Source organism: Caballeronia jiangsuensis (assembly GCF_046030135.1).
Taxonomy (GTDB): Bacteria; Pseudomonadota; Gammaproteobacteria; order Burkholderiales; family Burkholderiaceae; genus Caballeronia; species Caballeronia jiangsuensis.
This window is the reverse complement of the sequence record NZ_JAQQDB010000051.1, coordinates 1-56899: the sequence shown is the minus strand read 5'-3', so window position 1 is coordinate 56899 and position 56899 is coordinate 1. Positions and strand designations below refer to the sequence as shown.

54 protein-coding genes and 1 pseudogene (1 of these 55 cut by a window edge) are annotated in these 56899 nt (G+C 62.1%); 12 read left to right on the top strand and 43 right to left on the bottom strand.

Translation table 11 applies throughout. The features are described from left to right. The 3 genes from ptsP to PQR08_RS34025 all read left to right on the top strand — a co-directional run. Positions 1–2297 carry the 3' portion of a phosphoenolpyruvate--protein phosphotransferase gene (gene ptsP, locus PQR08_RS34035; RefSeq protein WP_250485298.1) on the top strand. Its footprint begins 238 nt before the window's first position, so 2297 of the gene's 2535 nt are visible here — the last part of the coding sequence; its start codon lies off the left edge, out of view; the stop codon is at positions 2295–2297. A gap of 13 nt (positions 2298–2310) precedes the next feature. Next, the gene (gene ptsG, locus PQR08_RS34030) at positions 2311–4086 is read left to right on the top strand and encodes a PTS glucose transporter subunit IIBC (protein ID WP_250485299.1); all 1776 of its coding nucleotides are present in this window, start codon (positions 2311–2313) and stop codon (positions 4084–4086) included. A gap of 106 nt (positions 4087–4192) precedes the next feature. Continuing rightward, positions 4193–5095: a DMT family transporter gene (locus PQR08_RS34025; RefSeq protein WP_408163805.1), complete on the top strand. Its 903-nt coding sequence runs from the start codon at positions 4193–4195 to the stop codon at positions 5093–5095. A gap of 24 nt (positions 5096–5119) precedes the next feature. On the opposite strand, the gene PQR08_RS34020 is transcribed toward PQR08_RS34025, so the two are convergent. The 4 genes from PQR08_RS34020 to PQR08_RS34005 form a co-directional block, all read right to left on the bottom strand. Continuing rightward, the gene (locus PQR08_RS34020; protein ID WP_250485300.1) at positions 5120–5401 is read right to left on the bottom strand and encodes a DUF3325 domain-containing protein; all 282 of its coding nucleotides are present in this window, start codon (positions 5399–5401) and stop codon (positions 5120–5122) included. Then, a complete protein-coding gene (locus PQR08_RS34015) occupies positions 5398–6975 on the bottom strand; it encodes a PepSY-associated TM helix domain-containing protein (RefSeq protein WP_408163808.1) in 1578 nt (525 codons plus the stop codon). The genes PQR08_RS34020 and PQR08_RS34015 overlap by 4 nt, the downstream gene beginning before the upstream one ends. 47 nt (positions 6976–7022) lie before the next feature. Then, the gene (locus PQR08_RS34010; RefSeq protein ID WP_187604251.1) at positions 7023–7310 is read right to left on the bottom strand and encodes a DUF3649 domain-containing protein; all 288 of its coding nucleotides are present in this window, start codon (positions 7308–7310) and stop codon (positions 7023–7025) included. Positions 7311–7564: 254 nt separating this feature from the next. Next, positions 7565–7816: a hypothetical protein gene (locus PQR08_RS34005; RefSeq protein WP_250485302.1), complete on the bottom strand. Its 252-nt coding sequence runs from the start codon at positions 7814–7816 to the stop codon at positions 7565–7567. Between the two features lie 118 nt (positions 7817–7934). Between PQR08_RS34005 and PQR08_RS34000 the strand changes: the two genes are divergently transcribed. Both PQR08_RS34000 and PQR08_RS33995 read left to right on the top strand, forming a co-directional pair. Then, positions 7935–8615: a dihydrofolate reductase family protein gene (locus tag PQR08_RS34000; RefSeq protein WP_250485303.1), complete on the top strand. Its 681-nt coding sequence runs from the start codon at positions 7935–7937 to the stop codon at positions 8613–8615. Positions 8616–8759: 144 nt separating this feature from the next. Next, positions 8760–9482 (top strand): DeoR/GlpR family DNA-binding transcription regulator, encoded by a 723-nt coding sequence (locus PQR08_RS33995; RefSeq protein ID WP_238211419.1) that lies wholly within the window; start codon positions 8760–8762, stop codon positions 9480–9482. 73 nt (positions 9483–9555) lie between these two features. Here PQR08_RS33995 and PQR08_RS33990 read toward each other — a convergent pair whose 3' ends face one another. The 8 genes from PQR08_RS33990 to deoC all read right to left on the bottom strand — a co-directional run bounded on the left by PQR08_RS33990 (position 9556) and on the right by deoC (position 19176). Next, positions 9556–10617 carry an ABC transporter permease gene (locus PQR08_RS33990; protein WP_404978759.1) on the bottom strand — a complete coding sequence of 354 codons (1062 nt, stop codon included), beginning with the start codon at positions 10615–10617 and terminating at the stop codon, positions 9556–9558. Then, a complete protein-coding gene (locus PQR08_RS33985; protein ID WP_238211417.1) occupies positions 10614–12143 on the bottom strand; it encodes a sugar ABC transporter ATP-binding protein in 1530 nt (509 codons plus the stop codon). Before PQR08_RS33985 ends, PQR08_RS33990 begins: the two co-directional genes overlap by 4 nt. Positions 12144–12196: 53 nt before the next feature. Beyond that, a complete protein-coding gene (locus PQR08_RS33980; RefSeq protein WP_187604246.1) occupies positions 12197–13201 on the bottom strand; it encodes a substrate-binding domain-containing protein in 1005 nt (334 codons plus the stop codon). Between the two features lie 50 nt (positions 13202–13251). After that, positions 13252–14295 (bottom strand): ABC transporter permease, encoded by a 1044-nt coding sequence (locus PQR08_RS33975; RefSeq protein ID WP_250485304.1) that lies wholly within the window; start codon positions 14293–14295, stop codon positions 13252–13254. Next, positions 14292–15224 (bottom strand): ribokinase, encoded by a 933-nt coding sequence (gene rbsK, locus PQR08_RS33970; protein WP_187604244.1) that lies wholly within the window; start codon positions 15222–15224, stop codon positions 14292–14294. Before rbsK ends, PQR08_RS33975 begins: the two co-directional genes overlap by 4 nt. Next, positions 15221–15694: an RbsD/FucU family protein gene (locus PQR08_RS33965; protein WP_250485305.1), complete on the bottom strand. Its 474-nt coding sequence runs from the start codon at positions 15692–15694 to the stop codon at positions 15221–15223. The genes rbsK and PQR08_RS33965 overlap by 4 nt, the downstream gene beginning before the upstream one ends. A 61-nt stretch (positions 15695–15755) precedes the next feature. Continuing rightward, entirely contained in the window at positions 15756–18146 is a 2391-nt protein-coding gene (locus tag PQR08_RS33960; RefSeq protein WP_250485306.1) for an aldehyde dehydrogenase family protein, read from the bottom strand. 22 nt (positions 18147–18168) lie between these two features. Further along, complete coding sequence (gene deoC / locus PQR08_RS33955; RefSeq protein WP_187604241.1) at positions 18169–19176, bottom strand: deoxyribose-phosphate aldolase; 1008 nt, start codon at positions 19174–19176, stop codon at positions 18169–18171. 186 nt (positions 19177–19362) lie between these two features. On the opposite strand from deoC, the gene PQR08_RS33950 reads away from it, so the two are divergent. Both PQR08_RS33950 and PQR08_RS33945 read left to right on the top strand, forming a co-directional pair. Further along, on the top strand, positions 19363–19905 hold the full coding sequence (locus PQR08_RS33950; RefSeq protein ID WP_238288985.1) for a hemerythrin domain-containing protein: 543 nt from the start codon (positions 19363–19365) through the stop codon (positions 19903–19905). Positions 19906–19934: 29 nt separating this feature from the next. Next, positions 19935–20111 carry a hypothetical protein gene (locus tag PQR08_RS33945; protein ID WP_187604239.1) on the top strand — a complete coding sequence of 59 codons (177 nt, stop codon included), beginning with the start codon at positions 19935–19937 and terminating at the stop codon, positions 20109–20111. A gap of 18 nt (positions 20112–20129) precedes the next feature. Here PQR08_RS33945 and PQR08_RS33940 read toward each other — a convergent pair whose 3' ends face one another. From PQR08_RS33940 to PQR08_RS33920, 5 genes are all read right to left on the bottom strand, one after another. Beyond that, positions 20130–20438: a hypothetical protein gene (locus tag PQR08_RS33940; protein WP_250485307.1), complete on the bottom strand. Its 309-nt coding sequence runs from the start codon at positions 20436–20438 to the stop codon at positions 20130–20132. Next, positions 20435–20809 carry a phage holin family protein gene (locus tag PQR08_RS33935; RefSeq protein WP_250485308.1) on the bottom strand — a complete coding sequence of 125 codons (375 nt, stop codon included), beginning with the start codon at positions 20807–20809 and terminating at the stop codon, positions 20435–20437. Before PQR08_RS33935 ends, PQR08_RS33940 begins: the two co-directional genes overlap by 4 nt. 196 nt (positions 20810–21005) lie before the next feature. Further along, positions 21006–21404 (bottom strand): DUF3597 domain-containing protein, encoded by a 399-nt coding sequence (locus tag PQR08_RS33930; RefSeq protein WP_250485309.1) that lies wholly within the window; start codon positions 21402–21404, stop codon positions 21006–21008. 276 nt (positions 21405–21680) lie between these two features. Beyond that, complete coding sequence (locus PQR08_RS33925; protein ID WP_250485310.1) at positions 21681–22997, bottom strand: MFS transporter; 1317 nt, start codon at positions 22995–22997, stop codon at positions 21681–21683. A 39-nt stretch (positions 22998–23036) separates the two neighbouring features. Further along, entirely contained in the window at positions 23037–24311 is a 1275-nt protein-coding gene (locus PQR08_RS33920; RefSeq protein ID WP_250485311.1) for a glucarate dehydratase family protein, read from the bottom strand. A gap of 164 nt (positions 24312–24475) precedes the next feature. Between PQR08_RS33920 and PQR08_RS33915 the strand changes: the two genes are divergently transcribed. Further along, the gene (locus PQR08_RS33915; protein ID WP_187604234.1) at positions 24476–25177 is read left to right on the top strand and encodes a GntR family transcriptional regulator; all 702 of its coding nucleotides are present in this window, start codon (positions 24476–24478) and stop codon (positions 25175–25177) included. A gap of 687 nt (positions 25178–25864) precedes the next feature. Here PQR08_RS33915 and PQR08_RS33910 read toward each other — a convergent pair. From PQR08_RS33910 to PQR08_RS33855, 12 genes and pseudogenes are all read right to left on the bottom strand, one after another. Beyond that, positions 25865–27121: an aromatic ring-hydroxylating oxygenase subunit alpha gene (locus tag PQR08_RS33910; protein ID WP_250485312.1), complete on the bottom strand. Its 1257-nt coding sequence runs from the start codon at positions 27119–27121 to the stop codon at positions 25865–25867. A 116-nt stretch (positions 27122–27237) separates the two neighbouring features. Continuing rightward, on the bottom strand, positions 27238–28164 hold the full coding sequence (locus tag PQR08_RS33905) for a LysR substrate-binding domain-containing protein (protein ID WP_250485313.1): 927 nt from the start codon (positions 28162–28164) through the stop codon (positions 27238–27240). Positions 28165–28171: 7 nt separating this feature from the next. Beyond that, positions 28172–29173 carry a LysR family transcriptional regulator gene (locus tag PQR08_RS33900; protein ID WP_035499801.1) on the bottom strand — a complete coding sequence of 334 codons (1002 nt, stop codon included), beginning with the start codon at positions 29171–29173 and terminating at the stop codon, positions 28172–28174. Positions 29174–29215: 42 nt separating this feature from the next. Next, positions 29216–29986: a pyrroline-5-carboxylate reductase gene (locus PQR08_RS33895; RefSeq protein WP_250485314.1), complete on the bottom strand. Its 771-nt coding sequence runs from the start codon at positions 29984–29986 to the stop codon at positions 29216–29218. Positions 29987–30003: 17 nt separating this feature from the next. Further along, positions 30004–31497, bottom strand: a complete 1494-nt coding sequence (locus PQR08_RS33890) for an aldehyde dehydrogenase (RefSeq protein WP_250485315.1) — start codon at positions 31495–31497, stop codon at positions 30004–30006. A gap of 17 nt (positions 31498–31514) precedes the next feature. Further along, positions 31515–32846, bottom strand: coding sequence for an NAD(P)/FAD-dependent oxidoreductase (locus PQR08_RS33885; RefSeq protein ID WP_250485316.1), 1332 nt, complete (start codon positions 32844–32846; stop codon positions 31515–31517). Between the two features lie 5 nt (positions 32847–32851). Next, positions 32852–33739: a dihydrodipicolinate synthase family protein gene (locus PQR08_RS33880; protein WP_250485317.1), complete on the bottom strand. Its 888-nt coding sequence runs from the start codon at positions 33737–33739 to the stop codon at positions 32852–32854. A 50-nt stretch (positions 33740–33789) separates the two neighbouring features. Next, positions 33790–34089: pseudogene (glyA, locus tag PQR08_RS33875) on the bottom strand (serine hydroxymethyltransferase); the annotation flags it as partial. Positions 34090–34094: 5 nt separating this feature from the next. After that, on the bottom strand, positions 34095–34976 hold the full coding sequence (locus PQR08_RS33870; RefSeq protein WP_250485318.1) for a glycine betaine ABC transporter substrate-binding protein: 882 nt from the start codon (positions 34974–34976) through the stop codon (positions 34095–34097). Between the two features lie 55 nt (positions 34977–35031). Next, positions 35032–35919 (bottom strand): ABC transporter permease, encoded by an 888-nt coding sequence (locus tag PQR08_RS33865; protein WP_250485319.1) that lies wholly within the window; start codon positions 35917–35919, stop codon positions 35032–35034. Beyond that, positions 35916–37202 carry a quaternary amine ABC transporter ATP-binding protein gene (locus PQR08_RS33860; protein ID WP_284509076.1) on the bottom strand — a complete coding sequence of 429 codons (1287 nt, stop codon included), beginning with the start codon at positions 37200–37202 and terminating at the stop codon, positions 35916–35918. Before PQR08_RS33860 ends, PQR08_RS33865 begins: the two co-directional genes overlap by 4 nt. A 385-nt stretch (positions 37203–37587) precedes the next feature. After that, a complete protein-coding gene (locus PQR08_RS33855; RefSeq protein WP_250485321.1) occupies positions 37588–39342 on the bottom strand; it encodes a cytochrome c biogenesis protein DipZ in 1755 nt (584 codons plus the stop codon). A 242-nt stretch (positions 39343–39584) separates the two neighbouring features. Between PQR08_RS33855 and PQR08_RS33850 the strand changes: the two genes are divergently transcribed. Next, positions 39585–40148 (top strand): thioredoxin family protein, encoded by a 564-nt coding sequence (locus PQR08_RS33850; protein WP_250485322.1) that lies wholly within the window; start codon positions 39585–39587, stop codon positions 40146–40148. Positions 40149–40201: 53 nt separating this feature from the next. Here PQR08_RS33850 and panS read toward each other — a convergent pair whose 3' ends face one another. Continuing rightward, a complete protein-coding gene (gene panS, locus PQR08_RS33845) occupies positions 40202–41161 on the bottom strand; it encodes a ketopantoate/pantoate/pantothenate transporter PanS (protein WP_250485323.1) in 960 nt (319 codons plus the stop codon). A gap of 312 nt (positions 41162–41473) precedes the next feature. On the opposite strand from panS, the gene PQR08_RS33840 reads away from it, so the two are divergent. Both PQR08_RS33840 and PQR08_RS33835 read left to right on the top strand, forming a co-directional pair. Further along, positions 41474–41983 (top strand): DUF6622 family protein, encoded by a 510-nt coding sequence (locus tag PQR08_RS33840; RefSeq protein ID WP_250485324.1) that lies wholly within the window; start codon positions 41474–41476, stop codon positions 41981–41983. 123 nt (positions 41984–42106) lie between these two features. Next, positions 42107–42901, top strand: a complete 795-nt coding sequence (locus PQR08_RS33835) for a DUF899 domain-containing protein (RefSeq protein WP_250485325.1) — start codon at positions 42107–42109, stop codon at positions 42899–42901. Positions 42902–42908: 7 nt separating this feature from the next. Here the strand turns inward: PQR08_RS33835 and PQR08_RS33830 are convergent, their stop codons facing one another. From PQR08_RS33830 to PQR08_RS33800, 7 genes are all read right to left on the bottom strand, one after another. Further along, positions 42909–43763: an alpha/beta fold hydrolase gene (locus PQR08_RS33830; RefSeq protein WP_250485326.1), complete on the bottom strand. Its 855-nt coding sequence runs from the start codon at positions 43761–43763 to the stop codon at positions 42909–42911. Positions 43764–43776: 13 nt separating this feature from the next. After that, positions 43777–45498 (bottom strand): ubiquinone-dependent pyruvate dehydrogenase, encoded by a 1722-nt coding sequence (gene poxB / locus PQR08_RS33825; RefSeq protein ID WP_187604218.1) that lies wholly within the window; start codon positions 45496–45498, stop codon positions 43777–43779. 423 nt (positions 45499–45921) lie between these two features. Then, positions 45922–46719 (bottom strand): transporter substrate-binding domain-containing protein, encoded by a 798-nt coding sequence (locus tag PQR08_RS33820; protein ID WP_250485327.1) that lies wholly within the window; start codon positions 46717–46719, stop codon positions 45922–45924. Between the two features lie 58 nt (positions 46720–46777). Next, positions 46778–47506, bottom strand: coding sequence for an amino acid ABC transporter ATP-binding protein (locus PQR08_RS33815; protein ID WP_061117075.1), 729 nt, complete (start codon positions 47504–47506; stop codon positions 46778–46780). Further along, positions 47490–48143, bottom strand: a complete 654-nt coding sequence (locus PQR08_RS33810) for an amino acid ABC transporter permease (protein WP_187604215.1) — start codon at positions 48141–48143, stop codon at positions 47490–47492. Before PQR08_RS33810 ends, PQR08_RS33815 begins: the two co-directional genes overlap by 17 nt. After that, entirely contained in the window at positions 48140–48886 is a 747-nt protein-coding gene (locus PQR08_RS33805; protein WP_250485328.1) for an amino acid ABC transporter permease, read from the bottom strand. Before PQR08_RS33805 ends, PQR08_RS33810 begins: the two co-directional genes overlap by 4 nt. 103 nt (positions 48887–48989) lie before the next feature. Further along, positions 48990–49835, bottom strand: a complete 846-nt coding sequence (locus tag PQR08_RS33800) for an NAD-dependent epimerase/dehydratase family protein (RefSeq protein WP_250485330.1) — start codon at positions 49833–49835, stop codon at positions 48990–48992. Positions 49836–49979: 144 nt separating this feature from the next. On the opposite strand from PQR08_RS33800, the gene PQR08_RS33795 reads away from it, so the two are divergent. Further along, entirely contained in the window at positions 49980–50753 is a 774-nt protein-coding gene (locus PQR08_RS33795; RefSeq protein ID WP_408163791.1) for a FadR/GntR family transcriptional regulator, read from the top strand. Positions 50754–50808: 55 nt separating this feature from the next. Here PQR08_RS33795 and PQR08_RS33790 read toward each other — a convergent pair whose 3' ends face one another. The 6 genes from PQR08_RS33790 to PQR08_RS33765 form a co-directional block, all read right to left on the bottom strand. Next, positions 50809–52005: an MFS transporter gene (locus PQR08_RS33790; protein ID WP_250485332.1), complete on the bottom strand. Its 1197-nt coding sequence runs from the start codon at positions 52003–52005 to the stop codon at positions 50809–50811. Between the two features lie 179 nt (positions 52006–52184). Then, positions 52185–52667 (bottom strand): ester cyclase, encoded by a 483-nt coding sequence (locus PQR08_RS33785; protein ID WP_250485333.1) that lies wholly within the window; start codon positions 52665–52667, stop codon positions 52185–52187. A 99-nt stretch (positions 52668–52766) separates the two neighbouring features. Then, entirely contained in the window at positions 52767–54608 is a 1842-nt protein-coding gene (asnB, locus tag PQR08_RS33780) for an asparagine synthase (glutamine-hydrolyzing) (protein WP_284509073.1), read from the bottom strand. A 76-nt stretch (positions 54609–54684) separates the two neighbouring features. Beyond that, complete coding sequence (locus PQR08_RS33775) at positions 54685–54948, bottom strand: acyl carrier protein (protein ID WP_250485334.1); 264 nt, start codon at positions 54946–54948, stop codon at positions 54685–54687. Between the two features lie 57 nt (positions 54949–55005). Continuing rightward, positions 55006–56001, bottom strand: coding sequence for an AfsA-related hotdog domain-containing protein (locus tag PQR08_RS33770; RefSeq protein WP_250485335.1), 996 nt, complete (start codon positions 55999–56001; stop codon positions 55006–55008). Positions 56002–56094: 93 nt separating this feature from the next. Further along, complete coding sequence (locus PQR08_RS33765; RefSeq protein WP_250485336.1) at positions 56095–56817, bottom strand: HAD family hydrolase; 723 nt, start codon at positions 56815–56817, stop codon at positions 56095–56097. Between the last annotated feature and the right edge of the window lie 82 nt (positions 56818–56899).

The window sequence follows — 56899 nt, the reverse complement described above, 5'->3', positions numbered from 1 at the left end:
ATATCGGCCTCGATACGGTGATGCTGCGCGGCGAAGGCTTCACGCCGCTCGTCAAGGAAGGCGATTCCGTCATGACCGGCCAGCCGCTGATCCGTTTCGATCCGCTCATCGTCGGCGCGCGAGCCGTGAGTCTGCTCACGCAGATGGTCATCGCGAATGGCGAAGACCTCGTCACGCGTTATATGCCCGCGACGGGCCTCGTCACCGCGGGCAAGGACGTTGCGCTGGCGGTCGAGTTCGTCGGCGGCGCGCATGACGATGCGGGCAGTAGCGCGGCCGACGCAATCCGGTCCGACGAAGTCACACTGCCCAATCCCCAGGGGCTGCACGCGCGGCCCGCGGCGGTTTTCGCGGCCGAAGCGAAGAAGTACAAATCCGATATCCGCCTTCTGCGCGGCAGCGATAGCGCAAACGCGAAGTCCGTCGTTGCACTGATGACGCTCGCGACGAAGTTCGGCGACACGGTGCGTGTCGAGGCCGCCGGCCCCGATGCGGGCGAAGCCGCGGCGGCGCTCGCGCGTCTGCTCGCGTCGGGCTCGGGCGAGAAACCCGGCGATGCGCCCGCGCCTGCCGCGCCCGCAACCGAAGCGGTCGCGCCGAAACCCGCCGCGCCCGCCGATGCGAACGAATTCACTGGCGTATCGGCGTCGCCGGGGCTCGCGGTCGGCAAGATCGTGCAGTTCCGCCAGGAAGTCATCGACGTGGCCGAAGCCGGCGAATCGCCGCAACGCGAGCGCGCACGGCTCGACGCGGCGCATCATGAAGCGCGCCAGCAAATCGAGGCGCTGAAGGCGAAGCTGACCGATCCGTCGAAGGCGCAGATTCTCGATGCGCATCTGGAACTGCTCGACGATCCCGGTCTCAACGACACGGCCATCGGCGGCATCAGCGAAGGCAAAAGCGCGGGCTTCGCATGGCGCGCCGCGTTCGAGGCGCAGGCGAACAATCTGGAGAAGGTCGACAACGCGTTGTTGCGCGAGCGCGCGGGCGATATCCGCGATGTAGGCCGCCGCGTGCTGGCGCTGCTCGCGGGCGTGAAGCAGGCGCATATCGATGTGCCCGGCGAATCGATCCTGATCGCGGAGGAGCTGTCCCCTTCCGATACCGCATCGCTCGATCGCAGCAAGGTGCTCGGGTTCTGCACGACGACGGGCGGCGCGACGAGTCATGTGGCGATCCTCGCGCGCTCGCTCGGCATTCCGGCGATCTGCGGCATCGACGAGGATGCGCTGCAATTGCCCGACGGCACGCTCGTCGTGCTCGATGGCTCGCACGGCAGCCTGCGCCGCAATCCGAGCGCCGACGAACTCGCGAAGGCGCGCGAGCGCATCGAGCGTCAGACGAAGAAGCGCGAAGAAGAAAAAGTCGCAGCGAGCAAGCGCGCCGTCACGGCCGATGGTCATCGCGTCGAAGTGGTCGCGAACATCCGCAATGCGCAGGAAGCGCGCGACGCGGTCGCGGCGGGCGCGGAAGGCGTCGGGCTGCTGCGCTCCGAGTTCCTGTTCGATAACCGCGACACCGCGCCGTCGGAAGACGAACAGGCCGCCGAATATTGCGCGGTCGCCGAAGCGCTCGGCCGCGAGCGTCCGCTCGTCGTGCGCACGCTCGATGTCGGCGGCGACAAGCCGCTCTCCTACATGCCGCTGCCGAAGGAAGACAATCCGTTCCTCGGGCTGCGCGGCGTGCGCGTGAGTCTCGATCGTCCCGACATGTTCCGCACGCAATTGCGCGCCATTCTGCGGGCCGCATCGATCGGCAATCTGCACATCATGTTTCCGATGGTCGCCGCGATCGAGGAAGTGCGTGCGGCGAGGCGGATTCTTCAGGAAGAAGCCGGCGATCGCATCGGCGACGTGAAGGTCGGCGTGATGATCGAAGTGCCGTCCGCCGCGCTGATCGCCGAGCCGCTCGCGCGCGAAGTCGATTTCTTTTCTATCGGCACCAACGATCTGACGCAATATACGCTCGCGATGGATCGCGGGCATCCGAAGCTCGCGAAGCAGGCCGATGCGCTGCATCCGGCGGTGCTGCGCCTGATCGGCATGACGGTCGAGGGCGCGCACAAGCACGGCAAATGGGTCGGCGTGTGCGGCGGCATCGCATCGGATGCGATGGCCGTGCCGGTGCTCGTCGGGCTCGGCATCGACGAGCTATCGGTCAGCGTGCCCGCCGTCGGCTCGATCAAGGCGCAACTCGCGCGCCTCACGATGGACGAAGCGCGCACGCTCGCGGCGAAAGTCATCACGCTCGGCACGGCCGAGGAAGTGCGCGCCCTCCTCGCGCCCTACGCAGAATAAGCGGAGACCTTTCATGTTCAAGAATGCATTCGGCGTGGTGCAGAAAGTCGGCAAGTCGTTGATGCTGCCGGTCGCGGTGCTGCCGGTCGCGGGTTTGCTGCTCGGCCTCGGCGCGACCGATTTCCACGGCTACGTGCCCGCGATCATCCTCGAGCTGATGAAGAACGCGGGCGATGTGATCTTCGGCAACCTGCCGCTCATCTTCGCGATCGGCGTCGCGCTCGGCTTCACGGAGAACGACGGCGTATCGGGCATCGCCGCGACCATCGGCTATCTCGTGATGACGGCGACGCTCGGCGTGATCGCGAAGGTCGAAGGCGTCGAGACCAGTCTTATCATGGGCATTCCATCGATCCAGACCGGCGTGTTCGGCGGCATTCTCGCGGGCGGTCTCGCCGCGTGGATGTTCAACCGCTATTACCGCATTTCGCTGCCCGCCTATCTCGGCTTCTTCGCGGGCAAGCGCTTCGTGCCGATCGTGACGGCCATCGGTTCGATCGTGCTCGGCGCGGTGTTGTCGGTCGTGTGGCCACCGATCGGCGGCGTGATCAAGGCGTTTTCGCAATGGGCGGCGGTCTCCGATCCGCGCACGGCGGCGACGGTCTACGGCTTTGTCGAACGTCTGCTGATTCCGTTCGGCTTGCACCATATCTGGAACGTTCCGTTTTTTTTCGAAGCGGGCAGCTTCCTCGATCCGACGACCGGCAAGGTCGTTCATGGCGACATCAACCGCTTCTTCGCCGGCGATCCCACCGCGGGCATTCTGTCCGGCGCGTTCCTGTTCAAGATGTTCGGCCTGCCTGCCGCGGCCATCGCGATCTGGCATTGCGCGAAGCCGGAGAAGAAAGTCGCGGTCGGCGGCATGATGGTGTCGGCGGCGCTGACGTCGTTTCTCACCGGCATCACCGAGCCGATCGAGTTCGCGTTCCTGTTCGTCGCGCCCGTGCTGTATTTCATTCACGCGTGTCTCGCGGCGTCGGCGCAGTTCGTCGCCAATACGCTGAACATGCACATGGGCTTCACCTTCTCGCAAGGCGCGATCGACTTTCTGATGTTCAACCTGATCGGCAACAAGGCGACGCACGCGTGGTACGTGTTCATTCTCGGGCCGATCTACGCGGCGATCTACTACTGCGTGTTCCGTTTCGTGATCACGCGTTTCAACATGAAGACGCCGGGACGCGAGGACGATACGGTGGCGACCGCGGCGCTGAGCACGGGCCCGGGCGGGCGCTCGCGCGATCTCGTGCTGGCGTTCGGCGGCCGCTCGAACATCAAGAGTCTCGATGCGTGCATCACGCGCTTGCGGATCTCGGTGAACGATCCATCGCTCGTCGACGATGCGCGGTTGAAAGCGCTCGGCGCGGCGGGCGTCGTGCGCGTCGGCAATGGCGTGCAGGCGATCTTCGGGCCGCTGTCGGAAAACATGAAGACCGATATGCAGGAATACCTGAAGTCGGCGGGCAGCGATGCCGATCTGCCGGTGGCCGGCGTGACCGCCGCCGCGCCGGAAGCTGTGCCCGCGCCGGCTGCCGTTGCCGCGCAGGACACGGCGCAGCAGAAAGCGCGCGCGGAAAAGATTCGCGCGGCGCTGGGCGGCGCGGCCAATATCCTGAAGCTCGAACCGCTCGCGGCCACGCGATTGCGCGTCGCGCTGGGCGATGCATCGCGGCTCGACGGCGCCGCGTTGAAGGCAGCCGGCGTGCCCGCGACGCAAGCGCTTGCCAATGGCGAAGTCGATCTGATCGTCGGGCTGGAAGCGGAAAATCTCGCGGGCGCGATGCGGTGAATCAGGCACGTTCGATCGACGGTCCCGTTTCGATGCGTGGCCGTCGATTCGGCATGCACGCGCGGCTATGCGATGATTCGAGGCTCCGCCACGATATTCTCGCGTCATGCCTTCCACCGCCGTCACGCGCACGAGTCACCTGCCGCTAGCCAGCATCGGCTTCATCCTTGCTTCGATGCTGTGCTTCGCGATCGTCGACACGCTGGCCAAAGCGGTCGCGCTGCACTATCCGGCCAACGAGCTCACGTTCTTTCGCATGCTGTTCGGCCTCGTTCCGGCGATAGCCGCGTGCTGTGTCGGCGAACGATCGCTGATCGATCGCGTGAAGCGTCTCGACATCAAAGGACAGACGTGGCGCGCGCTCACGCTGCTCGGCGCGTCCGGCTTCTTCTTCGCGGGTCTGCCTTATATGCCGCTCGGCGAGGCGGTGGCGATCGCGTATTCGGAGACGCTGCTCGTCGTCGTCCTTGCACCGTTCATCCTGAAGGAACGGCTCACGGCGCGCTCGGCGGTGGCCGCGCTCATCGGCTTTATTGGCGTGCTGCTCGTCGTGCGTCCGGGTGGCGGCGAGTCGAACTGGCTCGGGCCGGTGTTGCTGCTGCTCAGCGCGTTGTGCGGCGCGCTCTCGATCATCCAGATAAAACGCATTCGCCCTACCGACGACTCGCGCACCACGGTGCTGTTCTTCACGGCAGTGGGAACTGTCGTCAGCGCGAGCACGCTGCCCTTCAGCTGGAAGACGCCGATGCCCGACGCGCTCTTGCTCATGGCGCTACTCGGCGCATTGGCGACCGTCGGCCAGATTCTGATGACGGTCGCCTTCCGGCGCGCCGACGCCGGCACGCTCGCGCCGTTCAATTACACGAGCATCGTGTGGGCGGCATTGTTCGCCTACATCGCGTGGGGCGAGATCATTGCGCCGCTGTCGCTCGCGGGCATCGCGTTGATCGTCGGCAGCGCGATCGCCGTTGCGTGGCAGCGCAAGCTTCCCGAAGGACCGATTGCGTGAACGCGCCCGGCGTTCCACGGCATGTCAAGCCGTGGAGAACCGCTCATAAGCGATGAGGCCGCCATATACGAGCCCGGCCGCGAGACTCGTGCAGCCGCTATAGGCGACGAGGCCGAGCGCCCATCCTTCATTGCCGACGATGAAGCGCAACGCGAGCGCGAGACCGCACCACCCCGCGATGCGAAACCCGCGCGATTGTCCGGCGCGAAGCGCGCGCCCGAACACGGTCATCTGATGGCGGTCCATCGAGACAGCCAGAAAGGCGAACGCCATCACGCAGAAAACGATGCTCAGGAGATGCGTCATGCGCTTTCCTTCTCGCGCTCGGGCATCGTGGCGCGTGCGCCTGCGCGCTTGCCCGCGGGCTTCACGCACGGACGATGCCGGGCCACGCGCAATGCCAGGGCCGCATGCAGCGCGGCGAATGCCCACATCATCAGATCGAAGCCCGCGAAGACCCAATCGCCCTGCTCGATGCTGCGCCACAAAGGCCGGTCGGTGGTCAGCGCGTTGAGCACGGGCAGGAACGCGAGCAGCGCCGTCGCGAGCCACAACGATTCGATCCACGCGCGCTTCGCCGGACGCACGAACGCATGGAGCAAGGTCGCGCCCCACACGGCGAAGAACACGTTGATCTCGGCGTTATCGCGCGCGGCGACACCGAGCGGCAGCAGACGATTGGCCCACAGAAAGCTCGTCATCGCGACGGAAAGCCCCGCGATGCTCGCGATATTCAAACGCTCGACGAGCCAGAAACCGAGATGAGGCCGCGCGGGATCGGGTAGTTTCTGACGGCGCTTGACGGTCCACATCACGAGTCCGGTGCCGACCATCGCCGTGCCCGCGAGACTGACGATGAAGTACAGCCAGCGCAACTGCAGATCGCTGAAGCGTCCGAGATGCAGCGCATACAGCACGCCGCGTGTTTCCGCCGCGCCGCCGACACTGTCCTTCACGTCGATGAGCTTGCCCGTCACGCCATCGAAGAGCATGTATTGCGGGCTCATCGATACGCGTGACGCCTCGCCGCGCGAGACGGCCACGCGCGCGGTGGTATCGCCGGGATTCGTGATCGTCACGCGGCCGACCTTGTCGCGGCCCCAGCGCGCCTGCGCTTCGCGCACCATCGCATCGACGGGCGCAAGGCCGGCCTTCTGTCCGGAAGGCTTGCCGGGCTGAATGAACGCGCTCAGTTGCGATGTCATCGCCTCGCGTTCGGCGGGCGTCCTGAACGCGGTCTGCGCGCCCCACGGCATGTACATCGTCATCAGCGTGACGAGACCGGTGTAGGTGATCATCGCGTGAAACGGCAAGCCGAACACCGATAGCGCGTTATGCGCATCCAGCCACGAGCGCTGACCCTTCCCCCATCGGAACGTGAAGAAATCGGCGAAGATTTTCTTGTGCGTGATGACGCCGCTCACGATCGCGACGAGCATGAACATCGCGCACAGTCCCGCGAGCCAGCGGCCCCACAGCACCGGCATGTAAAAAAACTGAAAATGGAAGCGATAAAAAAATTCGCCGCCGAGCGTCTCGCGCGCGCTCGTGCGCTGGCCCGTTACCGGATCGAAGCTCGCCGATTCGAATGTGCGCTTGCCTGCCGCCGCGCCCGGCGTGCGCCAGAACGAACCGATGACGCTCGTGCGCTCGTCCGGCAAGTCGAAGCTCCATTGCGAACTGCCCGCGGCGATCGTGCCGAGCGTCGCGGTGACGCGTTGCGCGACGCGCGCGGCATCCGGCATGTCGCGCTGATGCGGCTGCTCCGGCCGCATCCACTGCGAGGTTTCGTCCTTGAAGTAGCTGACGGTGCCGGTCAGGAACATCGCGTAGAGAATCCAGCCGGCGAGCAGGCCCGCCCACGTGTGCAGGTCGGACATGCTCTGGCGAATGCCGCGGGCTTTCGGTTCGGGATCGCGCGCGCGTTTCACGAGATGCGCCCTCCCGCCCATACGCTCGACGCGGCCAGCAACAGCGGCACGGCGACGATCACGAGACCCGTCCAAGCGCGCCGCGCGCTACGAACCGCGAACACCCAGATCACCGCGCACGCGTAGACGATAAAGCTCGCGAGCATGCCGGTCAGCACGGCTTGCGGCTTGCTCATCGGCAGCGCAAGTGCTGCCACGCTTGCGAGTGCGGCGAGCGCATAGCCGCCGAAGATCGCCGCGACGATTCGAGAGGCGAGCGGGCCGTGCCTGACGATCGTGCTCATTGATCGGATGCGCGTCGCCGCGTCTTGTGTTTCCACTGATTGGTCTGCGAATGGTTTGGCCGGAAGAACGTGCGCATCGATGGATGCGGGAGCCGGCGCGCCTGAAGAATGCCCGATGTAAATGATAATAATTATCAATAACTCAGGGCAAACTTGTCAAGCGACGCTTAAAACCAAGTGATAACGCGCGAAGAAGACGCGATGCGCCTTTCGGCGCATCGGAATATGGAAGATGAGCGTGTGGCGGGACCGGCTTACTCTTCGCCGGTCACCCACTTTTTAGTGGCGTGATAGCCGCGCTTCGAAGTGTCCGCGATAGCGTGACCCGCCGATTTCGCGCCGTCGCCGATTGCGTGCGCGGCATCGCGAGCCGCGTGGCCGGTCTGACGTCCCGCCGATTTGACATCTTCCTTGAACTGATGCGCGCCCGATTCGACGCTCGCATGCGCGAGCGGGCTGAGCGCCATCAGCAAGGCCGGAACGATGAGCAAGGTGTTCTTTTTCATATCGACGATTTTCGCACATCGCAGTCATCGCGCGTCGGCAGCGCTCGCCTTCGCTCTCTCCGGCGGCACGGCGCTTGCGCCGCCGATGCATCGAAGCTCTTCACGCCTGGAGTAGACCATGCATATCGTCTGTCACATGATGTCGTCGATCGACGGCCGCAGCCTCACCGATAACTGGAATCTCGATTTCGCATCGCCCATCTACGAAGACACCGCCGCGCGCTTCAAGGCCGACGCGTGGGCATGCGGCCGCGTCACGATGCAGGAAATCTCGCACGGTAAGGATCGCGACTATACACGCGGATTGGCGAAAGGCCCGATTGCGCGCACCGATCATTTCGCCAAACGCGATGCGAGCCAGTACGCAATTTCCATCGATCCGAAGGGGCGTGTCGCGTGGAAGAGCAACACGGCGCTCGACTCGCACATCGTCGAAGTGCTCGCCGAAAGTGTTGAGGACGACTACCTCGCCTACCTGCAATCGATAGACGTGTCGTATGTGTTCGGCGGCAAGGACGATATCGAACTGAAGCGCGTCGTCGATACGCTCGCGCGCGAACTGAAGATCGGCAAGCTGATCGTCGAAGGCGGCGGCCATGTCTCGGGTGCGTTCGTGAATGCACAGCTCGCCGATGAGGTCAGCGTCCTCCTGATTCCGCTAGTCGATGGACGCGAAGCGCATACGTCGTCATTCGAAGTCGCGATGGACCAGTGGCAAAAGCCCACTTATCTCAAGCTCGATTCGATCGAAAAACTGGAACACGACGTTGTCTGGCTGCGCTACACACGCAAGTCCTGACGTCTCGGGATTTACCCGCGCCGCGCCCGGCAAGCAGCTAAAAATGCGGCTTGCATTGTTATAATCCTTTCATCGAACGACCAAAACCTAACACAGCTCGCGCGACACGCCGCCACCAAGAGCGCGCCTCGTCGCGCCATCCCGATGGCCAAGAACGAACGCCTGCGCGCCCTTTCCGGTGCGCTCGAAAAACAGAGCGTCATGCGTCTGCGCGATGCGGCCGCATTGCTCGGCGTATCGGAGATGACGGTGCGCCGTGATATCGCCGCGCATCCCGGCCAGTTCACTTATCTCGGTGGCTATATCGTCAGCGCAGCCGATGTGCCCAACGCGGGCTACACCATCGAGGAAGAAAAGGATCATTTCGCGCAGGCGAAGGCGATCGCATCGAATCACGCGGCGCGTCTGCTCGTCGATAACGAAACCATCTTCATCGATTGCGGTACGACCCTGACGACGCTCGCGCGGCAGATTCCCACGGAGATGCATCTGACGGTCGTGTGCTATTCGCTCAATGTCGCGGAGATTTTGCGGCGCAAGCCGAATGTGCGCATGATCCTGCTCGGCGGCGTGTACGTGCCGTCGTCGGAATCATTCGCCAGCGACGAGAGCGTCGAAACGTTGCGGCGTATGGGCATCAACAAGGCGTTCATGTCGGCGGGCGGTGTCGATGAAGCACGCGGCGTCACGTGCTGGAACTTTCATGAAGTCGCGATCAAGCAGGCCGCGATGGCGAGCGCGGTGGAACGGCATCTCGTCGTCGATGCCAGCAAGTTCGGCAAGGTGAAGGCGGTGCGGTTCTCGCAGATTTCGGAGTTCGATTCGGTCATCACGGAGCAAGGCCAGACGCTTAAAAAACGCGCCTGATTCGTTCCGCTTAAAAACAGAAAGGCTCGTTCAGGATTTGAACGAGCCTTTTTTGTTCCGCTTTTTTAGAACGTTACTGCCTGCGTCCCAGCGCGAACAACGTCCCCGCGACCAGAATGAACGCGCCGATGATCACCTTCTGCCAGGTGCTCGGTACGCCGACGAGAATCAGCACGCTATTGATGAGCGTCACCAGCACGACGCCCAAAAGCGTGCCCACTACCGTTCCCGTGCCGCCCGTGATGCGCGCGCCTCCGAGAATCACGGCGGCGATCACGTCGAGTTCGGTGCCGACGAGATCGAACGGATTCGCGAGCCGATTGGTCGATACATGCAGAATGCCCGCGACGCCCGCCAGCAAGCCGGTATAGCCGAACACGAACAAATGAATCGCGCGGAGGTTGTAGCCGAGCCGTTCGGCGATGGCGAGCGAGCCGCCCATCGCATAGACGCCACGCCCCATCATCGTGCGATTGAGCAGCCACCATGTCACGACCGCCGCGATCACGAGCGCGAGCACGGAGACGGGCAACACGGCACGCAAGCCATCCGGCGTGTGATAGAAGAACAGCGGCAGGCGCCCGAACGTATCCATGCTATGCGGAATGTTCATGAAGAACTGCGTGCCGACGAAAGTCAGCAACAAGCCGCGATACAGATATTGCGTGCCGATTGTGACGATCAGCGAAGGCGCCTTCAGCCGGTGCACGAGCATCCCGTTGATCACGCCGAGCACCACGCCGCCGATCGCGCCCGCGAGCAGGATCAGCACGAACGGGCACTCGGGCCACCACGCGAACACGGCTTTGGTGATCGAGTACATCGTCAGCGCGGCAATCGCCGTGAACGACACATCAATGCCGCCCGACGCCAGCACGACGAGCGTGCCGAGCGCGAAGAGCGAGACCGTCGTCGCGGAATGCAACAGGTCGAACAGCGTGGCGAACTGGAAAAAGCGCGGGTTGATGCTGCCCACGACCAGACACGTCACCAGGATCAGCCCGAGCGTGAACCACTCGGGATTGCGCATCAGTCGCGCGTACAGGTTGCCCTTGCGCACACGCGGCGCGATTTCGGCCGCGTGCTGCGGCATCGTCTCGCTTCCCGTGCGGCGGATGGATTCGCTCATGCTCATGCTGCCTCTGAAAGTAGCGCGTGATAAAGATCGGCCTCGTTCAACCGGTCCGCGCGATATTCGTTCGCGACGCGGCCTTTCTTCATCATCAGAATGCGGTCGCAGTTCTGCAGCAACTCGGGCAAGTCGTCGCTGATCAGGATGATCCCGATGCCTTCCTTCGATAGCCGCTGCATGATCCGATAAATGATGTCCTTCGATCCCACGTCGACGCCGACCGTCGGGCCATGCAGAATCAAGACGCGCGGATCGATCGCGAGCCAGCGGCCGATCAGCACGCGCTGCTGGTTGCCGCCCGAAAGCGATTGCACGGGCTTGTCGACATCGGGTGTCGCGATCTGCAAGTCCTTCACGGTGCGCTCCGCAAGCTCCTGCGCGCGTTTGCGGTCGATCTGGCCGAAGCGGTCGCGCAAGCTCGCGATCATCGCGGTCACGACATTGTCGCGAATCGGCTTGTCGAGAAAAAGCCCTTCATTCAGGCGATCTTCCGGTACATAGCCGATGCGCTGCGCCTTAGCATCCGCGGGGGAATGCAGGCGCACACGCATGCCGTCGAGCGTCACCGTGCCCATGTCGGCAGGCGCGACACCCGCAAGCGCACGCGCGAGTTCATTGCGGCCCGAATCGAGCAGGCCGGTCACGCCGAGAATTTCGCCCTTGTGCAGCTTGAACGACACATCGGCGAACTGGCCCTTGCGGCCGAGGCCCTGCACATCGAGCACGACTTGCGATGCGCCTTCTTCCCCTTGCGCGCGATAGCGTTCCGTCGACAGATGCTTGCCCGTCATGAGCTCGCTGATCTGCGCCTTCGTATAGTTTTCGATCGGTCCCTGCGCCATCTTCTGGCCGTCGCGCAGCACGATCACTTCGCCGCCGATCGCATAGCATTCGTCGAGCTTGTGGCTCACGAACAGCACGGCCACGCCGTCCGCGCGCAAACGTGCGAGCACGGCGATGAGGTTGTCGACTTCCTTCTGCGTAAGCGATGTCGTCGGCTCGTCCATGATGACGAACTTCGCCTCGCTCGCAATGGCCCGCGCGATCGCGACGAGCTGACGCGTCGCGAGCGGCAACTGCTCGATGAGCGTCTTCTGAAAGTCCGCGTCGCCCGGCAGGCCGACTGCTTCGAGCGCGCGCGCGGCGGTTTCGCCAAGCGCACGGCGATCGAAGGTGCGGGCGAGCTTGCCCGCATGTTCCGCGAGTTCGGACGTCAGCGCGACATTCTCCGCGACGCTCATGTTCGGCAGCAACGACAGGTCCTGATAGACCGTTTCGATGCCCGCCGAGAGCGATTCGAGCGGCGAGAGCTTCTTGTGACGCACGCCTTCGATCACGAGCTCGCCTTCATCGGGCGGTTGCGCGCCCGAAATGATCTTGATGAGCGTGCTCTTGCCGCAGCCGTTCTCGCCGAGCAAGTGATAAATCTGGCCGCGCTCGAACGCGAGGCTCACGCCGCGCAGCGCATAGACGCCGGTGAAGCGCTTGTGAATATCGACGACTTCGAGGAGCGGTGTCGTTGTGGTCATGTCTGTCCAGGGCAAGCGGCGCGCTCTTTTAAAAGCGCGCCGCGCGCGTCACATCAGAAGTTGTATTGCTTGTAGTTCGTCTTGTCGACATCGACCCAGCCGGTGCCGCGCACGATCACGCCCTTGCCCGGGCCTTTCGTCACGCTGACCTTGTTGTAGCCGGTAATGCCGAGGTCCGCGCCGTTCTGCACTTCCTTGCCGTCCACGAGCATCTGCGCGACCTTGTTCATCGCGAGACCGGCGAGCTTCGGATCCCAGAACGCGATGCCGTTGATCGCGCCGCTCTCCAGGAACTTGCCCGCTTCCGTCGGCAGGCCCGTGCCGTACACGCAGATCTTGCCGACCTTGCCCGCTTCCTCGACCGCGCGGCCGATGCCGATCACGTCCAGCGACGACGAACCTTGAAAGCCCGTCAGATCCGGGTGCTTGCGCAGCACTTCCTTCGCGACCTGATACGCGCGTTCGCCATCGTTGTTGGTTTCGAGTTTAGGCTCGACGAGATCCATCTTCGGATACTTGGCCTTCGCATTGCCGATGCCGCCGTCGGCCCATTGAACCTGCGAGCGCGAACCGAGCGAGCCGACCAGCACCGCCCACTTGCCCTGCTGACCCATGCACTTCGAGAGGCGCTCGTTCAGGCCTGCGCCGTATGCGGTGTTGTCGAAGGCTTCGATATCGACCATCGTGTTCTTGGCGTTGTCCGCTTCATGCGTGACGACCTTGATGCCGCGATCCATCGCTTTCTTGAGCGCGGGTTCGAGCGTCGGCGGATCGTACGGAACCACGGCGATCGCCGTGACCTTCTTCGCGATCAGGTCTTCGATGATCTTCAGTTGCTGCGCGGCGTCGGCGCGGCCCGGACCCGTCTGATATGCATTGATGTTCGGGTTCTCCTTGCCGAACTCCTTCACGCCCTCATCCATGCGATTGAACCAGTTGATGCCGGTCACCTTCACGACCGTCACGATGGTCTCGTTCGTCGCGGCTTGCGCTGCCGCGATCGCGCCCGCTGCGAGTGCGATCGCCGTGAGCGCGGTGCCGAATCTGTTGAGCTTCATTGCTTGTCTCCTTTATTTCGATTGGTCTCTTTGATGAATCACACGCAACACTAACGTCCCGTCGATGCGGGCGGCGGCGGAACATTGCTTTTGGGCGCGGCCCCGCCTATACCGAAGATCGCGCGCACGCGATCGCCGCCCGCGAATGCGAGCGATGCGAGCAGCAGAAAGCCCCACGCGCAATCGCCGAAGAACTGCGATACGCCGAGCAGGTTGAACAGGCTCGACAGAAACTGCAGCACGGTCGCGGCGAGAAACACGCAGACGATGCGTCCATACCCGCCCGCCGGATTCACGCCGCCCATCACCGCGATCAGAATCGCGATCAGCAGATACGAATTGCCGTAGTCCCACTTCGCGCTCGACGTATGCGTCGCGCTGATGAGACCCGCGAGCGACGCGAGCACGCCGCACATCCCGTACGTGAGAATCAGCATCCGCGCGCGTGGAATCCCCGCATAGAAGGCGGCTTTCGGGTTCGTGCCCATCAGATAGAGACGCAGGCCGAACGGCGTGCGCTTGAGCACCCAGCCGAGCAGCAGCACGGCGGCAATGAAGATCCACAGTGAAATCGGCACTTGCAGGAAGGTGCCGTTGCCGATGTTCGACAGCGGATCGACATATTCCACGCGCACCGATGCGCCGTTGCTCAGCACGACCGCGATGCCGGTGAAGAGCAGTTGCGTGCCGAGCGTGCAGAGGATCGGCGTGAGCTTGAGCTTCGCGATCACGACGCCGTTCAGCAGCCCGCCGATCGCGCCCATCGCCACGACGATGCAGATGAACACCGCCGTATAGAGCGCGGGCGAATCGTCGGCGGAAACCATGTGCGGCAAGAGCATCGCCGCGACCATGCCGGAGAGATTCGCAAGCCCCACGCCCGACAGATCGATGCCGCCGTTGCCCGACACCATCGACAGCATGATGCCGAGCGCGAGCAGGCCCAGCTCGGGCAACTGGCCGCCCATCGACTGGAGATTGTCGATATCGAGGAACTGGCCGTGCGACATCCACGTCGCGACGATCACGACGAGCACGTTCACGCCGATGAGGAAGTTGAACTGGCGATCAGCGAGCCACTTCGACGCTTTCATTGCGTGACGCTCCCTTGTTCGAGCAGCGCGTTGATCTCGTCGAGACGCGGCATCGATGGCGCGGTGCCCGGACGCGTCACAGAGATGCTCGCGAGCGCGCAGCCGAAGCGCACCGCATCGGCCGGGCTTTCGCCTCGTGCGAGCGCGGCCGCGAAGCCGCCGGTGAAGCCATCGCCCGCGCCGGCCGTTTCGACGACGCGGCCGCAATCGAATGCAGGCACGAGCGTCGATTCGTTCGGCGTATGCAGCAACGCGCCTGCTTCACCGAGCGTAACGATCACCGCGCGTGCGCCCTTCTTCAGCAACACGTCGGCGGCGCGGCGCGCGTCATCGACATTGGCGATAGGCACGCCCGTCAGCGCCGTCGCTTCCGTTTCGTTCGGCGTGATGTAGTCGCACAGCGGATAGATATCGTCGGTGAGCGGTATGGCGGGTGCCGGATTGAACACGGTCGTCACGCCATGCTTGCGCGCGAGTTCCAGACCGCGCCGCGCCGCCGGAATCGGCTGTTCGAGTTGCGTGACGAAGACGCCCGCGCGCGCGATATCGTCCTCGATTGCATCGACGTCTTCGGGAGCGAGCGCGCCTGCCGCACCCGCCGCGACGATGATCGCATTGCCGCCCGTGTTTTCATCGACATAGATATGCGCGGCGCCGGTTGCAACGTCGTTCATCACGGTTGCGCGCGATGTGATGCCTTCGGCAGCCCAGGTCGCCTGCGCGATCTCGCCAAACGCATCGGCGCCGATGCGCGTGCAGAAGATCACGTTCGCGCCCGCGCGTGCGGCGGCCACCGCCTGATTCGAGCCCTTGCCGCCCGGCCCCATCTTGAACGCGGAGCCCGCGACCGTTTCGCCGAGCAGCGGCATGCGCGCTGCGCGGAACGCGAGGTCCGTCACATAGATGCCGAGAATGACGACGCTTTTCATCGCGTACCTCCTTCCGGTGCATCAGGTGCGAGCTGCACGCCTTTCTTGAAGATGAAGCAGCCGTAGCCGCGCGCTTCGCCCGTCGCGATCACGCAATAGGCACGCTTCGCGCGCTCGTAGAATGCGAAACGTTCGATCGGCGCAAACGGCGTCTCGCGGCCTTCCGCATCGTCCACTTCGCGTTGCGCTTCACGCTGCACGGCCGGCAAGGTCGATGCATCGCCGACTATTTCCATGCGGCCCGCAGGATCGTCGACGAACGTATCGAGCGGCAGCACCGACAGCACCGCGCGCACCGCACGCGGCGCGTTCGCGCCGTCCACGCGCAGCAGCTTGCCCAGCACCGTTTGCCGCGCGACGGAATCGGCGGGGAAATGGGCGTCGCAGATCACCACTTCGTCGCCGTGACCCATCGCGGCGAGCGCGTACAGGATATCGGCGTTCAAGAGCGGATCGATGTTCTTCAGCACAGCGTCTCCTCCATGCGTGGGCGTGCCTCGTGTCGAGATCTGCGCCCGTTCAATGCTTCAATCAGTCTCCGTACGGCACCCAGATGTTCTTCACCTGCACGGCCTGGCGAAGGAACGGCAGACCTTCACTCGCGGCATCGTGCCAGTCGAACACGCGGCCCTGATCGACGAACGTGCGCTTCAGGTTGCCGGTCGATTCACGCTCGGCCATCGCCGAAAGCGACGCGCCGTGGAAGCACCAGAGCGCATCGACGTCATCGTGTTGCGCGAGCGTTTGTGCAAGAGAGCGCGCATCGCCCGTGACGATATTCAGCGCGCCGCCCGGCACATCCGATGTCTCGACGACCTGATAGAAGTCCGTCGCCATCAACGGGCACGTCTCGCTCGGCACCACGACCACGCGATTGCCCAGCGCAAGCGCGGGCGCGACGAGCGATACGAAGCCGAGCAGCGGCGCTTCGTCCGGGCACACGATGCCGATCACGCCGAGCGGCTCGTGCATCGCGAGCGCGACGCCATGCAGCGGCGGCGCATGCACCGCGCCATCGTACTTGTCGGCCCACGCGGCGTAGGTGAAGAAGCGCGCGATGGACGCATCCACTTCGCGCTTCGCATCGCGCTCGTTCGAACCCGCGCGCGTAACGAGTTGCTTCGCGAACTCATCGGCGCGCGCGCTCAGATTTTCCGCGAGGTAGTACAGCACTTGCGCGCGGTTGTGCGCGCTCGCCGACGACCACTTGCTCATGCCGCGCGCGGCGGTCACCGCATTGCGAATGTCCTTGCGGCTGCCCTCGCCCACTTCACCGACGATCTCGCCAGCGGGCGAATGCACGAGCCGCGAATAGCCGCTGTCGGGCCGCGCCTGCTTGCCGCCGATGAAGAGCTTCGCGGTGCGATCGAGCGCGCTGACCTTGCCTGCATCGACGAGCGAATCGGGTTGTGCCTGCAACGGCTTCGATTCGCCGCGAACCGGGAGTCTGGTCCACGCGCGCGGCTTCAGATATTCGTAAATGCCCTCGCGTCCGCCTTCGCGCCCGAAGCCGGATTCGCGATAGCCGCCGAAGCCGACGGCCGCATCGAAGAGATTGGTCGCGTTGATCCACACGACGCCGCATTGCAGGCGCGGCGCGACATCGAGCGCGCGGCTGATGTTCTCGCTCCACACGCTCGCGGCAAGTCCGTAGCGCGTGTTGTTCGCGAGCGCGACGGCCTCTTCCGGCGTGCGGAAGCTCATCGTCACGAGCACCGGCCCGAAGATTTCTTCCTGCGCGAGCGTCGATGCCGGCGCGACATTGGTGACGAGGGTCGGCGGAAAGAACGCGCCGTGCTCGGGCAACGTGGCACGCGGCGACTGATAAATTTCGCAGCCTTCGCTTTCGCCCTTGTCGACGAGCGCGCGAATGCGTTCGAGCTGCACGTCATCGACGACCGCGCTCATGTCGATGCCCTTGTCGAGCGAGGTCCCGACGCGCAGCGTGTCCATGCGGCGCTTGAGCTTCTCGACGAAGCGCGTTTCGATGCCTTCCTGCACGAGAAGACGCGAGCCCGCGCAGCACACTTGTCCCTGATTGAACCAGATCGCATCGACGACGCCTTCGACGGCGCTGTCGAGATCGGCATCGTCGAACACGATGAAGGGCGACTTGCCGCCGAGTTCGAGCGTCAGCGATTTGCCGGAGCCGGCTGTCGTCGCGCGGATCTGGCGGCCCACTTCGGTCGAGCCCGTGAACGCGATCTTCGCGACCCGCTTATGCTCGACGAGCGCCGCGCCCGTGCTTCCGTCGCCGGTGACGACGTTGAGCACGCCCTTGGGCAAGCCCGCGCGATGCGCGAGTTCGGCGAACAGCAGCGCGGTCAGCGGCGTGAATTCGGCGGGCTTCAGGACGACCGTATTACCGAGCGCGAGCGCGGGCGCGATCTTCCACGCAAGCATCAGCAGCGGAAAATTCCACGGCACGATCTGCCCGATCACGCCGAGCGGCGCCCAGTCGGCGAACTCCTTGTCCTGCAACTGTGCCCATCCCGCGTGATGCAGAAAGTGCCTTGCCACAAGAGGTATATCGATATCGCGGGACTCGCGGATCGGCTTGCCGTTGTCGAGCGATTCGAGCACGGCGAAGAGCCGGCTATGCCGCTGCACCATGCGCGAAAGCGCATAGAGATGCCGCGCGCGCCCCGCTCCGCCGATCGCCTGCCAGCCTTCGAGGGCGGCATGCGCGGCTTCCACGGCGGCATCGACATCGGCTTGCGTGCCTTGCGCGATCGATGCGAGCACGCGGCCCGTGGCCGGTTCGCGCGAATCGAAGCGGTCGGCGTCGTCGCTGTCGCGCCATGCGCCGTTGATGAAGTGACCGAAGCGCCCGTCGTGCTGATCGAGCCATGCGCGCGCGGCGCGATCGTCTTCCGGTGCGGGTCCGTATTCCATCGAGGAGAAGTATTCGGCAACGCTCATGAGGCTGTGTTTTGAAGGTGAATCAGGCGACGGGATGACGGTTGAACGCCGAGTAGCGTCCGCTCACATGATGTTCGAGCTGGCGTTCGATATCCGCGAGCAGGCTCGATGCGCCGACACGAAACAGATCCGCTTCGAGCCATTCGCGGCCGAGCTCTTCCTTCATGAGGATCTGATATTCGAGTACCGATTTCGCGGTGGACACGCCGCCAGCAGGCTTGAAGCCGATTGCGACGCCGGTGCGCGCGAGATATTCGCGAATCATGCGCACCATCACGAGCGATACATCGAGCGTCGCGTTGACGCTCTCCTTGCCCGTCGATGTCTTGATGAAGTCGGCGCCGGCCATCATGCAGATCATCGACGCCTTCGCGACATTCGACAGCGTGCGGATATCGCCGGTCGCGAGAATCGCCTTCACGTGCGCATCGCCGCATGCAGCGCGGAAATCGCGCATCTCGTCGTAGAGCGCCTGCCAGTTGCCCGTGAGCACGTGCTCGCGCGTGACGACGATATCGATCTCCGACGCGCCGTCTCGCACCGACGCCTCGATCTCGCGCAGCTTGAGATCGTGCGGATTGAGTCCGGCGGGAAAGCCCGTCGATACGGCCGCGACCGGAATGCCGCTGCCTTCGAGCGCGTTCACGGCGGTTTTCACGTAACGGTGATAAACGCACACCGCGCCTGTCTTTATCGACGCGGGGGCCATGCCGAGCGCGTCGAGCAGATCGTCGCGCAACGGACGGCGCGCCTTCGCGCACAGGCGTTCGACGCGCCCGTGCGTGTCGTCGCCGCTGAGCGTCGTGAGGTCGATGCAGGTGATCGCCTTGAGCAGCCACGCGGCCTGCGCATCTTTCTTGACGGCGCGGCGCGTGCCGAGCGTCGATGCGCGGCGCGTCACCGCCGATTGATTGACGCGCAGCCCGTCGAGCCACGACAGGTCGAACGGCACGCCGGGATTGCGGGCGCTGGCGTGAACTTGCGCCTTTGCGGGCCAGGCGACGATGGACTTCGATGCAGTTTCCAGCATGAGATCGGTATGCCGGCGTCTTGTGCGACGCACAACAGTTTTTGATAGATTGATCTCAGTTTATAACATCGATGTGAGGATCGTAACATAGGGAAAGTTCGTAGGCGGTCGATGGCCGCTACGTGGCAGCCGGGTCCGCGCATTGCTCTATATCGTGACCACCCACTTTTTGAAACAGAGGACACGATGCCCCGCCCGACCCCCACACAGGCTGAAACCGCTGCCGCTTCCCGCGCCACGCCGAGCCAGGACGCCATTGAAGTGCTGATGGACGATCATCGTGCCGTTAAAAAGCTGTTCGATGCGTTCGAGAAAACAAAGGACGACGATCTCGACGCCAAGACCACGCTCGTGCGACGCGCGTGTGAAGAACTCACGGTCCACGCGATGATCGAGGAAGAGTTGCTGTATCCGGCGGCGCAGGAAGCGCTGGACGAAGACGACCGGCCCGATGTCGAAGAAGCTTATGTCGAACACTTTCTCGTTAAGGTGCTGATCGAAAAGTTCACTACGCTGAGAGCGGGCCAACCCGGCTTCGACGCGACCTTTAAGGTCATGAGCGAGATGGTGCAGCATCACATCGAAGAGGAAGAATCGGATCTGTTCCCCAAGCTGCGCAAGTCGAGCGCGGATCTGAATGCGCTCGGCAAGAAGCTGATGCAACGCAAGGAACAACTGGAGGCGAAGATCCCGAAAGATGCCGGCGACAATACCATGCGCCTGCATTGATCCACATCGACGTCGACCGGAGCCGAAGCATGAAAAACCCTTGGGTGAAGAAGAACCCGTTCCTCAGCATGTGGCTGTCCGGCGCGAATGCGGTCATCGGTTCGACGCGAGGCCGCGCCACCGCCCAAGCGAAACGGCAAGCGTCGGCTTTCTGGACGGCAGCGCTTACGCCGCCCAAGCCGAAGAAGCGGCGCACACGGCGTTAGGCGCTCGGCAACCGGCAGTCATCCACGCAGCGCGTCGAGCACATCGGAGAACGCCCGATGTGTCGACGCGCTCAATCCCGCGCCGACCGCTGTCTGCACCGTGCGGCGTACGCCGAGAATCGCGATGCCGACGAGCGCGAGCGCAATCAACTCGGCATTGGGCGTGCGTAGGAACCACGGCGCGGGTCGCGTTGCCGGCAACGTGCGCGGCACGCGCGGCGCACGCGTAACCCGCAAAGGTTCATCGGCAATATGCGCGGCGATCAATTCCGCGCGCGACTCCGCCATGCGCGCGAGCACGGCTCCGTGAGCTTCGGCATGCTTCATTGCGTTGCCTCCCTGATGGCATCCATGTCGCGTCGCAACTCTTCGCGCAGCAACTGAAAAGGTTGCGCGGGCTTGCGCGACATCATGACGATGACCGCGATCACCGCGACGGCGAGCCACGCTCCCGCCACGCACCACGCCGTCAGCACGAGGTACGGCGTGCCGACTGAGGTCACGATCACCGCGATCGACACGAAAGATAGCGTGAACAGTGCGCCGATCGTGAGCGCGACGAGCGCGACCACTTCATGCAGCACGCGCTTCTTGGTCTCAGCGAGTTCGATGGGAATCAGCTCGCCATAATCGACGAGGCGTCTCGTGCAGAAATGGCCGATCCTGCGCCAGTTGGCGATCTTTCTCTGGATTGTCATCGTTGCTTCCCCAGCGAGGTTTCAGTCAAGACGGAGTGCCTTGACAGAATGGAGAGCAGTGCGCATGCCAGCGATGCGTGCAGTCGATGAGAATCGGTGGTTATTTCATACGGGCAGTCGCGGAAGATGATCCGGACCGTAGTAAGACGCGGCGAAGGCAAACCGTCTCCGGATCGCCTTCCGCGATTTTTACTTCTTACTTGAGATCGTCGGGCACCTTGCCGCCGTTTTCCGCGAGTTTCTGCATGACCTGCTTGTGCAGCCAGATGTTCATCGAGGCCGAGTCTTCCGTATTGCCGGAGTAGTGCAATTCCGACGCCAGTTCCTTGCGCGCGGACAGGCTGCTGTCGAGGCCGAGCAGCTTCATCAGATCGACGATCGACGTGCGCCAGTTGAGTTGCGCGCCTTGACTCGCCTGCATTTGCGTCAGCACTGCTTCGACATCCACTTCCTGCATCGGTGCTGCGGCAGGCTGGTCAGGCGTGGCAGCCGTCGTGGTGGCCGGTGCGGCGGCAGGCGCTGCGCCCGGGCTTGCGCTGGCAGGCGCACTGTCGTGGTGAAAGATTTTGTTCAGGATATTTGAAAAGATACTCATGACATCTCCTTTGAAAGTGAACCCACGGACGTGCAAGTGTCGTGCCGCTACGCTTCCGATGCAACTGTCATTTGATTCAATTTGACGGTTGTGGAATAACACGTGAACGATGAGTGTCGTGTCATAAAAGCACGGTAGCGCGAAATCCCGACGATCTCAGCAAACACCGTAACACGGCGAGGAGGCATCATGGGTATATCGTTCTGCTTCACTTAAAAATGCGCCGTCGTGGAGTTCACCTTTTCATGCTTTAACGTGCAATGGAGAGATGCGCGATTACTTCTGCACGCCCGGTTGCAGCACCGGCACATCGCGCCCGGCCCGAGGCGCCATGCGCGCGAAAAACACGACACCGGCGGCCACGACCGACATCACCGCGAGACCCGTCAACCCGCCCTGAATCGAACCCGTCTTCTGTTCGAGGAAACCGAACGTCGCAGGCGCGACAAAGCCGCCTAGATTGCCGATCGAATTGATCAGTGCGAGCACGGGCGCGGCGATGCGCGCATCGAGATAACCTTGCGGAATCGGCCAGAACAATGACGATGCGGCCTTGAAACCGATTGCCGCAAAGCAGATCGCGACAAACGAGAAGACCGGGCTGCCGAGACCCGCGGCATACATGCCGGCCGCCGCGATCAGCAACACGCACGCAACCCACGCCTGCTGAAACTTGAAGCGCGCCGCGAGTGCCGCGAACAGATACATCGCGACGATGGAAATGAGCCACGGAATCGAGTTGAAAAGACCGACCTGGAAATCGTTGAGATGCCCCATCTTGCGGATGATGCTTGGCAGCCAGAACGTCGCGCCGTAGATCGTCAGCGAGACCGAGAAATAGATCAGGCAGAAGATCAGAATCTGCGGATCGCGCAAGAGACTCCACGACGTCGGCTTCTTCGCGTGCACGGCATCGCGGCGGCGCTGCTCGTCCTCGATTTCGGCGACGACCGCATCCTGTTCGGCGCGCGTGAGCCACTTCGCGTCGCGCGGCTTCGAATCGAGCCAGAACCACACGAAGCCCGCGAGTACGACCGACGCCATGCCCTCGATGATGAACATCCACTGCCAGCCGTGCAGGCCCACGCCTTCGATCAGCATCAAGCCGCCTGAGATCGGTCCGGAGAACACTGAAGCCAGCGCCGAGCCGCTCAGGAAGATGGCCATCGCCTTGCCGCGTTCATCGCGCGGCAGCCATTGCGTGAAATAGAACACGACGCCCGGGAAGAAGCCCGCTTCGGCCGCGCCGAGCACGAGCCGCATCGCGTAGAACGAGGTCTCGCCCTTCACGAAGGCCATGCCCACGGCCGCCAGCCCCCACGTGATCATGATGCGCGTGAGCCACGCCTTCGCGCCGAACCGCTGCATCAGCATGTTCGACGGCACTTCGAACACAGCGTAGCTCACGAAGAACAGGCCCGCGCCGAGCCCGTAAGCCGCCGCGCCGATGCCGAGATCCGCGCTCAAATGCTGGCGCACGAAACCGATGTTCACGCGGTCGATGTAATTGACGATGAACATCACGACGAAAAGCGGCAGCACATGCCACTTGATCTTGCGAACGGCGCTCGACAGCGCGCTGGGACTGCTCATGAGGTTGTCTCCTGGAATGCGCTGTACTTGTTCTATGACTCAGAAGCGCGGGTTCTTGCCGGTGAACTCGGGCTGATACTTGCGCATTTGCGTTAGGTCGTCGCGATTGCGCACGCCGCACGTCAGGTATTGCTCATGCAATGCGGCGAGTTGCTCGCGATCGAGTTCGACACCGAGACCCGGCGTCGTCGGCACGCGCACCGCGCCGTTATCGAATTTGACGCGGCCTCCCTTGATCACTTCTTCTTCCTGCCACGGGTAGTGTGTATCGCACGCATACGTGAGATTCGGCACGCTTGCCGCGACATGCGTCATCGCCATCAGGCTGATGCCGAGGTGCGAGTTCGAATGCATCGACATGCCGAAGCCCCACAGCCGCGCCATGCGCGCGAGCGTCTGCGTGGCGCGCAGGCCGCCCCAGTAGTGATGATCGGAGAGCAGCACCTTGATCGAGCCCATGTTGCAGCCGCGACGGAAGTCGTCCATCGTCGTGATGACCATGTTGGTCGCGAGCGGCAGCTTCGTGTGCTTCTGCAGTTCGGCCATGCCTTCGAGGCCGGGGCACGGGTCTTCGTAGTATTCGAGGATTTCATCGAGCTCGGGCGCGGCCTCGATGCTCGTCTTGAGCGTCCAGTTCGCGTTCGGATCGAGGCGCAGCGGCATGCCGGGGAAAGCCTTCGCGAGCGCCTTCATGCAGGCGATTTCATGCGCGGGCTCGAACACGCCGCCCTTCAGCTTGATGCTCTGGAAACCGTACAGGTCGATCATGCGCTGCGCCTGCGCGACGATCTGTTCAGGGCTGATGCCCTCGCCCCACGCATCGGGCGCATAGGGCTTGTCGATATGTTCCGCGTACTTGAAGAACAGATACGCGCTGTACGGCACGGCGTCGCGGACCTTGCCGCCCAGAAGATCGACTACCGGCGCGCCGACGATTTGCCCTTGCAGATCGAGCATCGCCACTTCGAACGTGCTGATGACCTTCGGCGCATTTTTCGCGGCATGCGAGCCGGGCGCGAGTTCGAATTCGACGGCGCCGGGCGTCGCCTTGATCGTCGCGCGCACGCGCTCTTCCATCTGATTCAGGTCGAACGGCGACAGGCCGATCACGAGTTCTTTCGCCTGATCGAGCACGCGCAGCATCGGCTCGTCGCCATAGGTTTCGGAGATGCCGACACGCCCGTCGCTCGTCTCCAGTTCGACGATGGCGCGCAACGCCCACGGTTCGTGGATGCCCGCGGCGTTGAGCAACGGGCCGTCGCGGAAGGCGATCGGCGTGATTCGAACCTGGGTGATGGCGATATCGCGGGTCATGTCGGACGTCCGGAAGTAGCGAGAGTAGCCGAATGGTAAAGCACTAATGTATTAGTGTGTCAGTCGGGTATACGCGGATCGTTGTTTTCGCTCTTTCCGTGCCGCACGTGGCTGAGCGCGGCTATAGTACTAATGTTTCAGTCGCCTATCGCTTTCCGTCTGACATGAAAAACGCCGCTTCCGCTTCGGTCCATCGCCTGGACCGCTCCCGCCACGCCGCGCCGCAGGTTTTCGAACGGCTGCGCGAAATGATCCTGTCGCTCGAACTCGAGCCCGGCACGGTGCTGTCGCGGATCGAACTGGCGACGCGCTACGGTCTTAGCCAGACACCCGTGCGCGATGCGCTGATGAAGCTCGGTGAGGAAGGACTCGTCGACATCTTTCCGCAGCACGCGACGGTCGTGAGCCAGATCAGCGTGGCGTCGGCGATGCAGGCGCATTTTCTGCGCCGTTCGATTGAACTCGAAGTCGTGCGCACGCTGGCGCGGGAGCACAAGGCGTCGCTGGTCGCACGGCTTCGCGCGACGATCGCGGAACAGACGGAGTGGCTCGATCCGAAGGACGTCGAGCAGTTTTCATTGCTCGATCAGACTTTCCATCGGCAGATGTATGAGGCTGCGGGCGTTCCGCAACTCTGGGATCTGGTGCGCAGATTGAGCGGCCATATCGACCGGCTGCGCCGTTTGCATTTGCCGGTCGAGGGCAAGACGATGGCGGTGGTGCGGGATCACACCGAGATCGTCGATGCTATCGAAAAGGGTGATCCCGATGCGGCCGATGCCGCGTTGCGCAAGCATCTGTCGGGCACGCTTAGTCAGGTGGACGAGATTCGTACGCGGCATCCGACTTTTGTGACTGATCATTGAAAGCGGGGTTGTTTTGCTTGGCGTTGGGTGTGGTTCAGGTTTTCGCCGGATCCCGTATTCGTGTCGGTTTATTAGCACTGCCCCTCCCCGGGGCGGGGGTCACTTTCTTTGCTGCTGCAAAGAAAGTAACCAAAGAAACAGCTATCCCCAGCCTAAGCACTTCACACCGGCCGCGGCACAGACGATTGGCCTAATGGCCCGGCAGTAGCGAGTGCCCCCACAAGCAGACAAGGGCTTGGACCGCGCACGGTCTGACTCATCGCACCACACAACAAATTGGTTCAGCACCAAATAGCTCCGGCCCGCTACGCGGCCGATGGGTCAATCGGGTGCGCGCGGGCTTCTTCGATGGTTTCCCTCGCATACCCAACGGCAGCGCGTAGCGCTGTGCCGAAGCTATTTCGTGCTGAACCAGCGCGCTATAACTTATAGCGCGTCAGACCGTGCGCGAGCCAAGCCCGATTGGGCCTTCGAGGGCGACACTTAGGCGAGGGCCATCGACGGCTGGCAAGCATGGCCAACGTGCGTGTGACCGCGGGCCTAAACGAGCTGCTTTCTTTGGTTACTTTCTTTGCAGCAGCAAAGAAAGTGACCCCCGCCCCGGGGAGGGGCAGTGCTAATAAACCAAAAAGAAATCGGGATCCGGCGACAATCAAGCAACGCATCGAAAGCTCGCGCCAAGAACCCCTAAACACCATGCGCCCCCAACCGAGCGACATACCAACGCGAAAACTGCTCCACATAACTCTCCGTAAACGGCGAGAACACAGCGGGCCGAAAAGCCGGATCCTGCGTACCCTCATGCGTAATCTCGACAAGATGCTTGTCCTGCGCATTGGTCGCGACCCACACTTCCGTCAGATCCTGAATCTGATAATCGACGCCCTCCACCGCATCCGCGTGCACGAGCCACTTCGATCGCACGAGCGTTTTATCCGGCGCAAGCGGAACAATGTACGAAACGACCGCATGGTCGCTCATCACATGCGTCCATGAGTTGTGCGTCCAGAGATGCGTGTCGCCCAGATCGCGCCGCTGCAGATCGCCGAGCAGCTTTTCGCTTGCGACCTTCGTGCTGATGGTCTGCGACTCGCCATGCCCCGCGATGACGAGTTGCTGAGTTCTGAACTGCGTGACGGCATCCTCGTCCAGCCATTCGACGGTCGCGCTCGTGAAGCCATCGCGCTCCCAGCTCGCCTGACACGCGGCGTTGCGTTCCTTGTAGGCCTCGATTTCGCGCAGCGCTTCCTCGGGAAGATTCTCGGGACAGAAGCCGAAATCCTCAGGCAGAAACGAAGCGGTCAGTTCCGGATGCGTCGCGGCGCAGTGATAGCACTCGCGATTGTTCTCGATCACGAGCTTCCAGTTGCCGTTCTCGATGATTTCCGATTCGAACGCGATCTTCGTGTTCCGCATATCGTAAGGCGCGAATCGCGGCGCCATCGTGTCTTCGAGCTTCGAGATATCCGCCGGCGGTTCGTCGGCGAGGCACACGAAGATATGCGTGCCGACAATGCGCGTATGCACCGGCAGCAAACTGCGGCACTTCGGATCGAAATCACGGCCCATGTGCGCGGCGTGGCGCAGGCTGCCGTCGAGATCGTAGGTCCACTGGTGATACGGGCACACCAGCATGCCGACGGTCGATTTCCCCGGCTCCTTCAGCCGCGCGCCACGATGGCGGCAGACGTTCCGATAGGTGCGGATATTCTCGTCGTCGTCGCGAACGATGATGATCGAAGCCCGGCCGATATCCACCGTCGAGACATCGCCCGGCTCGGGCACGTCCGCCGTCACGCCGACCAGAATCCAGTGCTTATGGAAAAAGACCTCGACGTCCGTCTCGAACACGTCCTGCCGCCCGAACAGCTCGCCAAGCAATCCGTGGCCGGGCTCGCGGCTGCGGATCAGTTCGCCGTGAGTCTTGAATTGCACTTCGGACATCGTCGCTCTCCATCGTTCAGGGATCGGGACTTCGAGTGGTCCCGCGATAACCCGAGTATTGGATCGCTGAAAAATAGCGTCAATGCGCTTTATTTTCGATCTCGGATTACTTTGGATTATGCGTGCGCATCGTCGCGCAGCCACTCGATCAGAGCGGCGATGGCGGGCGTGATGGCGCGGCCGTGCGGCACCACGGCAAAGTACGAATCGCCCGGCCTGAACGATGCCACGTGCAGTCTCACCAACTCGCCGCTTTCGAGAAAATCGTGAACGAGCCGGCCCCAGCCGAGCGCGACGCCCTGGCCGTAACGCGCGGCCTGGATCGCATCGGTGTAGAGGCTGCAACGCAGCGAGAAATTCAGACGCATCGGCCGGAATCCGACCGCATGGAACCACTCTTCCCAGCCCATCCAGCCTTCGGATGTCGAATCCGATTCGACCAGCACGCAGCCCGCGAGCTCTTCCAGCGACGCCGGCTCAGCCTGCGCCTGGAGCCATGAAGGGGAACAGACCGGAAACACTTCCTCGTCGAAGAGCAGCGTCGCCGTGCCGTCCGGCCATACGCCGCTGCCGAAGCGCACCGCGACATCGATCTCCTTGTGCCGCAAATCCGCCGTGAACATCTGGGTGGACAGCCGCAGTTGCAAATCGGGCTGCACGGCCTTGAGCGATGCGAGCCGCGGCAACAAACGGAAGTGCGAGAACGCGGAAGTCGCGGCCAGCACGAGCTCCTGCTGCACGGGGCCGCGCGCGATGCGGTCGAACACGCTCGCGATCTTCTGCATCGATTCCGCGACGACGCGGTACAGCGCCTCGCCTTCTCCGGTCAGTTCGATCGCGCGATGCAGGCGGCGAAAAAGCCGCGTGCCGAGCGTTTCTTCGAGGAAGCGGACCTGCCGGCTCACGGCGGCCTGCGTGACGCCCAGTTCATGCGCCGCGAGCGTGAAGCTGCCGAGACGCGCGACGGCTTCGAACTCGACCAGCGCGGTCACCGACGGAATGAGCCGCCGATACCCCTTCGGTTTTTCGGTCGCCGGTTTCATGCGGCGCTCAGAGAACGGCCTTCGATTCGGCCGCGGGCCATCCCTGCATCATCGTGGCGATCTCCTCGTCGAGCCATTGGCGAAACTGAACGTATTCCGGGCGGGATTTTGCATTGCGATGCGTGATCACGTAGTGGTGACGATCGTGGAACACGAGCGCATCGTCGACGGGACGAACCAGTTTTTTCTGCTCGACCTGACGATGCACGAGATGATGCCAGCCGAGCAGCGTCCCCTCGCCCGCTTCGGCCTGCGCGACGAGCAACCGATAGTCGTTGCTTTCGAGATCGTCATGCTGATCGAGGCGCTCGGAACCATCGCCTTGCTGATACCAGTTTTTCCACACGCGCCAGTCGACGTGCTCGCACACTTGCGCGCGCCCGAGCAGCGACAGGCTCAGCGTGGGATGCGCGAGCAGATCGAGCGGCTTCAAGGTGCGCCCGTGAAAATAGCGCTCATAAAACGGGACGCTGCATACCGGATAAACGATGTCGTGAAAAAGCGGCTCGACTTCATACTCCGCCTCGCGCGGCGGATTCTTCGTGATGATGACATCGGGCTCCATGAGGTCGTCGAGTTCCATGAAGTGCTCGGTCACCATCACATGCAAGCGGATATTCGGAAAGCGCTGGCGAAACGCGGGCAGCCTGAACGAAAGCCAGAGCGCCGAAAACGTATGAGAGATGCAGAGCGTCAGCGCGTGACGATCGACGCGCCGCACCGCTTGCGCCGCCTCCGCGATATTCATGATCGACAGATATGACGCGTTGTAGAGAATGCGGCCCGCGTCGGTCAGCGCGATGTGTCTGCCGGTGCGCTCGAACAGCGCGACTTCGAGCGTATCTTCGAGTTCCTTGATCTGCCGGCTCACCGCCGCCTGCGTGACGCACAGCACTTCCGCGGCCTGCGTGAAGCTTTCGTAACGCGCCGCGGTGACGAAACACCGGAGCGCGCGCAGCGACGGCATCTGGGCGAGAAGCCGGTCCGCGAACTGCTGTTTCTTCTGCATGTGAATCACCTTCCGAGGGGCGCGATTGTCGTTTGTTCGTCGTTATCCACGCCCTTGCACGCGGCGCATGATGTTGTCGAGCGCCTCCGCGTAATGCGTGTACGTGCCCCGCTCCGTAAGCTCGCGGTTGAGCTGCTCGTTGAGACCGCCGGGCGTGCTCGCGTGCCCGATCATCATGGAGAAAGGCTCCGTGCCTGACGTCGCTTCATGAGCGAGCCCCACATGATAGCCCGACAAAAACGACCGGGCCGACGCATACGGCACGCCTTGCGCGACGAGCCATGACGCCTGTTCCTCAAGCAGCGCGAAGAAGGCGGCCATCGTCGCGGTCGCGGCGGAAAGCGCGTCGAACTGATGCTCGTCGTCGACTTCGACGGCTTCGCCGAGCGGCGCGAACAGCGCCCGCGCGATGTCGTCGCGCGGGCAGATCGCCGTGCTGCCCTTGCCTGCCGCGACGGCGGGCAGCGGCACCGCGCGCACGACCTTGGCCGAACAGCGCACGAACGCCCCGATCTGATCGAGCGACTTCCCCGCGATGAAGCTGATGACGTGATGCCGCGCATCGAAGGTCAGTTCGCTCAGGACGTCCGCCGCGATCTGCGGCACGACCGCAAGACACACGACGTCCGACGAATCGAGCACGTCCTGATTGCTCTCGCAGACTTCGATACGCCCGTCGAGCGCGGCCAGCCGCGCCGCGATCTTGGCGTTGCGCGGCGACAGCGCCACGCGCTCGAAAGACACGCCGAAGCGGATCATGCCGGTCACGACCGCCTCCGTGATCGTGCCGGTACCGATGAAGCCAATGCGCATGTTGCCTCGTCCGATGATCAGTCGAGCTTCAGCCAGGTCGTCTTCAGCTCGCAATATTGGTCGTGTGCGTAGACCGACTTGTCGCGTCCGCCGAAACCGGACTGCTTGAAGCCGCCGAAGGGTGTCGAGAGATCGCCCTCGCCGAAGCAGTTCACGGTCACGGTGCCCGCGCGGATGCGCGCCGCGACTTTATGCGCCTGATTCACGTTGTCGGTCCACAGCGATGCCGCGAGTCCGTAGCACGTATCGTTCGCGATGCGCACGGCCTCGTCGACGTCAGCATATTCGATAAAGCACACGACCGGGCCGAAGACCTCGTCGCGCGCGATGCTCATCTCGGGCGTGACGTTATCGAAGATGGTCGGCTCGACGAACCAGCCGCCCGTTTCCGCAAGCGTCGCGTTGCCGCCGCTCGCGACACGCGCGCCTTCCGCCTTCGCCTTCTCGATATGGCCGAGCACCTTGCGGTAATGCGCTTCCTCGATGAGCGAGCCGAGCTTGACATCGGGATCGAGCGGATCGCCGACCTTCCAGCCTTCGAGCACGGCCTGGACCTTTTGCAGCAGTTCGGCCTTCTGGCTCTTGTGCACCAGAATGCGCGAGCCCGCGCTGCAGTTCTCGCCCATATTCCAGAACGCGGCGGCGACGGCCTGCTCCGCAACGGCGTCGAGATTGGCGACATCGGGCAAGACGACTTGCGGATTCTTCCCGCCGCATTCGAGCACGACGCGCTTCAGGTTCGTATCGGCGGAATAGCGCAGGAAGCGCTTGCCAGTTTCGGTCGAGCCCGTGAACGCGATGAGATCGACGTCCGCGTGCATGCCGAGCGCCTGTCCCGCGCTTTCGCCGAAGCCCGTCACGACGCTGAACACGCCGGGCGGCAGACCCGCTTCAAGTGCGAGGTCCGCGATGCGCAGCGTCGAGAGCGAGGTCTGCTCCGCTGGCTTCACGATGACGCTATTGCCCACCGACAGCGCCGGCCCGATCTTCCACGCCAGCATCAGCGCCGGAAAATTCCACGGCAGCACCGCGCCAACGACACCGATCGGCTCGCGCGTGATCATGCTCACGACGCTCGGACCGGACGGCGACAGCGCGTCGTAACGCTTGTCCGTCACCTCGGCATGCCAGCGGATGCACGCCGCCGACTCGGGAATGTCGAGCCCCATGCATTCGCTGATCGGCTTGCCCGCTTCGAGCGCTTCGAGCAGCGCGAGCTCTTCGGCGTTGTCGTCGATCAATTGTGCGAGACGCTGCAGGACCGCCTTTCTCTGCGCTGGCGCGGCCTTCGACCACACGCCCGATTCGAACGCCTCGCGCGCCGCGACGACCGCGCGGTCGATGTCCTTCGCGTCGCACTTCGCGACTTCAGCAAGCACCTTGCCGGTCGAAGGATTCAGCGTGCCGAATGTCTCGTTCGATGCGGCGTTGCAGCGTGCTCCCGCGATAAATGCGCGGCCGTCGAGCGACAGATGCTCGGCCTGACGTTTCCAATCCTGATGCGTCGTCATGTCGTGTCCTCACAGATTCAAAGTTCGGCGCCCGCCGAGAATTCCTTCACCCAGATAGCCGCCGATACCGCGACGTCCGCGATCGGCCGCATCGGCAGCGAACGCGGATGCGGCTGTTTCAGCAACTGATTGATCAGATCGTTCGATTGCCCGAGCGCGTGTTCGGCGATGAGCTTGCCCGCCGCCGATCCGCGACTCAGGCCGAGGCCATTGCAGCCGACAGCTTCGAATACGCCGTCCTCGCGTTGCCCGAAGAGCGCGCCATTGTTCGCCGAGAGGCACAACGCGCCGCCCCATGTGTATTGCAGCTCGACATCCTTGAGCATCGGAAAGCGACGGTCGAACGAACGCTGATGCAGATGCTTCGCTTTCGCGAGATCGCCTTCGGATACCGAGAGATTCGGCCGGAACGCGAAATGATTGCGCACGCAGATACGGTTCGTCGCGAGACGGCGCACGGTGGTGCCCATCGGATCGGCGGGAATGAGCGCCCACGAGTTCGTCCCGCCGAGTCTTGCGATCTCCTCGCCGGTCATGACGCGCGACATCGACGCGAACGTATAGACCGGCAACAAGCCGTTAGGATGGCCGCCGAAGGTCGCCGCATACGCGTTGGTGCACAGCACGACGCGCTTCGCCTCGATGCTGCCGTTCGCGAAGCCGAGCAGCTTCGTCTGCCCGCGCGTTTCCATGCCCTTCACGGCGCTCATTTCGAAGACCGTCACGTTCGACGGCTGCGTCGCGGCGAGGCCGCGCATGAGCGCCGCCGGCTGAACCGTGCTGCATCCCGGCGTGAAGAGCGCGCTCTGATAGAAGCGCGTGCCCGTCACCTTGGCGATCGCGGCTTCGTCGAGCCACTCGCACGGCTCGCCGATGCGCGCGAGTCCATCCGCGAAATGAGTCAGCGCCGAATGGCCCTTCTTGTTCACCGACGCGTGATACTTCCCGTCGTCGCGCCAGTCGCATTCGATGCCATGCGCCTTCACCGTGCTGCGCACATAGTCGATGCCATGCCGTTGCAGGCGCACGTCCGCCTTGTCGGCCTCGACACTGCGCGAATAACTTTCGCTGCTGATGTCATGCGGCAAATCGACGAAAAAGCCGGAATTGCGCCCCGCTGTCGAGCGCCCGACGCGATCCGCTTCCACGAGCGCAATGGATGCATCCGGCGCGAGTTCGGCAAGCCGCCGCGCCGCGCACAAGCCCGTTATGCCGCCGCCGACCACCACGAAGTCGAAGCGCTGCTCGCCTGTCACGCTGTTGGCGGGCGCGGCGGGCGGCAGACTTTCCCACCAGCCGTTCACGCCATCGGGTGCGGGAAACCGCACGAAATCCAGTTTCGAGGCCATTCACGTTACTGAGCGTTGCGCAGCAAGGGTTGAACGATCTTGGCGAAGGCACTGCGCTCTTCGTCGTTGAGCGTGCCGAGCGGCGCGCGCGCATTGCCGACGCGCGTGCCCGCGAGTTCACATCCATAACGCACATACTGGATGAATTTGCCGCTGCGCTCCAGCAGTTCGAGCACCGGAAGCAATTGCGTCATCAGCTTGCGGCCCGCGATGAAATCACCGCGCTTCACGCATGCTTCGAGCAGATCGGCATGCGCTTCGGGCAGGAAGTTCGAAGCGCCCGCGACCCAGCTTCGCACGCCCCACGCGAAGAACTCGAGCGCCTGATCGTCCATGCCGCAACTAAGGACGAAGCGCTCCGGCAGATGCGTCGCGAGATGATGCAGATGCGCGATATCGCCCGTGCTTTCCTTCATCGCCGCGAAGTTGGGGCGCGCGAGCAGCTTGTCGAGGACTTCGTCGCCGATCGCCGTGCCGGTGCGTGCCGGAAAGTTGTAGAGCATGATCGGCATGTCGAGCGCGTCATCGACCTTCAGCAGGTGAGCGAGCAACTCGTCCTGCGTCGGCTGCGTGTAATACGGCGCCGCGACGAGCAACGCGTCATAGCCCGCGCGCTTCGCTTCCTGGCCGATACGCACGACTTCCTTTGTCGTGGTCGCGTTGATGCCCGCGGTGAGGTAGGTCTTTCCGCCGACCGCCGACGCCACCGTGTCGAACGTCTTCACGCGCTCGTCGAAGCTGAGCGCGTAGTATTCGCCGGTGGTGCCGCCGACCCCCATGCCCGACACGCGGCCCACGAGACTGGCGGCGTGCTTGCCGAGCATCTCGTGATCGATTTCGCCATCGTCCTTGAACGGGGTGACGAGCGGGGTATGAACGCCTTCGAAGCTCATGATCGTGTCTCTCTGATGAAAGGATAGTGTGTGGTCATGCGCGATGCGCGTCAGACGAGCGCTTCCGCATGTGAATAAACCGGGTACGTGCTGCACAACTCGCGCACGCGGGCGCGAACCGCGCGCTCCACGCGCTCGTCGCCATTGCGCGCATGTTCGAGCGCGGCCAGCACGTCGTGAATCATTGCGCCGACCTGCTCGAACTGCGCGACGCCGAAGCCGCGCGTCGTCGCCGCGGGCGTGCCGAGGCGGATGCCCGAGGTCACGGTCGGGTTCTCGGTATCGAAGGGAATGTTGTTCTTGTTGCACGCGATGCCCGCGCGCTCCAGCGCCTTCTCCGCCTGCATGCCCGTGTTCACTGCGCGAGCCACGCCTTCACCTTGTCCGGATGCGCGTCGACGAACTTTTTCGCGGCCGTCGCGTAGTCGTTGGTCGAATTGCCTTCGAATTCGATCGACTCGACATCCGCGAGCGTCAGCTTGAAATGCTTGAAGAATACATCCGCGCGCGGAAACTTGGTCGCGAACTGCTTCGATGCGAAAGCGTGAACCTGCTCCTCGCCGCCCAGCGTGCCTTTCGGGTCTTTCAGATAGCGCATCTGCCATTTCTGGAACAGCCAGTGCGGGCTCCATACGGTCGCGACGATCCATTGCTTCGATCCATATGCGCGCTGAATCGACGCGAGCATGCCGGCCTCGCTCGCCGATTGCAGCTTGTAGCCTGACAGGTCATACGCCTTGATGGTCTTTTCCGATGCCTGCATCAGACCGCCGCCCGGCTCGATGCCCTGGATCACGCCGTTGAGCTGCTTCTGCACCTCGGGCTTCTTCAGGTCTTCGATCGATGAAAGCTGTGACTCGGGCACATACGCGGGAACGGCCCAGCCATTCTTGCCGCCCGTGTAGATGATGCCGACGTCGTCGAGCGTGTCCTTGTAGCGCGCGACATACTGGCCGTGCGTCACCGGCAGCCATCCACCGACCATGATGTCGAGATCGCCGCGCGACACGCCCTGATACTGGATGCCGATATCCGCCTGAACGAACTGCACCGGCTGCTGGAGCTTCGTCTCGAGCACGTACTTCGCGACATTGGCGACCGCGAGCACGTCGGCCCAGTTCGTGACGGCGACTTTGAGAGGCTCGGCCGAGATCGCCGGATTCGCACCGACCCCGAACGCCACGATGGCCGGCGTCACGATCTTGACGATCAGGGATTTTATGAAGCTGTTATTCATTTCGGACTCCGTATCTTACGGTTCAGGATTTGAGATATTGGCGACGCTGTGTTGCTCAGGTTTGAGCAGTGTTTGCGGCAGAAGCAGGCTTGACTGGCGTGGAGACGACCTTCTTTTTCTTCTTCGACTTCACGCCGAAACTCTCCGTCAGCCGATCGAGAATGATCGCGAGCAGCACCACGCCGAGGCCGCCTTCGAAGCCGATGCCGATATCGAGCCGCTGAATGCCGCTCAGCACGTATTCGCCGAGCCCGCCCGCACCGATCATCGATGCGACCACCACCATCGACAGCGCCATCATGATCGTCTGGTTCACGCCCGCCATGATCGAAGGCAATGCATTCGGCAACTGAATCTTCCAGAGCAATTGCGCATCCGTGCTGCCGAACGAGCGGCCCGCTTCGAGCAATTCCTCACGCACCTGGCGAATGCCGAGCGTCGTCAGGCGCACGACCGGCGGCATGGCGAAGACGATCGTCGCGATCACCGCGGGCACACGTCCGAGACCGAACAGAATCACCGCGGGAATCAGATAGACGAACGCGGGCATCGTCTGCATGAAATCGAGCAGCGAACGCAGCACGACTTCCACACGCCTGTTGCGCGCACCCCAGATGCCGAGCGGCACGCCGATCACGAGACTGAAGAAGGTCGCCGCGACGACGAGCGCGAGTGTCGAAGTAGTCTGCGCCCAGAGGCCCATATAGTTGATCACATAGAGCGCCGCGCCGACGAACACCGCGAACACGACACCTCTTCTCCACAGCGCGAGCGCCATGAGAATCACGAGCATCACGATGAACGGCACCGCGCCGAGGCCATCTTCGAGCAGCTTGATGACCGCGCCGAGCGCGGCCGAGAATGCGTCGAAACCGCCGCGAAAGTGCGAGAAAAGAAAGTTGACTGCGTCTTCGGCGACCTTTCCAAATATCGAGGAATTCATGCTGCTCTCCGCTCCATGACCTGCTTGAGAATCGTGCGGCAGGACACGACGCCCGCGAGTCTGCCCTGTTCGTCGGTGACCGGCACGTCGTGCTCCTGGCCGAGCGCAATGGTCGCGAGTTGATGCAGATCGGCTGTCAGCGGGACCGCCGCGACATCGCGCAGCAACGCATCGCTGATCGGCCGGTTGCCGTTCTTGTGCAGCGATGCAGGCGTCACGCAGCCCTGATAGCGCCCTGCCTCGTCGCAGACGTAGCCGCATTCGGCGCCGCTGTCGATCAGGCCGTTCAGATAGCGCTCCGACGGCGCGCTCGTGTTGCACGCGATGAGACCGCGCTCGACCTTCGTCATCAGGCTCGATGCTTCGAGAAAGCGCGATACGTCGACATTGCGGAAGAAGTCGCGCACGTAATCGTCGGCGGGCGACTGGATGAGTTCTGCCGGCGTGCCCACCTGAATCAGGCGGCCGTCTTTCATGATGCCGATGCGCCCGCCGATCTTCACCGCTTCTTCGATATCGTGCGAGATGAACACGATCGTGCGCTGTTCTTCCTTCTGCAGGCGCAAGAGTTCGTTCTGCATCTCGAAGCGGATGAGCGGATCGAGTGCGGAGAACGCTTCGTCCATCAGCAGCACGGAAGGATTCACCGCCAGCGCGCGAGCGAGACCGACGCGCTGCTGCATGCCACCCGACAGTTCGCTCGGCAACAGCTTCTCGTAGGAAGCGAGGCCGACGCGCGTCAGTGCGGCGCGTGCGACTTCATAACGATCCGCCTTCTTCTTGCCCGCGACTTCGAGGCCATAAGCAATGTTGTCGATGACCGAGCGATTCGGCAGCAGCGCAAAAGACTGGAACACCATCGCCATTTTTTCGCGGCGCACGGCGCGCAGTTCGGGCGTGCTCATCGGCGCGATGTCGCGGCCTTCGAGAATCACTTGTCCCGAGGTCGGCTCGATGAGGCGGTTGAGCAGACGCACGAGCGTCGATTTGCCCGAGCCGGAAAGACCCATGATGACGAAGATCTCGCCCGCGTTGACGGCAAGGCTCACATCGTCGACGGCGACCATATTGCCGGTCTGCGCGAAGATTTCGTTGCGGCCGAGGCCCTGGTTCAATAACTCCTGAGCGCGGTCCGGCTTCGCGCCGAAGATCTTCGAAAGGTTTTTGACCGTGAGGATCTCGGTCTGGGACGCCGCAACCGATCGGGCCGACGATACGGTTCCCGACTGCGAGGGAGCCGGATTCGTGACGTCGTTCGGTGCGAGAGTCAGGTTGGGAATCATCGGTTCAGTCACCTGGCAAGTTCGAGAAAGGGATTTGTCGCTGCCGGAACATCTCGGCGTTCTTTGCGTTGAATGAAGCGTACATGGCCAATTTCGATCACCCACCGACATTTTCTGAGCACTTTCCGATACTTCTGGTAATGCATGCGGGCAGTGCGGAAGCTGCTCGAGTATGGTGCGGCGCTGCGCGTGGGCCGCGGAACCAGAGCGGGCGCGGCTTTGCGGCGACTGGATGTGCGCGTGGGCGAAGCACGCCACGCGATCTTTCAAAAGAGACGCTAGGGAATGCACCTAGCCGGAGCCGTCCGGATGACTTTTTCTCGTGGTAAAGACGAAAAAACGCCGCGCATCGGCGCGGCGTCGAAGGACAAAGTTGGCAAGCGAGTTAGCCGAAAGTGAAGCTATACGCTTGTGCGCCAGGATCGAGAAATTCGATTTCGAAAGTGCGATCGGCGACCGCGCCCGTCTGACGCACGAGCTGATAAAGACGCGCGTTCGTCACGACGCCGCTGCCATCGGCGGCGATATCCGCGCCGTGTGACGCGCCCGGCGCCGCGCCATCGATCGTCACGCGAAAGCGCACCGGCTTGCCATCCGGCGATGGCCCGAGCACGAGATGCAGATCGCGCGCGTGAAAGCGATACGCGATGCGCGCTTGCGGCGCGGCCGGCACCGCCGCCTCTGCGCCGACGTTCCACTTTCCATCGAGCGCCCAGTCGTTGAGCGAGAGTCGCGCGGGCAGCGTGTAGGTTTCGATGGCATCGGGCATCACGCGTTGCGGCGACGCGAAGCCTTGCGCCTGCCGGTAGCCCACATAGGTCTCGTCCGAACCGATGTCCGCCGGATCGGCCGCCGCCTGCGCGCCGCTGCCCTGCACGCTTTGCGCATCGCGGGCGGTCATCGACGCGCCGTTATCGGCGAGCAACTGGCGAATCGCGTTCTCCGCCTCGCCATATCCGCCTTCGCCGAAGTGATGAAAGCGCACGCGCCCTTGTGCATCGACGATATAGAACGCCGGCCAGTACTGATTGCCGAACGCGCGCCAGATGCCGTAGTCGTTATCGACGGCAACGGGGTACTTGATGTTCAGATTCGCAAGCGCGCGCTTCACGTTTGCCGTGTCGCGCTCGAAGCCGAACTCGGGCGTATGCACGCCGATCACGACGAGCCCGTCATTACCATAACGTTGCGCCCATGTCTTGAGATACGGCAGCGTGCGCAGACAGTTGATGCACGAATACGTCCAGAAGTTGACCACGACGACCTTGCCGCGCAATGCATCGGCGGAAAGCGGCGCGGAATTGAGCCAGGTCGTCGCGCCGTCGAGCGATGGCAACTTGCCCTGAACCGGCAGCGCGGCCGGCATCGATACGCGCATGATGCGCGCGCCCTGTCGTGCATCGTGCGACGTCTGTTTCGCCTTCAGCACGCCGACGAGCTTGCTCTCGATGCCGTTCGTCGGCGCGCCGGGGATATGCGCGAGCACGCGCGTGTCGAGGCCCGTCGCTATCGCGGCCACGGTCAATACGACGAGCGCGCCCGTTGCACGGCGCAGATGCTCGCCCACGCCGAACGAACGCTTGAGCCTGTCTAGCGCGCGCTTGCCGAGGCTCGATGCGACCGCGAGCGAACTCGCCGCGCCGATGCCATACGCGGCGAGCGCCGCAGCCGTGTGCCAGTTCGCGCCATGCAAGGCCGCGCTCGTGAGAATCACGCCGAGGATCGGCCCCGCGCACGGCGCCCACAGCAGCCCGGTCGCCGCGCCCAGCAGCATCGACGAAGCGATGCGACGCGTCGTGCCCTGCGTCTGCGAACGCGCGACGATGCGGTCCGCGAGCGCCGATAACGGACGCGTGAGCCGCTCGGCAATCGACGGAAACAGCAGCACCGCGCCGAACAGCCCGAGCGTCGCGAGCGCGATCCAGCGGCCGTATTCGTTCAATTGGGCAGCGCCCGCGAGACCCGCGACGCCGATGCCGGTCACGAGCGCGAACGTGCCCGCGAGCCCGATGAGAAGCGGCAGGCGGTCGGTGATGAAGGGCTTGTCCGAGCGCGCGAACACGAACGGCACGACCGGCAGGATGCAGGGGCTCAGCACGGTGAACACGCCGCCGAAGAATGCGATGACGATGAGTGACATGAGATCGGTGTTCCGTGGAAATCGGTTGGACGGACCGGCATCGAACGCCGGGGAAACGGCACATCAGGCCATGTGACGTATTTCAGCGCCTTCATGTATCGCGGGAATTTCAGAAACGGCCCGCCGTGCAACGCCATGTATCGGCCGCGCCGCCGGATACATGGCGATACAAACGGGACACGCGCCCGATACATCCGCGCGCTTCAATACGCTTCACCGCCAAACCGAAAGGAGAACCCGCCATGTTTGCCCGACTCAAGATCGCCGCCGTCGGCACTGCCATGATCGCCGCGCTCGGCGCCGTCGCGGCGCTCACCGCTTTTTCATCGACCGACTCTGCGGCCGGCATGAAAGCGATGCAGCCGACCGGCGCGCAGGCCCCCGACTTCGCCGGCATCGATAACTGGATCAACAGCGCGCCGCTCGATCTCGCGCAGTTGCGCGGCAAGGTCGTGCTCGTGGACTTCTGGACCTTCGATTGCATCAACTGCGCGCATACGCTGCCGCACGTGAAGGACTGGTACGCGCGCTATCGGGATAAAGGACTTGTCGTAGTCGGCGTGCATACGCCCGAATACTCGTTCGAGCGCGACACCGGCAATCTGAAGAAAGCTATCGCGAAATATGGAATCGAATATCCGGTCGCGCAGGACAATCGATACGCAACGTGGAATGCGTATAACAACCAGTACTGGCCCGCGCTCTATCTGATCGATCAGAACGGGAAGATCGTGTACACGCATTTCGGCGAAGGACGCTATGCGCAGACTGAGGAAACGATTCGCGGGCTGCTTGGAGTGAAATGAAAAAAACGCGCCGGCATGGGCGCGTTTTCTTTTACTCGATTGCGTGCGAACGCTCAACTCTGCCGCGCGACGACACCTTGTGCATCGGTATCGCGCGTCGAGCCTTTCGCCGGGCGGCCTGCCCAATAGCCCGCGAGCATCGATCCCGACAAGTTGTGCCACACCGAGAACAGCGCGCCGGGCAAGGCCGCGATCGGCGTGAAATAGAGCTTGCCGAGCGTCGCTGCGAGGCCCGAGTTCTGCATGCCGACTTCGATCGCGAGTGTGCGGCAGACGGCTTCGTCGAAGCCGAGCAGACGGCCGCCCCAGTAGCCGCCCAAAAGACCGATGCCGTTGTGCAGCACTACGCCCACCGCGACGACCATGCCCACCGACGCGATGCTCTTCTGCGTGCCGCCGACGACCGCCGCGATGATCAGCAGGATCGACACCATCGACACGAGCGGCAGCATCCATTCGATCTTGCGCACGACCTTGCCGAACAGATGATTCACGACGAGGCCGATGACGATCGGCAGCGCGACGATCTGCACGATGCTCATCAGCATGCCGTGCACATCGACGGCAATCGATGCATCGACATAAAGACGCGTGAGCAGCGGCGTCGCGAACACGCCGACGAGCGTCGACAACGCACTGATCGTGACGGACAGCGCCACATCGCCGCGCGCGAGATAGATCATCACGTTCGACGCAGTGCCGCTCGCGACACTGCCGACGAGCACCATGCCCGCCGTCAGATCGGGCGGCATGCGCAGCGCTTTCGCGATCGCCCATGCGGCGAGCGGCATCACCAGGTAATGCAGGACGATGCCCGCGATGACCGGCGCGGGCCGTGTGAACACGCGCCTGAAATCGTCGATGGAAAGCGTGACGCCCATCGACAGCATGATGACCGTCAGAAGCGTCGTGACGTGCGGCGCGATGCCCGTCACGGAAGAAGGCGCGCAATAGGCTGCGACGGAAACCAGCACGGCCCAGAGCGGGAAAAGGCGGGTGATGCGGGCAAGCATGAAAACAATCCTCGAATGTCGTTGCGTAGCGTGTGTGGTTCAGCGAAAGCGGCGGTGCGCGGGATGACCGGACGGACGCAGACGGAAGGAAGTTTGCCTTCGTGAGGCGGACGCGGCCCGCAATGCCGTCAATGCGCGGGTCACACGCATCTCCGGCCGAACGGCGGGCAGGCCGCATTTTACCCGTCGCGCGGCCGAGTTTCGGGGAGCGCTTAATACACGCGATGCAAACGCCCGGCTTGTTCGACTCATTTGCAGCTAATTCTCCGGCGGCATCATGCGCATCAAACAACCGGTCTGAAGGAGATGAACATGACACCAATCGCCATCATTCAAGGCACGCCGACATGGGTCTGGGTGCTGCTCGCATTCCTGCTGTATCGCGGCATCAAGGCAATGCAGGCCAGCACCACGCCGCTTTCGAAACTCGCGATCATCCCGCTGGTTTTTGCGGGCATGGGCATCGCGCATCTGATTTCGTCGCCGCTCACGGGCGTGGCCGCTGTCGCCGCATGGATTCTCACGCTCGGCGTGGGCGTCATGGCCGGCGTGTTCAATGCGAGCCGGAGCCGCTTCATCGTCGATCCGATCGCTCGCACCGTGATGCTGCCGGGTTCATTCGTGCCCTTGCTGCTGATCGCCGCCACGTTCATCGCGAAGTTCTGGCTCGGGTTCGAGATTGCGACCGTGACGAACCTGTCGGCGCTCGTGACGTATGGCGTGATCGATGCTGCGGTATCGGGTGTCGTCGCGGGCATGTTCGCCGGACGCTTCTTCACGTACTGGAAAACGATGCACGCGCTGCGCGCCTCGTGGGCCTGATTGGTCTGCGCGCAACCTCCGGAAAATGCCGTCACACTTGTTACTCCCCGTCAGCCGCATTCGGGTGCAGACTGGTTCACGGCGAACAACGAGCAAGAGTTCAACTCAGGAGGTTGCAAAGCCATGACTACATCAGACGAAAAAGGAACGACGAGCGAACGAACTGAGATGCGCACGCCGCCCGTCGTGTCGGAACAAGCGTGGGAAGCGGCGCGTCAGCAGTTGCTCGTGAAGGAAAAGGCCCACACGCGCGCCCGCGACGCGCTCGCCGCCGAGCGTCGCCGCATGCCGTGGATGGCCGTGAAGACGGACTATGTGTTCGATGGTCCCGACGGCAAGATCGGCTTTCTCGATCTGTTCAACGGAAGGCGTCAGTTGATCGTCTATCGCGCGTTTTATGAGCCCGGCGTGTTCGGCTGGCCCGAGCATGCGTGCCGGGGCTGTTCGCTGGTCGCCGATCAGGTCGCTCATGTTGCGCATCTGAATGCACGCGACACCACGCTCGTTTTCGTATCGCGTGCGCCGCAGCAGGACATCGCTCGGCTAAAGGAACGCATGGGCTGGAACATTCCGTGGTTCACGCTGACGGATCGTTTCGATGCCGACTTCGGCGTCGAGGAATGGCACGGCACGAACGTGTTCTTCCGCGATAAAGATCAGGTCTTCCGCACGTATTTCCTCAACAACCGCGGCGACGAGCAGATGGGCAATACCTGGAACTATCTCGACATCACGCCGCTTGGACGTCAGGAGCTATGGGAAGATTCGCCCGAAGGCTATCCGCAGACGCAGACCTACAAGTGGTGGAACTGGCACGATAGTTATGTCGATGATGCACCGCCCGACCGGAAATGGGTGGAAATATCCGACGCGGGCGAAGCGGCATTTCGCGCCGAAAGTGCTAAAAACAAGGGGTGAAGTTTAGTTAAGGGCGCTGCGTGTGCATGAACGTCAGCCATTCGCCGACGATAACCTCGGGCGCGTCTTCCTGCATCAGATGTCCTGATCCGGGCACACGCGTGAAGCGCGCCTGCGGAATCAGCGACGCGAGTTCGACACCGCGCTCGACAGGTATCCACTCGTCTTCCTCGCCCCATAGAATCGACACGGGACATGTCAATTCACCATAGCGCGATTGCACTTCATCGGTATAGCGCTGATCCATCTGTGCAATCTGTCGATAAAACGCGGCCTGTCCTTTCTCGCCCGTCCAAGGCCGCGTATAGATTCGCAATGTCTCTTCCGATAACTTTCGATACGCCGCGCCTTGCAGGTACGCATCGAGCATCGCTTGATGCATATACGGCGGCACGCCTGCGAACGCGGCTTCATGTTGACGCACATGACGCACGAAAGGCGATCCCCAAGGCGCCACGGCAACCGGATCGACGAGCATCAGCGAACGATAGGCGCAGCCGTTCAGCAATGCCGCCCTGAGCGACGTCGCGCCGCCGAAGTCGTGCGCGAGCACGTCGGGCAATGCGCCGTTCCAGTCGGCGCGCCAATGGGCAATCAGCGCCGCGAGCACGCGGTTCTGCACGCCGAGCGAGACATCCTGATCGTCGCGCATTTCCGAAGCGCCATAGCCCAGCAGATCGAAGTAATGCACGCGCCGCGAACGGGCCGCAATCGGCGCGATACGCCGCCATACCTGCGATGAAAACGGCGTACCGTGCACCAGCACGAGCGGCGCACCCTCGCCGATCACGCCGTAGCGCACGGCCTGCCCTTCGAAGTCGAACACATGATCGAGCGGCAAGCCGTCTTTCGTTTCGCTCATGGCGCTGTCTCGCTCAACGCAGGTTCGTGCGCGCGAGTTCGACGATTTCATCGCCGCGGCCGCTCAGAATCGCTCGCAACATATAGAGGCTGAAGCCTTTCGCCTGCGATAGCTCGATGGTCGGCGGCATCGCGAGTTCATGCTTCGACGTGACGACATCGACGAGCGCCGGCCCCTTGTGCGCGAATGCTTCCCGCAAGGCGTTTTCCAGTTGCTCCGACTCTTCCACACGCACCGACCAGATGCCCGCGCCCTTCGCGATCTGCGAGAAATCGGTCTTGCTCAGATCGACATTGGTGTCGAGATAGCCGCCCGCCTTCAATTCCATCGACACGAAACCGAGCAGGCTGTTGTTGAACACGACGACCTTGATCGGCAATTCGAGCTGCACGGCGGACAGCAGATCGCCGAGCAACATCGAAAGGCCGCCATCGCCCGATAGCGACACCACTTGTCGTTGCGGTTGCGCGGCCTGCACGCCGAGCGCCTGCGGCATCGCGTTGGCCATCGAGCCGTGATTGAACGAGCCGTGCAACTGGCGCTTGCCGTTCATCGTCAGATAGCGCGCGGCCCAGAGCGTCGGCGTGCCGACGTCCACGGTGAAGATCGCGTCTTCGGTGGCGATTTCATCGACGAGCTTCGTGAGGTATTGCGGATGGATCGGACGTCCCGGCGCGGACGGCGTCGCGAGATCGTCGAGGTCCTTGCGCGCGGTCGCATAGTGCTTGAGCGCGTTCTCCAGAAAACGCCGCTCGTCCTTGCGCTGAAGCTTGGGCAAGAGCGCCGCCAACGTTTCCTTGATCGTGCCGACGAGCCCCATTTCCAGCGACGCGCGACGACCCAGTTGCGAGCCGCGCCAGTCGATCTGCACGATCTTCGCCTGCGGCGGATAGAACGGGCGATACGGAAAATCGCAGCCGAGCAGGAGCAGCGTGTCGCAGGACATCATCGCGTGATAGCCCGAACTGAAACCGATGAGCCCCGTCATGCCGACATCGAACGGATTGTCGTACTCGATGAACTGCTTGCCGCGCAGCGCATGCACGATGGGCGCGCCGAGCGTATCGGCAAGCGCGACGACTTCGTCATGCGAGCCGGCGACGCCGCTGCCGCACATGATCGTCACCGCTTCGCAGCCGTTCAGAAGGTCGGCGAGTCTGCCGAGGTCCACATCGGCCGGCACGATCGCGCCCGGCGCGCTCGCAGTCCAGCGCGGTTCCACGCTCGGACCCTCGCTCAATGCGACATCGCCCGGCAACACGATGACCGCGACGCCGCGCTGATCGAGCGCCGCGCGCATCGCACGCTCGAGCACGCGTGGAAACTGCGATGCATTCGACACCAGTTCCACGAAGTGGCTGCATTCCTTGAACAGCTCCTGCGGATGCGTTTCCTGGAAGTAGCCCAGCCCGATCTCGGTCGACGGGATATGCGCGGCGATGGCGAGCACGGGTTGATGATTGCGATGACAGTCGTAGAGCCCGTTGATGAGATGCAGATTGCCCGGCCCGCAACTTCCGGCGCAGACGGCGAGCTTGCCCGTGGTGGCTGCATCCGCGCCCGCCGCGAAGGCGGCCGCTTCTTCGTGCCGCGTATGCATCCAGCGGATCGAGCCCACGCGATCGAGGCTGAATGCAAGCCCGTTCAGGCTGTCGCCCGTTACGCCCCAGATGCGTTCCACGCCCGCTGCCGCAAGCGTCTTCGCCAGATAGTCCGCAATCGTGTTCTTTGCCATGATGCTTCCTGTGATGAAGAGAGGGAGTCCAATGAGTGGCGAATCCGCGGCCTGAGCGCGGCCGCGAATTCGGAATGGCTCAATGCATGCAGGATTCAAAACGCAAAGCGAGTGTACGCCGGAGCGCCGCGGCTTGTCTCGAACGGTGCCGACGCCTCATGGCGCGGTGATGCAGCGTGGTGTGCTCAGGGCTTACGGGCACGGCGATAGCGGCATTTCGAATGCATTATTCGCCGACGAATCTTGTATGCCGAATTCAAACGACAAACGGGGCCGAGTCGACCGACTCCGCCCCGCTCTTTGCTCTGATTGTCGGATCGCCCTGCTTCACGCTCAGCCGCTCGATCTGCACGATGAAGCCGATCCGTCGGGCATGTCACGCGGGCGCTCGAAGATCCCGCGTGGCTCGCACCTGATTGAAGCTCAGGCGCCCTTGCGCACGGTATCCGGCAAATCGCGTCCGTGGTACTTCTTGTAGATCGTGTTCAGGTTACCGTTCTTCATGTTCGTGCCGACCCAGTTGTTCACCCATTCCTTCAGGCGCGGCTGATCCTTGTTCATCGCGATGCCGAGATCGAAGGTCTTCTGTTCGAACTTCATCTCGATGTTGCGTTGCGGCGCGCGATCCTGCATTTCCTTCAGGTTTGAAGGCGTGCTGGAGAAGATTTCGACCTGGCCCGTGACCATCGACGTGATGAGCGTCGCGTCGTCCTCATAGCGCTGGATCTGCGCGCCCTTCGCCTGTTGCGTCGTGAGCGTGTCGTTCACCGTGGCGCGCGTGAGACCGATGGTCTTGCCGTCGAGGTCCGCGTAATCCTTTACCTTGATCGTCTTCACGCCGCCGACGATGATCGAGATAACCGCGTACGGGTTCGAGAAATCGACCACCTTCGCGCGCTCCGGCGTAACCGACAGCGACGAGATCACGAGGTCCGCGCGCTTCGCCTGCAGCGTCGGAATGCGTGCGGCGTTGGTGATCTGCACGAGTTCGAGCTTCACGCCGAGATCTCTCGCGAGCGCATTTGCGGTATCGACGTCCGATCCCGCGGGCTTCAGATTCTGATCCGCATAGCTGAAGAGCGGCGTGCCGATCGCGATGGCGACGCGCACGACGCCCGCCTTCTTGATGTCGTCGAGCTGATCGGCCATTGCGCTGTGCACCGCGCCTGCCATCATCAAGGTTGCAAGGGCCGCGCGTGCAATGATTGTCTTCGCTTTCAAGTCGAGTCTCCGTCGTTATTGATGTTGCTGGATGCTGCTGGATAAGATGCTGCGGATATCAAAGTCCGTTATCGAGAAAAGCGCGCAATTCGGGCGTGCGCGGCGCATCGAGCATGCTGCCGTCGCCCACTTCCCACACCTTGCCCTGATGCATGTAGATGATGCGGTCCGCGACGCGCTTCGCAAATGCCATCTCGTGCGTGACGAGCAGCATCGTCATGCCGTCTGCCGCGAGGTCTTCCATCACGCGCAGCACTTCGCCCGTCAGTTGCGGATCGAGCGCCGACGTCACTTCGTCGAACAGCATCACCTTCGGCGACATCGCGAGCGAGCGCGCAATCGCCACGCGCTGCTGCTGCCCGCCTGACAATTGTTCTGGATACGCGTCGGCCTTCTGTGCGAGTCCGACCTGCTCCAGCACGTTCATCGCGATGCGCCGCGCTTCATCGCTCGACATCTTCTTCACATGGCGCAGCGCGAGCATGATGTTCTCTTCCACGGTCAGGTGCGGAAAGAGGTTATAGCTTTGAAACACGATGCCCACTTCGCGGCGCAACAGATGCAGATCGACTTTCGGATCGTCGACGCGAATGCCGCACACTTCGATCTGCCCCTGGTCGATCGTCTCCAGCCTGTCGATGCAGCGCAGCGCCGTGCTCTTGCCCGAGCCGCTCGCGCCGATCACGGCAATCATCTCGCCCTTGTTGACTTCGAAGGACACGCCTTTGAGAACATGATTGGAGCCGAAGCTCTTGTGAATATCGCCGACCTTAACGATTGCTGACATTGAGCTTGTTCTCCATCGATTGGCTCCAGCGCGAAAGCGGATAGCACAGGACGAAATAGAAAGCGCCGACCAGTCCGAAAATGAGGAACGGCTGGAAGATCGAGTTGTTGATGATCTGCCCCGCGCGCGTCAGTTCGACGAAGCCGATCACCGAAGCGAGCGATGTCATCTTGATGAGCTGTACGAGAAAGCCGACCGTTGGAGGCAACGCGAGTCGCATCGCCTGCGGGATGATCACGAGGCGCAGCGTTTGCCAGCGCGTGAGCGACAGACACTCCGACGCTTCCCATTGCGGCTTCGGCATCGCTTCGATGCAACCGCGCCAGATGTCGCCGAGATACGCGCTCGAATAGACCATCAGCGCGAGGCCGGCCGCGACGAGCGCGGGCACCTGATAGCCATACACCGACAAACCGAAGTACACGATGAAGAGCAGGATCAGCAGCGGAATGCCCTGAATCGCTTCGATATAGACGATCGCGGCGCGCGATAACCAGGCGCGCGGCGAAATGCGCGCGAGCATCACGCAAAATCCGCCGATGCCGCCGAGCACGAACGCGAGCAAGGAGAGCACGAGCGTCCAGCCGATCGATTGCACCAGATAGACGAGATGCGATGACGTGAATCCGCCGCTCATGCCGCACCTCCGGGAATGACCGTATCGATACGCTGCGAATCGGGTGGCGTCTTGCCGGCGCGTTTCGCGGCGAGTCGGATCGCGCGGCGCCGCTTGAAGAGATGCTCGCCCACGGCCCACGCGATCAGCTTGATGATCAACGACAACACGAGGTACAGCGCCGCCACCACGATGTATGTTTCGAGCGAGCGGAAGGTATCGGACTGCACGGTGTTGGCGACCGCCGTGAGTTCTTCCGCCGAAATCTGCGACGCAATCGCGGAGGCCTGCATCATCAGCAGGAACTGGCTCGTCAGCGCGGGATAGACCTTTTCGATCGACGGTTGCAGCATCACATGCCAGCCGATGCGCCACTTCGAAAGCCCGAGACACTCGGCCGCTTCGACCTGTCCGCGTGGCACCGATTCAAGACCGGCGCGAATGATCTCGGCCGCATAGGCGCCGATGTTGATCGTCATCGCGAGCGCGGCGGCCGCAAAGGTCGGCATGCGCAAGCCGATGCTCGCGAGACCGAAGTACAGAAGGAAGATCTGCACAAGAAACGGCGTATTGCGCACGGTCTCGATATAGATGATGCAGATGCGCGTGAGCACCGGCACTTTCGCGCGCTTGGCGAACGCGACGAGCATGCCGAGGATCAGGCCGAAGAACACGGCCACGCACGTCATCTTGAGCGTGAGCCAGGCGCCCAGCAGGAACGTCGGCCAGTACGGCAGCAGCGGTGAAAAATCGAGAGAAAACATGGCGGCAAATGTCCCTGTGATGTCCGGGCGTCGTGCTCAATGCGGCCGGCGCTGGATGTATGACGACATACTACGAATGTCGTGATACTGCATGTTGCATGCATTAAACCGGGTCGAACGGGCCTGTCGTCGTGAACGCGCCGCCTTGCAGCACGGCCACGGGATCGGTCGGCGCGGGCGGCGGCGTCGCCTCGATCTTTTCGCGGAACTGCTCCGACGAGTCGCGTGGCACGAAGCCCAGATGCGCCGCGCAGCGGTTGTCCCACCAGGTGTGCGCATTCGCGGACATGCCGAACACGATCGTATGGCCGACGTCCTTCGTGAAAAGGCTGCGGCGCAAGAGGTCGTGAAAATCGTCGTAGCTCATCCAGCTCGCCATCATGCGGCGGTCCTTCGGCTCGGGAAACACGGAGCCGATGCGGATGCTCACGGTCTCAATGCCGTAGCGGTCGAAATACATCTGCGCCATGTCTTCGCCGAAGGACTTGGACAAGCCGTAGTAACCATCGGGGCGTTTGCGCGCCGTGGCATCGATTCGTTCGTCCTGCCGATAGAAACCCGTGACGTGATTCGAGCTCGCGAACACGATGCGCCCGACGCCCTGCCGGCGGGCTGCTTCGTAGAGGTTGAACACGCCCTTGATGTTGGCTTCGAGAATCTCCTCGAACGGCCGCTCTACCGACACACCGCCGAGATGGATGATCGCGTCGCAATCGGCGGCGAGCGCATCGACGGACTGGCGGTCGGCCAGATCGCAAGGAACGCGTTCCTCGTGAGGCGCCGCATCGTCCGGCAGCACGCCGGGCAAATCGGAGATGCGCACGTGTCGCGCGAATTCGGCGACGCGATGCCGGATCGCCCGCCCGATTCCGCCCGCGGCGCCCGTCAGCAGAAGGCGATCGAATCGCGCGGCGTCACCCGTGGACGGCGTGCTGTTTTGTTGTTCCATCGAACTGTGTCTCCTGAAGGCTGTCGTCGCTAGGGATTACCCGGCACGCGCCTCCTTGTACGTTGTCATATCACCGCATCACGCATATCATCATTTGCCGACCGATTTGTCAATGTGTGTAAAACCCACTCCAACGAGAACGCCGTGACGCTATCGCCCGATCCGCATGCCGACACGCATCATCCCTCCTCTACCGATTCATCCATTGCGCTGCCCGGCGCGCGGCGCAGCCTCACCGCGCAACTGGTCGATGCGTTGCGCGCGCAAATCGATGCGAAGGAATTGAAGGCCGGCGCTCGCCTCGCGACCGAAGCGGTGATGGTGCAGCGTTTCGGCGTGAGCCGCACTGTCGTGCGTGAGGCGCTATCGCGTCTGCAGGCGGCGGGGTTCGTGGAGACGCGGCATGGCATCGGCACGTTCGTGTGCGATGCGGGCACGTCGCCGCTATTGCATCTCGATCCCGCCGATGTCGCGGGCTCCATCGATGCATTGGCCATCCTCGAATTGCGGATCAGCCTCGAAACGGAAAGCGCGGGGCTGGCAGCCATGCGTTGCGATGCCGCCCGCCTCGCGACGATGCGCGCGGCGCTCGCCGATTTCTCACGGAGCGTGGGCGCGGCATCGGATACGGTGGCGCCCGATTTGCGGTTTCACATGGAGATCGCGCATGCGACGGGCAATCGCTATTTCGTCGAGATCATGGAGCATCTCGGCACGCGGATGATTCCGCGCACGCGCATCACGGCCACGCCCATTCCGCGCGAACAATACGCCGAATATCTGATGCGCGTGAATCGCGAGCACGAGCAGATCGCGGACGCCATCGAACGCGGCGACGCGGATTCCGCGCGCACCGCGATGCGTCTGCATTTGATCAATAGCCGGGAAAGATTGCGGCGGGCGCAGGCTGCTACCTGAACCGCTGAATGTATCGAGGCGTTTCCGTCGATCGGCGCCGCGCTCTTGGCAAAAGTTACTTGAATCCGTGTCTGGACGCGCGCTGAACCGTCACCAGCGCTACAAAGAGCAAAGGCAGTGCAGCGATCGAAAGGGAACGCGGTCCGAAATCAATGAGCAGGCCGCCGAGAACGCCGCCTCCGCTAATCGACAGATTCCACGCAACGACGGTCAGTGATTGCGCGACGTCCGTATCAGCGCCCGCAGTATGTGCTGTCGCGGTCTGAAAAAGGGTCGCGGAGCCGCCGTAGCCAAGGCCCCAAGCGATAGCACCCAAATAGACCGCGAGCATGTGATCGTTCCAGATGGTGAGCACAGCCGCAGCGGCCATGAATAGCACAATGCTGCCGAGCATGAGTTGCCGGAGCCTGCGATCGACCTGGCTTCCGACAAAAAAGATACTTATCAGCGACGAGACGCCGAACACAAGCAGCACCCGGCTCAGGCTGGGCAAAAGTCCAGAGGGAGCGACAAATGGCGCGATGTAGGTATAAAGGATATTGTGTGCGAGCACGAAGGTGAACAGCGCCAACAGAATCGCGGCCATCCCCGGAAGCGCCAGCACACGCCCGACGGCGAGCTTCGATGCTGCGTCCTGCCCAGGGAAGTTCGGAACTTTCCACCGAATCCAGACCAACAACACAACGCTCGCTACAGACATCAACGCAAAAACGTTTCGCCACCCGACGAACTGTCCCAGAAACGTACTGGCCGGCAGCCCCAGCGACAACGCTAAAGGAACGCCCACCATCGCAATGGCGATCGCGCGTCCTTTCAGGTTGGGTTCCACCATTCGGGCTGCATATCCTGCCACGAGACTCCAAAGCAGGCCTGCGCTCATACCGGCAAGAACTCGAACCATAAGGATCACCGAGTAGCTCCCGGAGAGCGCCGTGATAGCGTTGGTGACAACGAACGCCGCAATCGTCCACATTAGCAATGGACGTCGGGAACAGCTTCGGGTGACGACACTCAATGGTATGGCCGCGAGGAGCGAGCCGATCGCGTAGGCGGTGACGAGCTGGCCTGCCATCGCTTCAGATATCGCAAGATCACCCGCAATCGGAAGCAACAGACCGGCGGGCAAGGTTTCAGTGAGAATCGTAACGAAGCATGATGCTGCCAGTGCAAGCAATCCTGCCAGCGGCAGAGTGCTTACGAGAGTCGTCTCAGCCGGGTCCAGCGAGGCGTTGACCAAAATTTCGTCCTTCATGTGGATCTCAAATGGATAGGCCACGAAGTGGCGTGGAACAGTCGCAGAAATGAAGCCGAGTTCCAGCAGTCGGATGCGACTGCCGGTGCTGATCGCGAGAAGGGAGTCATGTCAGGACGGTCGCATCGATGCCATTCGACATACGAGCACACGAGGCGGTCTCGTCCGGCCATGTTCATTCATGCGCAGATTAGGCCCATCTGTGTGTACAAGGTTAGGTTGTCCTCGAGGTGCCAGCTTTCCACGAGAAGTCCGTCATCGAAGCGATAGATGTCCATCGCGATGAAGGCGACCGGTTGCCCCCTGCCCTGAACCCCCTTGAATGTCCCTTTGAAATGACCCTTGAATTCCAGATGGACCATGACCCGATCACCAAGCACAAGAAGTTGATCGATTACACACCTCATGTCCGGAATCGCCGCGCGAATCGCTCTGAACGCGCCAAGCGGACCGTCTATTCCAAGCGGACGGCCCGGTGGCAACGTGCGGTCGCGATAATCAGGCGAGAGCACTTCCCGTGCGAGCGATTCGTCGCCGTTCTCCCAAAACGTGCCATACTTCCGTGTGGCAAGGATTTGCGCTTCGAGTTGCGTCATTGGGATGGTCGTATCGATCACCAGAGTGCGTGGTTCGAGTAGAGTGACGGTTGGTGCGTTGGTCATGAGCAATATTCCTAGGTAAGAAAGTACGCGTTGAATAGAACGAGCCATTTCGCCCCTTCGCCCCGCGTGTACCGATCAAGACGGGTGAAGAGGTTGAGTTCAGATAGCCAGTTCGACCTTGTATTCCTTCAGCCAGCGATTCAGCCACAGCGCGACTTCGAGACTTCCCCGGTTGTATGGCTGACTGGTCGCCGCTTCGACGCGCTTGAGCAGAGCATCCGCTTTAGCCGTATCCAGCAGAGGAAGGACCGGACTGTTCCGGTCGGAGAAAACCTCAAGTAACTCCCGCCGAAGACCGTTCTCATAGCTCGGATCCTGAGTTGCGGGGTATGGCGTCTTGACTCGATTGCAGATGGACTCGGGCAACAGATCCTTGGCCGACGCACGAAGAAGGCTCTTCTCGCGCCCGTCCGCAATCTTCATCTGCCAAGGCGTGTTGAAAACGTATTCAACGAGACGGTGATCGCAGAACGGTACCCTTACCTCAAGGCCGACCGCCATGCTCATTCGATCCTTGCGATCCAGAAGCGTTTGAAGAAAGCGCGTCAGATTCAGGTATGTGATCTCGCGCATACGCCGATCCTGCTCCGACTCACCATTGAGAACGGGGACTTCCCTGAGCGCCGCGTTATACGCATCTTGACGATAGCTTTCCTGTTCCAGACGTTTGAGCAGGTACGGAGACAATAGCTGCGAGCCACCGAAGTATCGCGACGACCCCGTCGTTAGCCATGGAAACGTATTCGCCTGCACCGCAGCGGGATTGCGAAACCATTGATAGCCGCCGAATATCTCGTCGGCCGCTTCGCCCGAGAGCGCCACGGTCGAATGCCGCCGAATCTCTCGGAAGAGCAGGTAAAGCGAGGGCCACATGTCGCCCCAATATGTTGGAGGCATATCGGTTGCGTGCAGTACACGCGACCGCACGTCGGGATCAAGTAACTCATTGCTGTCCAGCAGAATCTCGGAGTGAGCCGACGAAACGTGCTCCGACAACGCTCTGGCATACGGTGCATCGGCGGAACCTCGAACAGCATCGGCCTCGAAACCCTGTACGTTCCGACTGAAGTCGACCGAAAACGACCTGATTTGTCGAGGCGCGAATTCCCGGGCAACCAATGCGGTAATCGTCGACGAGTCAAGTCCGCCAGACAACAAGGTGCAGATCGGCACATCAGCCACCATTTGCCGGCGTACGGTATCCTCGAGAATCGCACGAACCGTCTGCACCGTCGTTTCATAATTGTCGGTGTGAGGAGCCGCCTGAAGCGTCCAGTAAGCCCGCTTCCTGATGCCGCTTCGACTGAAAGTCACGACATGACCTGGCCGAACCTCGAACATGCCATCGTAAATTGTCGACTCAGGCGTCTTGACCATGTCGAACATCTCGCGCAAGCCGTCCAGGGACACACGTCGCGGCACGAGCGAATTCGCGAAAATCGCCTTAGGTTCGGAGCCGAACACCAGGCCGCCACGGATCGGAAAGTAATAAAGCGGCTTGATCCCCATACGATCGCGCACCAGGATCAACTCTTCACGCCGGCGGTCCCAGATCCCGAACGCATACATCCCGTTCAGACGGTCCGCCACGCCGACACCCCATTGCAAGTAGCCTGCGAGCAAGACTTCAGTGTCGCTCTCGGTTCGGAACGAATGGCCGAGGACTTTCAACTCGTTGCGCAATTCAATAAAGTTATATATCTCGCCGCAAAATGTGACCGCCGCGTAGTCCCCGGATATTCCTGCGGCTTCCATGGGCTGCCTTCCCCCTTCCAGATCGATGATTGAAAGTCGCCGGTGTCCGAACGCCACATGCGTGTCATGCCAGATACCCTCAGCATCAGGTCCGCGATTTTCCAAAGTTCTGGTCATGCTTTCCAACGTCTTCAGATGCATTTTCATGTTCAACTGAAAATCCACCCACCCCGCTATTCCGCACATATCTGCCTCATGATTTGAAGTGAATTGAATCTTTCGTATTCGTCGCGATACAGAACACGAGGTGTCGCTCGTACCTTCATTTCTCTGTCGGCATACTCTGCTGAATTAGCGTCAATAGGGCCTCGGGAGTCTGAACACTGACCGCTTCGTCGTATGCAATGGCGAGTCCGTGCTTATGCTTGATCTGCTCAATCAGGTTCAGAAGTGAGAGCGAGTCGAAACCGAGCTCGCCAAAGGTCAAATTCGCGTTCGCTTCACTGAGCTCCGCCTGAGACGATTCGTCCTGTTCGCCTGAATCTCTCATAAACTTCACTAAGGCATGTAAATTAAATTCGTTCATGGATCGATTCCTTTTGAGTTCGAATCCGGAGTTCATCCGGTAAAGGTTAGGGAAATTTCAGGACGCAACCTGAACATCGAGTTTGAACCTCGAGACGATTCTGCTTTGCTGTTCGAGTTGTATGTCAACGTTCGTTCTGCCAGATTTAACGTGGTCAACACTCAGTGTCGCCCGAAGTCTCACAGGAAGATTGACCTCACACATCGACATGAATACGGCATTGCACGAACTCACTGCCAGCGCAAAAGCGTCGATTCGAAGCGTCCTGGCGACGGTGTAGAGGGCCAACTGCCGGCAGCTCTCCAACTGCATCATCGCGAAGATGTGGTCAGCAGTCGGCCTGTCGAACAGCACGGGGTGGCGCGGATCGAAGCGCGCAAGTGCATGAAAGCTCCCTGCGCTTTCGGATACCTGCAGCAAGGTCACATTTTGTGGATTCCAGCGCGCCACCTCGGCCGGACCGATCTCCCCTTCCGCGGGAATCTCGATAGGACTCTGAAACGCCATTCCCCGGTCGTCACACATTTCCCGTCGAATCTGCTTCCAGCGAACGCGATCAACGAAGCTTTGCTGAATTCGGACTGTCGCGATCTTGCCCTCGTTCAGGTCACTGAGATCGTATCGCCACGTCAGGCCAGATGTTCGCCCCTCTGTCCGCAACTCCTTCTCTACAGAACTCCGCACGACGATCCGGATCGGTTGTCCTATCGGGTGCGTAACGCGCAGCGCCTCGTCTTCGATATGCGATTCGAGTTCTCTGAAAAGAAACTGATACCGGTTTTCCTCTAATGAAAGCCCAAACTGCGTATGAGCAACGACGAAGCATGCTTGTCGGCAGATCTCAACCAATGCAGCGATGTCATATCCCTTGGATGCCAGAATACTCTCTTGGTATAAGCCATGCGAACGCGACACTTGGGCGCCGAGTAGCGTTTCGGTTCTAGATAGCGCCACGTAGTCGGTCAGCATGACCAGATCGTTGGATGGTTTGTGCACGAGCGAAATTGGCAGCGTACGCTCGAAGTCGAGTCGCTTTTCAACAAATGAGGTCATTTGAATACGTCTTGATGCTGAGGGTGGAACATGCGGGACCGAGTAAATGCGCGACAGCAGCGTAGTGATTTGTCGGCTTGTCGGCTTGTCGGCCTAGATCGTGTTGGAGTCGAATGCATCGAGCACACGCCATCCCTTCGACGTGACATACGTCAGCGTTGCCTGGTCTGTTTCGGCTGCTCGGATGAAGCATGCATCGTCGACAGCCGAAAGCATTGGGAAATCGGTCGGGTGATCCCCGTAGCCACGAGTGGCCGTGATAACGTCGGAATGCTCGGAAACGTACTTGAGCAATTGCCTCTTTTTTTCCTCCCCGACCATTGCAATCTCCACGCCGCCTGTAAGTATCCCGTCGGATACCTGTGGCACCGAGCCGTAGCCTGCGGTCATGCCCAGTGTTTCGCTGATCGCATGGACGCAGCATGAATAGGATCCGGATATCGCGATCACATGTGCGCCGCTCGCTCTTAAGCTCTCAAACTCCGCGTAGACCTTTGTCACGAAGCGCCTGTCCACGCCGCTCCACCATTGAAAACCAAGATCGAGGTAGTCCTCAAGTAGCATCCCTTCAAGGATGCTGAAAAATATGCCATTGGTGATTTCGCGCGTACTCCCTAGACGTTCCATCAATTTCACGCGCTCCAGCATCGCGTCGACACACGCGCCGCTCACCCGTCCGACCTTGGTCAGATATCGGGCAAACAGGATCATCGTATGCATCTCAAGGATCGTGTTGTCTAGGTCAAAAAACGCCGCGATAGAATTAGATTCTTGAACCTCGCCGCTATCCTCTTTGCTTTTGAAGTTATTTACCATAATTTTGGTATCCTATATTTTTTTATTAAAGACATAAACCCCATGAAAACCATTTTTGAGCGCACTAGCGTAGTATTGCCGC

Bases quoted from the DNA above. Each gene is read 5' to 3' on its own strand.
- PQR08_RS33815 (WP_061117075.1), bottom strand. From the start codon at position 47,506: ATGTCAGCAATCGTTAAGGTCGGCGATATTCACAAGAGCTTCGGCTCC.
- PQR08_RS33975 (WP_250485304.1), bottom strand. From the start codon at position 14,295: ATGAAAGCGTCGAAGTGGCTCGCTGATCGCCAGTTCAACTTCCTCATC.
- PQR08_RS34020 (WP_250485300.1), bottom strand. From the start codon at position 5,401: ATGACGCATCTCCTGAGCATCGTTTTCTGCGTGATGGCGTTCGCCTTT.
- PQR08_RS33940 (WP_250485307.1), bottom strand. From the start codon at position 20,438: ATGAAGCATGCCGAAGCTCACGGAGCCGTGCTCGCGCGCATGGCGGAG.
- asnB (WP_284509073.1), bottom strand. From the start codon at position 54,608: ATGTGCGGAATAGCGGGGTGGGTGGATTTTCAGTTGAACATGAAAATG.
- PQR08_RS33865 (WP_250485319.1), bottom strand. From the start codon at position 35,919: ATGAATTCCTCGATATTTGGAAAGGTCGCCGAAGACGCAGTCAACTTT.
- PQR08_RS33945 (WP_187604239.1), top strand. From the start codon at position 19,935: ATGAAAAACCCTTGGGTGAAGAAGAACCCGTTCCTCAGCATGTGGCTG.
- PQR08_RS33765 (WP_250485336.1), bottom strand. From the start codon at position 56,817: ATGGTAAATAACTTCAAAAGCAAAGAGGATAGCGGCGAGGTTCAAGAA.
- PQR08_RS33930 (WP_250485309.1), bottom strand. From the start codon at position 21,404: ATGAGTATCTTTTCAAATATCCTGAACAAAATCTTTCACCACGACAGT.
- PQR08_RS33770 (WP_250485335.1), bottom strand. From the start codon at position 56,001: ATGACCTCATTTGTTGAAAAGCGACTCGACTTCGAGCGTACGCTGCCA.
- rbsK (WP_187604244.1), bottom strand. From the start codon at position 15,224: ATGAAAAGCGTCGTCATTCTCGGCATCTATGTGACGGACCTCGCGTTC.
- PQR08_RS33785 (WP_250485333.1), bottom strand. From the start codon at position 52,667: ATGACCAACGCACCAACCGTCACTCTACTCGAACCACGCACTCTGGTG.
- PQR08_RS33855 (WP_250485321.1), bottom strand. From the start codon at position 39,342: ATGTCACTCATCGTCATCGCATTCTTCGGCGGCGTGTTCACCGTGCTG.
- PQR08_RS33835 (WP_250485325.1), top strand. From the start codon at position 42,107: ATGACTACATCAGACGAAAAAGGAACGACGAGCGAACGAACTGAGATG.
- panS (WP_250485323.1), bottom strand. From the start codon at position 41,161: ATGCTTGCCCGCATCACCCGCCTTTTCCCGCTCTGGGCCGTGCTGGTT.
- PQR08_RS34015 (WP_408163808.1), bottom strand. From the start codon at position 6,975: ATGTCCGACCTGCACACGTGGGCGGGCCTGCTCGCCGGCTGGATTCTC.
- PQR08_RS33790 (WP_250485332.1), bottom strand. From the start codon at position 52,005: ATGAAGGACGAAATTTTGGTCAACGCCTCGCTGGACCCGGCTGAGACG.
- PQR08_RS33890 (WP_250485315.1), bottom strand. From the start codon at position 31,497: ATGACGACGCATCAGGATTGGAAACGTCAGGCCGAGCATCTGTCGCTC.
- PQR08_RS34010 (WP_187604251.1), bottom strand. From the start codon at position 7,310: ATGAGCACGATCGTCAGGCACGGCCCGCTCGCCTCTCGAATCGTCGCG.
- ptsG (WP_250485299.1), top strand. From the start codon at position 2,311: ATGTTCAAGAATGCATTCGGCGTGGTGCAGAAAGTCGGCAAGTCGTTG.
- PQR08_RS33935 (WP_250485308.1), bottom strand. From the start codon at position 20,809: ATGACAATCCAGAGAAAGATCGCCAACTGGCGCAGGATCGGCCATTTC.
- PQR08_RS33850 (WP_250485322.1), top strand. From the start codon at position 39,585: ATGTTTGCCCGACTCAAGATCGCCGCCGTCGGCACTGCCATGATCGCC.
- PQR08_RS33920 (WP_250485311.1), bottom strand. From the start codon at position 24,311: ATGACCCGCGATATCGCCATCACCCAGGTTCGAATCACGCCGATCGCC.
- PQR08_RS33905 (WP_250485313.1), bottom strand. From the start codon at position 28,164: ATGAAACCGGCGACCGAAAAACCGAAGGGGTATCGGCGGCTCATTCCG.
- PQR08_RS33900 (WP_035499801.1), bottom strand. From the start codon at position 29,173: ATGCAGAAGAAACAGCAGTTCGCGGACCGGCTTCTCGCCCAGATGCCG.
- PQR08_RS34025 (WP_408163805.1), top strand. From the start codon at position 4,193: ATGCCTTCCACCGCCGTCACGCGCACGAGTCACCTGCCGCTAGCCAGC.
- PQR08_RS33950 (WP_238288985.1), top strand. From the start codon at position 19,363: ATGCCCCGCCCGACCCCCACACAGGCTGAAACCGCTGCCGCTTCCCGC.
- PQR08_RS33810 (WP_187604215.1), bottom strand. From the start codon at position 48,143: ATGAGCGGCGGATTCACGTCATCGCATCTCGTCTATCTGGTGCAATCG.
- PQR08_RS33800 (WP_250485330.1), bottom strand. From the start codon at position 49,835: ATGGAACAACAAAACAGCACGCCGTCCACGGGTGACGCCGCGCGATTC.
- PQR08_RS34005 (WP_250485302.1), bottom strand. From the start codon at position 7,816: ATGAAAAAGAACACCTTGCTCATCGTTCCGGCCTTGCTGATGGCGCTC.
- poxB (WP_187604218.1), bottom strand. From the start codon at position 45,498: ATGGCAAAGAACACGATTGCGGACTATCTGGCGAAGACGCTTGCGGCA.
- PQR08_RS33990 (WP_404978759.1), bottom strand. From the start codon at position 10,617: ATGAGCATGAGCGAATCCATCCGCCGCACGGGAAGCGAGACGATGCCG.
- PQR08_RS33985 (WP_238211417.1), bottom strand. From the start codon at position 12,143: ATGACCACAACGACACCGCTCCTCGAAGTCGTCGATATTCACAAGCGC.
- PQR08_RS33870 (WP_250485318.1), bottom strand. From the start codon at position 34,976: ATGAATAACAGCTTCATAAAATCCCTGATCGTCAAGATCGTGACGCCG.
- PQR08_RS33925 (WP_250485310.1), bottom strand. From the start codon at position 22,997: ATGAGCAGTCCCAGCGCGCTGTCGAGCGCCGTTCGCAAGATCAAGTGG.
- PQR08_RS33915 (WP_187604234.1), top strand. From the start codon at position 24,476: ATGAAAAACGCCGCTTCCGCTTCGGTCCATCGCCTGGACCGCTCCCGC.
- PQR08_RS33885 (WP_250485316.1), bottom strand. From the start codon at position 32,846: ATGGCCTCGAAACTGGATTTCGTGCGGTTTCCCGCACCCGATGGCGTG.
- PQR08_RS33910 (WP_250485312.1), bottom strand. From the start codon at position 27,121: ATGTCCGAAGTGCAATTCAAGACTCACGGCGAACTGATCCGCAGCCGC.
- PQR08_RS34000 (WP_250485303.1), top strand. From the start codon at position 7,935: ATGCATATCGTCTGTCACATGATGTCGTCGATCGACGGCCGCAGCCTC.
- PQR08_RS33840 (WP_250485324.1), top strand. From the start codon at position 41,474: ATGACACCAATCGCCATCATTCAAGGCACGCCGACATGGGTCTGGGTG.
- PQR08_RS33775 (WP_250485334.1), bottom strand. From the start codon at position 54,948: ATGAACGAATTTAATTTACATGCCTTAGTGAAGTTTATGAGAGATTCA.
- PQR08_RS33805 (WP_250485328.1), bottom strand. From the start codon at position 48,886: ATGTTTTCTCTCGATTTTTCACCGCTGCTGCCGTACTGGCCGACGTTC.
- PQR08_RS33960 (WP_250485306.1), bottom strand. From the start codon at position 18,146: ATGAGCGTTGCCGAATACTTCTCCTCGATGGAATACGGACCCGCACCG.
- PQR08_RS33880 (WP_250485317.1), bottom strand. From the start codon at position 33,739: ATGAGCTTCGAAGGCGTTCATACCCCGCTCGTCACCCCGTTCAAGGAC.
- PQR08_RS33895 (WP_250485314.1), bottom strand. From the start codon at position 29,986: ATGCGCATTGGCTTCATCGGTACCGGCACGATCACGGAGGCGGTCGTG.
- PQR08_RS33995 (WP_238211419.1), top strand. From the start codon at position 8,760: ATGGCCAAGAACGAACGCCTGCGCGCCCTTTCCGGTGCGCTCGAAAAA.
- PQR08_RS33830 (WP_250485326.1), bottom strand. From the start codon at position 43,763: ATGAGCGAAACGAAAGACGGCTTGCCGCTCGATCATGTGTTCGACTTC.
- PQR08_RS33860 (WP_284509076.1), bottom strand. From the start codon at position 37,202: ATGATTCCCAACCTGACTCTCGCACCGAACGACGTCACGAATCCGGCT.
- deoC (WP_187604241.1), bottom strand. From the start codon at position 19,176: ATGCTGGAAACTGCATCGAAGTCCATCGTCGCCTGGCCCGCAAAGGCG.
- PQR08_RS33980 (WP_187604246.1), bottom strand. From the start codon at position 13,201: ATGAAGCTCAACAGATTCGGCACCGCGCTCACGGCGATCGCACTCGCA.